A 56,262-nucleotide genomic window follows, 5' to 3' on the forward strand; every position below is an offset into this window, starting at 1 on the left:
CGCCAAAACCAACCGTGTTCGTCAGGCCGCCTTCCTCGTGCTGGCTTCGCCCCAATACCAACTGATTCGCTGAGGATGGTCATGAACGACAACAAGATGCTCGATGGCCTGCTGATGAATCGCCGCCGCTGGATGCAACGTTCTGGCGCCACGCTGGCTGGCGCGCTGGGCGCTACCAGCCTTTCGGCCCTGATGCCTGCCACCGCACACGCACAGGCGGGTGGCTATAGAGCCCTGGTCTGCCTGTTCCTTTACGGCGGGAACGATGGTTTCAATATGGTGGTCCCCAGGGATGCCTCCCGACATGCCCAGTACGCAGGTGTGCGGGGAACGCGCCTCACGCTCCCACGTTCCAGTCTGATGGAAATGGGTGCTGACTACGGCCTTCACCCGGCGATGAGCGCCTTGGCGCCGGTATGGGCCGACAACGGTCTGGCGCCGGTGTTCAATGTGGGTCCATTGGCTGTGCCCCTGACCAAGGCCCAGTACCGCAGCCGGACCCGTCCACAGCCAGAGAACCTCTTTTCCCATTCCGACCAGCAACTGCTCTGGGAGGCTGGGGGGCCGAGCGTGATCAGCCGCACTGGCTGGGGTGGGCGTGCTGCCGCCACGATCAGTGGCAATGGACAACCCGTGATTTCGGTCGGTGGCAACGGTCGATTTGGCCTTTCGGCATTGGAAGTGCCCCTGGTGCTGCCCGGGCCCGGGGGAACCTTTGGCGTGCAGGGGCTGACAGGCACTTGGACGCCCACCGTTGCGAGACGGAGCGCCTTGAATGCCCTGTATGCGGCGTCACACACGAACGTGATGCTCAACAGCTTTGCCGCGCAACAGCGGGGCGCTTTCGACATGGCCGAGAACCTTGGGTCATTGGTTGCCGTCCAGCCGGACTCGTCGAACGGCACGGCCGTCGTGCCTGGACTGGCCCTGATCAACGCCGCATTCCAGCCGATCACCTCCGGAAACCGCATCAACACAGGCCTTGGTCGACAGCTCTACCAGATTGCCAAACTGGTGGCCGCACGTGACACCGTGCAGGGCAACCGGAAGATATTTTTCGCCCAGCAAGGTGGCTACGACACGCATGGCGATCAGGTGGGCGCATCGGCAGAGGTGGGCCAGCATGCCAATTTGCTCAAGCAGCTGGCCGATGCCATGGCCTGCTTCTACAACGCCATGCAGGCCATCGGCATGGGCAACAGCGTGACGCTGTTCACCCAGAGTGATTTTGGCCGGACCTTCAAGCCGAACAACAGCAGCGGCACCGACCACGCCTGGGGTAACAACCAGCTTGTGATGGGCGGCGCCGTCAATGGTGGCGCGACCTACGGTGCGTACCCCGAGCTGGTGCTGGGTGGCCCGGACGATGTGGGGCAGCACGCGTGGGAGCTGCATGGCCGCTGGATCCCGACCAGCAGTGTTGACCAGTACGCCGCCACCTTGCTGCGCTGGTTCGGTGCGAGCGAGGGGCAGCTCAATACCGTGCTGCCGAACCTGAGCAATTTCACCAATCGGAACCTGGGCTTCATGTCCGTGTGATTTTGCGGATGTGGTGCGTTCGACCAGCTTTGGTCGCCGCGCTGCGCAACCCAGGAGGCATGAAGCAGGCCAACCCAACGGGCACCGCTGGGCCGGCTTTGCCGGGCGGCCAGTGCGCCTTGCAGGCCGCAGTCCCGCCAAAAGCGAGGCTTCTTCGGGCTGTCCAAGCCTGCGCAGGCAGGCTTGGAGCCGCAGCCCTCAGCCCCTCGAGGGGTGACGAGAAGCGGCGCGGGGGTGTTTCACTTCACCTTCAGCGCCTGAATTTACCGTCGGCGTCAATAATCGACAGGTCGGAAAAGTCCAGCCCGGTGTGGTTGGTGGGACTGTAGCTCAGCTTCAATCCACCCATGTCGTAATCCTTGATGCTTTCCAGGGCATTGCGCAGTGCAACGGGCGTCGGGTTCGGGCCAGCCCTGCGCAGACCCTCCGTGAGGACCTTGGCCGCAGCGTAGCCTTCCATCATGGCAGGCGACACGCCTTCCATGCCCGCTGCCTTGGCCAGTTCCTGTGCCTCCTTGATCAGGGCATAAGACACGGAGCGCTCGTTGGGAAACACCTGGGTCACGATCACGCCTCGCGCATGGTCGCCCAGGAGCTTGATGAAGCCCTCGGAGGCATTGTTCGACAGCGTCACCGCCTGGGCACGGGAACCGGCTGCCCGGATGGCTTTCACCGCGTTGGCCGTGTTGCCGGCCGAGCCGATCACCATGACCGCCTGCGCGCCGCTCTTGGCAACTTGTGTGGCAAGTCCCGTGAAGTCCGGCTTGTCACGGGGAAACTTCTCCAGAAGCAAAGGCTTCTGCCCCACCGCTTCAAAACCCTTGAGCGCGCCTGCTGCCGAGTCAGCACCAAACGAATCGTCGGTCTGTAGCACGGCGATGCGTGTGATGCCGGTCGTGGCCAGGTGTTCGATGGCTTTGGCCGCCTCGCGCTGGTAGGTGGCGCGCACGTTGAACACCCAGGGGTTTACCGGTTCGTGCAGCGCCATGGCGCCGGTGCTGGGTCCCACCAGCGGCACCTTGAATTCCGCCAGCAGCGGCAAAAGCGCTTGCGAATGCGGCGTGCCTCGGTTCAGGAACAATGCCAGCACTTTCTGGTTGGTGATGAGGTCGCGTGCCACCTCCACCGTGACCGTTGGGTCGAACTTGTCATCCACCGAAATGAGTTCGATCTTCTGCCCGTTGACCCCACCCCGGGCGTTGACGGCGTCGATGTAGAGCTTGGCGCCTTCGGTGTTTTCCTTGACGCCAGCGGCCACGGACCCGGTGAAGCCAGACGGCTGTCCTATGCGCAACTGCGCCCACGCCGGCGATGTGGCGCCCAAAAGAACTGATGCACCAAGGGTGATCACGAGGGCAGTCGGGCGCAAAAGCCGCTTGTACATGAATGTGTCTCCTGTTTGCTGAAAGTTTAGGCAGCCCGATCCCACGATAAATTGTGGATATGACGTAGGGGCAAACCCGGGCGAGGAGGGCCTCCGTAGAATGTCGGGCTCCCCCTTTGGAGTCCCTGCATGTCCGATGCTTTCCCTCCCGTCAAGCCAACCGCGGCGGACATTTTTGACGACGTTGCCGATGATCGGTCGGGGCAAGCGACCGAGGGTGGGTCCGGGCTGATACGCATCAGGGGCGCGCGCCAGCACAACCTCAAGAACCTCGATCTCGACATCCGCACCGGTGAACTCACGGTGGTGACTGGTCCCAGTGGCTCCGGCAAGTCCAGCCTGGTGTTCGACACGCTGTTTGCCGAGGGCCAGCGCCGCTACGTTGAAACCTTCAGCGCCTACGCGCGCCAGTTCCTCGACCGCATGGACAAGCCGGCGGTGGACAAGGTGGAAGGGGTGCCACCGGCGATTGCCATCGACCAGACCAACCCGGTGCGCAGCTCGCGCTCCACGGTCGGCACAATGACCGAGCTCAATGACCACCTCAAGCTGTTGTTTGCGCGCGGTGCCGACCTGTTCGACCGCGAAACCGCGCAGCCTGTGCGCCACGACTCGCCCGAATCGATCTATGCCGAATTGAAGCGGCGCAGCGCTGAAAGTGCGAAAGATCAGGTCGAACCACGTTTGGTCGTGACTTTCCCGGTCGAGCTGCCGGCCAGCACCACGCCGGAAGAAATTGAACAGTGGCTCTCTGCCAGCGGCTACACCCGGGTCCAGGCCGAACGGGTGGTGCAGCGCACAGCCGAACCCGTGGACGCAAAGGCTTCGGCGAAGAGCAAGGGCAAAGCCAAGCCAGCGGCCAGTGAATCCATCAAGGTGCTCGATGTCGTGGCCGACCGCTTCCGCATCGCCACGGCAGATCCTGCGCGTGTGATGGAGGCGATCGAGGTGGGTCTAAAGCGCGGCGCGGGTAAGCTGATGGTGTATGCGCTGGGTGACGAGAGAAGAGACCACCCCGTCGCCGGGCCGCCCCAAGACGGGGTAGCCCCCTCGGGGGGCAGCGAACCACGCGCAGCGGGGAGCGTGGGGGCCATTTGGCGTTTTTCCACGGGCCTGCATTGTCCGGAAAGCGACATCCGCTACAGCGACCCCACGCCCTCCATGTTTTCGTTCAATTCGGCGGTGGGTGCATGTGAGGCCTGCCGCGGTTTCGGGCGCGTCATTGGCGTGGACCACGACCTGGTCATTCCGAACGCCAGGCTCACACTGCGAGGGGGTGCGATCAAGGTGTTTCAGACGCCGGCCTGGAAAGAAGCGCAGGACGACCTGATGCGCCATGCCGAGGCGGCGGGCATTCCCCGCGACACCCCCTGGAACAAGCTCACGCCCGAGCAACAGCATTGGGTGAAGAACGGTTCGCCCAACTGGAACGGCAAGTGGAACCAGCACTGGTTCGGCATTGGCCGCTTCTTTGAATACTTGGAGAGCAAGGCCTACAAGATGCACATCCGCGTGCTCTTGTCCAAGTACCGCAGCTACACCGAATGTCCCACCTGCCGGGGCGCGCGCCTGAAGACCGACAGCCTGCTGTGGCGCATCGGTACCAAGGCCCAGGCCGATGCGGTCCTGCCACCAGAGAAACGGTACTTGCCGGCCGGCGTGCAGTGGTCGCGGGTGCAACTGGAGGCCTTGCCCGGTTTGTGTCTGCACGATCTGATGCTCTTGCCGCTGGACAAACTGCGGGTGTTTTTTGCCTCTCTGGTTCCCTCCCTCAGCGGGGGAGGACAGGGGTGGGGGGCCGCAGGAGAACTGATCGGGAAAGAGGCTCACACAGGCCAGGCCCAGGCCCTCAAACTCCTGCTCGACGAGATCAACACCCGCATCCGCTACCTCTGCGAGGTCGGCATCGGCTACCTCACGCTGGACCGCCAGAGCCGCACGCTCAGCGGCGGCGAGGTGCAGCGCATCAATCTCACCACCGCGCTGGGCACTTCGCTGGTGAACACGCTGTTCGTGCTCGACGAGCCCAGTATCGGTCTGCACCCGCGCGACATGGCGCGCATCAACGACGCCATGATCCGCCTGCGCGACGCGGGCAACACACTGGTGGTGGTGGAGCACGATCCGGCCGTGATGCTGGCGGCCGATCGCCTGATTGACATGGGCCCCGGCCCGGGTGAGAGGGGCGGGCAGATCGTGTTCGACGGCACGCCCGAGCAGATCCGCAGTGCCGACACGCTCACCGGCGCCTATCTCGGTGCGCGCAAGACCATCGGCATGGGCTTCAAGCGCATGGTGACCGACAGCACGCCGCGCCTGATCCTTGAGGGCGCAAGCGAGCACAACCTGAAGAATGTGTCGGTTGAATTCCCGCTGCAGCGCCTGGTGGTGGTCACCGGTGTGAGCGGCTCGGGCAAGTCCAGTCTGATCCAGGACGTGCTGGCCCCTGCGCTGCTGCGCCACTTCGGCAAGTCCACCGACAGCCCGGGTGCACACGACCGTCTGCTCGGCGCAGATCATCTGAGCGAGGTCGTGTTCGTCGACCAGTCGCCCATCGGCAAGACGGCGCGCTCCAACCCGGTGAGCTACGTGGGCGCCTGGGACGCCATCCGCTCGCTGTTTGCCGATGCGCCTTTGTCGCGCCAGCGCAGCTACACGCCTACCAAGTTCAGCTTCAACAGCGGCGATGGGCGTTGCCCCACCTGCGGCGGCTCGGGCTTCGAGCATGTGGAGATGCAGTTCCTGAGCGATGTGTACCTGCGCTGCCCGGACTGCGATGGCAAGCGGTACCGACCAGAGATTCTGGAGGTGCGCATCGACCGGGGGGGACGCCTGCTCAACGTGGCCGACGTGCTCGACCTCACCGTCAGCGAAGCCGCCGCGCTGTTTGCTGGTGACCGTGAAGTCATCCGGGTACTGCAGCCCATCGTGGACGTGGGGCTGGAGTATGTGAAGCTCGGCCAGCCCGTGCCCACGCTCTCGGGAGGCGAGGCGCAGCGCCTGAAGCTGGCGGGCTTTCTGGCAGAAGCTTCCAAGGGGGCGAGCGCCAGCCGCCAGCCGCTCTCGCGCAAGGGCACGCTGTTTCTGTTCGACGAGCCCACCACCGGTCTGCATTTTGATGACATCGCCAAGCTCATGCGCAGCCTGCGCAAGCTGCTCGATGCCGGACATTCGCTGGTGGTGATCGAGCACAACCTGGACGTGATCCGATCCGCCGACTGGTTGATCGACCTCGGCCCGGAGGGCGGCGAAGGTGGGGGGCTGATCGTGGCCGAAGGCCCGCCGGAAACCGTTCGGGAACACGCCAGCAGCCACACGGCCAAGGCCCTGCGCGAGTACGCCATGGCCCTGGGCGAGGTGCACGCGGTGCAGGAAGGCCGGGTGCCAAGTTACCTCAGCCAGTCTCGTGGTCGGGTGGCCGCTGCGCGCCGCGACCAGGCCCACGGCAATGCCATCCGCATCGTCAACGCCAAGGAACACAACCTCAAGAACCTCAGCGTGAACATTCCGCGCGGTCAGTTCAACGTGATCTCCGGCGTCAGCGGATCGGGCAAGTCCACACTGGCCTTCGACATCCTGTTCAACGAAGGCCAGCGGCGTTACCTGGAGAGTCTGAACGCTTATGCGCGCAGCATCGTGCAGCCAGCCGGCCGCCCCGAGGTGGACGCGGTCTACGGCATCCCGCCCACGGTGGCGATCGAGCAGCGCCTCTCGCGCGGCGGTCGGAAAAGCACGGTGGGCACCACCACCGAGGTCTGGCACTTCCTGCGCCTGCTCTATGTGAAGCTGGGCACGCAGCACTGTGTGCACGACGGCGCGGCGGTGATGCCGCAGAGTGCCGACAGCATTGCGGCCGCCATCCTCAAGCGCTATGCGGGGCAGCACATCGGATTGCTCGCGCCGCTGGTGGTCAACCGCAAGGGTGTCTACACGGAGCTGGCCGACTGGGCGCGCCCGCGCGGACACACCCATTTGCGGGTGGACGGCGAGTTCCTGCCCACCACCGGTTTCCCTCGCATCGACCGCTTCAAGGAACACACCATCGAACTGCCCCTGGCCGACTTCGTGGTGAGCCCGGCCGACGAGGCGCGGCTGCGCACTCAGTTGGCCAAAGCCCTGGAAATTGGCAAAGGCGTGGTGAGCGTGCTGCACCCGCTCGATGGCCTGCGCCAGGCGATGGCCGAAAGCAGCAGCACGGTGGGCATCGGCAAGGTGGAGTCGTTTTCCACCAGCCGCGCCTGCCCGGTCTGTGCCACCAGCTACCCTGAACTCGATCCCCGTCTGTTTTCCTACAACAGCAAGCATGGCTGGTGCCCGGACTGTGTGGGTACGGGCCTCAAGCTGTCGCGCGACCAGCGCAAGGTGCTCGACGACTCGGTGCGCGACGACAACGAACGCGGCCGCGAACAGAGCTTTGCCGAGCCCGAGGTGGAGGACCTTGTCGATGAGGTCTGCCCCGCTTGCGAAGGCACGCGGCTGAACGCCCAGGCCCGCGCCGTGAAGTTCGGCGGCGTGGGCATCACCGATGTGGCGCGCCTGTCGGTGCGGGAGGTGCGGCAGTGGGTGAGCACACTGATGCAATCACCATCTGGCGTTTCGCTTGCAGAAGGGCAGGCGCGGCCCGACACCGGTTTTTCCATGAGCGTCCGTGAGACAGGCATCGCACGCGATCTGTTGCCCGAAATCGAGAGCCGCCTGGCTTTCCTGGAAGAGGTGGGCCTGAACTACCTCACGCTGGACCGCGGCGCACCCACCCTCAGCGGTGGCGAAGCCCAGCGCATCCGGCTGGCTGCGCAGCTGGGCAGCAACCTGCAGGGCGTGTGTTATGTGCTCGACGAGCCCACCATCGGCCTGCACGCGCGCGACAACGCCATCCTGCTCAACGCCCTGCACAAGCTCGGCGACATGGGCAACACGCTGGTGGTGGTGGAACACGATGAAGACACCATCCGCCGAGCGGACCACGTGATCGACATAGGCCCCAGCGCGGGCAAGCGCGGTGGTCGGGTGGTGGCACAGGGCACGGTGGACGATCTGTCGGCGAATGCCGAGTCCGTCACCGGGCGGTATCTGCTGCATGCCATGAAGCATCCGCTGCAGGCGCGGCGCGCAGTGACCCCGGACACTGCTTCATCGGCGAGTTCCCACCCCACCCCACCCCCAGCGGGGGAGGGAGCCATCCCCTGGCTCGAGGTCCGTGGTGCCAAGCTGCACAACCTGCAGGACCTCAACGTCGCCGTTCCGCTGCAGCGCCTGGTCGTCGTCACCGGCGTCAGCGGCTCGGGCAAGTCCACCTTCGCTCGCGACGTGCTGCTCACCAACGCGGCGGCGGCCGTGTCCCAGCGCAGCACCTTCGCCGGTCGCACCCAATGGGACGCGGGCGAGCGCCCCAAATGGACCGGCTGCGACAAGCTGCTGGGCTCCGAGGTGGTGGACCGCGTGCTTGAAGTCGACCAGACACCCATCGGCAAAACCCCGCGCAGTTGCCCCGCCACCTACATCGGTTTCTGGGACACGGTGCGCAAGCTGTTCGCCGACACGCTTGAAGCCAAGGCACGCGGCTACGGGCCGGGGCGCTTCAGTTTCAATACCGGTGAAGGCCGCTGCCCGGGTTGCGAAGGCCAGGGCATGCGCACCATCGAGATGAGCTTCCTGCCCGACGTGAAGGTGCCCTGCGAGGTCTGCCACGGCGCGCGCTTCAACCCCGAGACGCTGGCCGTGAGCTGGAAGGGCAAGAGCATTGGTGATGTGTTGCAGATGGAGGTGGACGAAGCGGTCGAATTTTTCGCCTCCATGCCCAGCATCGCCCACCCGCTGCAATTGCTGAAAGACGTGGGGCTGGGCTATCTCACGCTGGGTCAGCCCAGCCCCACGCTCAGCGGCGGCGAGGCACAACGCATCAAGCTGGTGACGGAGCTCTCCAAGGTGCGCGACGACATCGGCCGGCGCGGGCAGAAGGCGCCGCACACGCTCTACGTGCTCGACGAGCCCACCGTGGGCCTGCACATGGCCGATGTGGAAAAGCTGATCCGCGTGCTGCACCGCCTGGTGGACGGCGGCCACAGCGTGATCGTGATCGAGCACGACCTGGACGTGATGGCAGAAGCCGACTGGATCATCGATCTGGGCCCTGAGGGCGGTGGTGGCGGTGGCCGCGTTGTGGCGGCCGCACCACCGGAGGAAGTGGTGCGGCTGGACACCCACACCGGGCGCGTGCTGGGGCCGGTGCTGGCGCGGACCTGATGCCGCGCGAGCAGATCATTCACATCCACGCGGCCGCTCCCAGCCAGCCGGCACTCGGTGCGCCGTGCAACGGCTGTGGCGTGTGCTGCCTGGCAGAACCCTGCCCTCTGGGGCAGGTGATCTCGCGCAAGCGGCACGGTGCCTGTCATGCGCTGCGATGGGACGACAACCTGATGGTCTACCGCTGTGGTGCGATCACCGACACGGCTGGCGTGCTGGGCCCTCGCTGGCGCTGGGCGGCGCCTCTTTTGCGCAAGCTGGCCGGCCGCTGGATCGCGGCGGGAGTGGGCTGCGATGCCTCGCTGCAGAGCGAGCGGGGCTGATCAGCGCGCGAACAGCACGATCACGCCGATGGCCAGCGCGGCGATGACGAACATGAGCAGTCTCGTGCGCACGCGCAGCAGCTGTACGGCGGCCACCAGACGGGCGTTCTGCTCGGCCAGTTCGGTCAGGGTCTGCGCCATCTGGTCTTGCGTCTGGGCCTGTTGATCGATCAACAGGCGCGCTTCGATCAGGCGGTTGCGCAGCTCCCCCAGACTGGGCGGCGTGTCCGACACGAGGTCCATGGGCATGGCGCCAACGGGCGTGTTTGCATGCGGCCTCTCCCGATCCATCAGCTTGCGGGCGGCGTTCAGCACCTTGGGTGCGTGTTCGATCACGTCACCCCATGGAATCACTTTCAGGGCGAGCAGCCAGGGAATGGCCATGCGAGGCTCCTTTCAAGGGTGGGCGGAGGGATGTCCTGAGCTTAACGGTCTCCCGCATCTGCGGCAGGCTTGCGCCAGATCAACCTGCCAGAGGCACCCCTTTCTTAATATAAGTGCTTAATGATGAAATGATTTGGAGAGGTCCATGGACTGGACGGCGTGGTTGGAGCACTGGGGCGAGGCGAGGCTGCTGGCGGCCTTTGGTCTGCTGCTGGGGCTGGGATTCGGCTTCTTTGCGCAGCGCTCGCGCTTCTGCCTGCGGGGGGCGGTCATCGAGTTCTGGCATGGCCGCTTCGGCGACAAGCTGGCGGTGTGGTTGCTGGCCTTCTCAAGCGCCGTGGTGGGTGTGCAACTGCTGGTCGTGGCGGGTGGCCTGGACGTGAGCACCGCGCGCCAGCTGGCCGCGCGCGGCAGCCTTTCAGGGGCACTGGTGGGCGGTCTGATCTTCGGTGTGGGCATGGTCATGACGCGGGGCTGCGCCAGCCGGCTGCTGGTGCTCTCGGCCAACGGCAACTTGCGCGCGCTGCTGTCGGGCCTGGTGTTTGCGGTGGCGGCACAGGCCTCGCTGGCCGGCGTGCTCGCGCCTTGGCGCGAGGCCATCGCGGGCTGGTGGACCGTGGAAGGGGGCCCTTCGCGCAACCTGCTGGCCGTGCTGGGTGCAGGCCCCTGGGACGGGCTGGCATTCGGCGGCGTGTGGCTGGTCACCGCCCTGTTTTTCGCGTTTCGCAGCGGCTGGAGCTTCTGGAAGTGGGCCGGCGGCCTGGGCACCGGTTTGATGGTGGCGCTGGCCTGGGCGGCCACCTATCAGGTGATGTCACATTCTTTTGAGGTGGTGCAGATCCAGGGGCTGACCTTCAGTGGGCCCTCGGCCGAATGGCTGATGCGCGTGCTCAGCCTGCCCGACGGACCCTGGACCTTTGGCTTGGGCCTGATGCCCGGCGTGTTCCTGGGTTCGCTGCTCGGCGCCTTGGTGGGGCGCGACTGGAAGCTCGAAGGCTTTGGCCCCGGGTACAGCATGCCGCGTTACATCGCTGGCGCGGCGCTCATGGGCTTTGGCTCGATGCTGGCTGGCGGCTGCGCCGTGGGTGCGGGCATGACGGGGGGCGCCATCTTTGCCGTCACCGCCTGGCTCTCGCTGGCCGGCATGTGGATCGGCGGCGGCGTGGCCGACCGGTTGTTCGACCGCGCTTAAGGTGCGCGCCGCAGCAGCCACACACCCACACCGGCCACCAGAAGCAGCACGGCCGGAAAGCCCAAGGTGGGAAACCACTGCAGTGCGGCAGCGCCCAGCGCGGGCGCCAGCACACCGCCCAGCGTGTACGACAACACCAGCACCGCCGTGCTGTTCACCAGGGTGACACCTTCTTCGCGTGAGCCGATGTCGATCATGGCGAGCGTGTACAGACAACCACCCGCACCGCCCCAGAGGAACGCCACCGGCGCCGCCAGCCAAGGGGTGCCTGACACAAAGGGAATCACCAGCGTGGCCCCGAAGGTGATCCAGGCGCAGACTCGCATGAGCCTTGTGCGTGTCTCGCGCTCGCTGCCCCAGCGCTGTTTGGGATGGTGGGCCATGCGGTCGGCCAACATGCCGGCCGGCAGCATCATGAGCGCGCTGCCCAATCCGCTGGCGGACACCAGCAAGGCCGCTGCCGTGGCACCCAGGCCCAGCGCCAGGCCGTAGAGGGGCAGGATGGAGGTCAGGCCGCTTTCGAAAAAGCCGCCCACAAAACCCACGGCCATGATCTGCGGGTGCATGCGCAGCGCGTGCCAGACGCCGGACAGGCCCACCTTGGCACTGTGGGCATCGGCGGCATCGGGCATGCGGGGAATCAGCAGGCTCCAGATCAGACCCATCACCGTCAGCGCCAGGGCGATCCACAGCGCGAGCTCACTCTGTGCTCCCGTCCAGGCCAGCAGCGCCGGACCGATGACGAACGTGGTGCCCACCATGGTTTCGAATATGCCCACGTTGCGCCCGCGTCGGGTGGGGGGTGAGAACTCGGCCACCACCGCTTCGGCCAGCACCCAGCGCAGTCCGGCGGCCATGCCCTCGATCAGCACACACAGAAACCACAACCACAGCAGGTCGCTGAATAAAAAGCCACAGATGGCCAGCACAGGCACGAAAGCCGCCAACCACAGCGAAGGGCGACGGCCCAGGCGTTGTGTGATGGCTGAGGCAAAAGGCGTCATCACGAACACGCCCAGCCAGCCCGTGGCCACGAACACACCGGCCAGCGCGGTGGACACCCCATCACCCTTGAGTCGCAGCAGCAGCAAGGGCATCAACATGAAATAGCCCACCAGCTGAAAGAAGGTGGAACCGAAGATCGCGACCAGGCCCAAGGACGCCCTCGGAGGCATGCCCGATGCTGGGCCGACGCCACTGACGGCCTGTCCGTGAGAAGGTGGCAAGGGGTGCTCGGTCATGTCCGGGCGAGGGAGGGTGCTGAAGCCTGCGCGTCTTCAGGCGCGCACGCCTGGTTGCGCTTCCAGAAGGGCGTCAACCACCTCGGCAAAGCCGGCACCGCGTTCGCTTGGCGTCACGTATCTGGGGTGGTGGCTCAGCAAGTGCCAGAAGCGCGCGACGTTGGCCACGCCCACGCTGTGTTCAAAATGGCCGAACATGCGCGCATCGTTGGTGGAGTCGCCCACATACACCCATCGGCCGAGCTCCAGATCGAGATCGCGCCTGAGGCGGCTGCGCACGATCCACCGGGCGCCCGCGAGTTTGTCGTGGTTGCCGATCCAGCCGTTGATGTGGATGGAACTGACGGTGGCGTTGAGCCCTTCGCTGCGCATGAGATTCACCACCTGCGCAATCTCGGCCTCATTCAGATGAGCAAATTCGCTGTGGTCGATGGCGATGTCCGTTTCGCGCCCCGGGCTGTCGGTGGCCAGGCGGGTCTGCGGCATGTCGCTGAGGATGCGCCGGGCCACCGCCTGAAGTTTGGCAAAGTTGGCGGCGCGGGTGGCCGCGTCCTGAAGATGGTCGCGACACAGTTGTCCATCATCACCGCGCCACAGCGCCACAGCGCCGTTTTCGGCCACGATCGCGTGCACTGGCCACGCCAGCGCGAAGGCCTCGCTCCAGCCAGCCGGCCGGCCGGTGATGGCCAGCACAGGCAGACCAGCGTGGCGCAGGCGGTGCAGGGCGCACAGCGCTTCGGATGTGATGTCACCGTCACAAGTGAGCGTGTCGTCGATGTCGGTCAGCACCCCGTGGATGCAAGCGCGGGCCGTGGCGGGCCATTCTGAAAGAGGCGTCATGGATGCGAAGGATTGGGCCCGCGCAGTGTCGCACAGGCGTGTGAAACCGCGCAGTCGCGTGCCTCAGGGGGCATGACACGGCTAGCGTTGCCGGGGTAGAATCGCGCCATCCGAGGAGCGTTGCAGCGCCCCTGACTGTTGTCACACAGGGCGTGAGGCTCGGACCATCCATGCAACGACGCTCATCCACATCCCGTGCGATGAGTTTTTTTTCGCCTTGGGCTGTGGTTTTCTTCTTTTATTGGAGCGAACCATGAATGCACGACTGAATTCCCCCGTCAACACCGACTGCGTCATTGCAGACATCAGCCTGGCCGACTGGGGCCGCAAAGAAATCAAGATCGCCGAGACCGAAATGCCGGGTCTCATGGCCATCCGCGAAGAATTTGCACCCAAACAATCGCTCAAGGGCGCGCGCATCACCGGCTCGTTGCACATGACGATCCAGACGGCCGTGCTGATCGAAACCCTGCAGGCCCTGGGCGCCGAAGTGCGCTGGGCGTCGTGCAACATCTTTTCTACACAAGACCACGCTGCCGCCGCCATCGCTGCGGCCGGCACACCGGTGTTCGCCGTCAAGGGCGAGACCCTGGTTGACTACTGGGACTACACCCACCGCATCTTCGACTTCGGCCCCAAGGGCAGCGAAGGCGAAGGCCCGAACATGATTCTGGACGACGGTGGCGACGCCACGCTGCTCATGCACCTGGGCAAGCAGGCAGAGACCAACCCGTCCGTGCTGGCCAACCCCGGCAGCGACGAAGAGCGCATCCTGTTCGCCGCGATCAAGGCCAAACTCACCGAAGACAGCACCTGGTACAGCCGCAAAAGCGCCCAGATCATCGGTGTGACGGAAGAGACCACCACCGGCGTGCACCGCCTGAAGGAAATGTCCGTCAGGGGCACGCTGATGTTCCGCGCCATCAACGTCAACGACTCGGTCACCAAGAGCAAGTTCGACAACCTTTACGGTTGCCGTGAGAGTCTGGTGGACGGCATCAAGCGCGCCACCGATGTGATGATCGCTGGCAAGGTCGCCTGCGTGGCCGGCTACGGCGACGTGGGCAAGGGTTCGGCCCAGGCCCTGCGCGCCCTGAGCGCCCAGGTGTGGGTGACCGAGATCGATCCCATCAACGCCCTGCAGGCCGCGATGGAAGGCTACAAGGTCGTGACCATGGAGTACGCCGCCGACAAGGCCGACATCTTTGTGACCACCACCGGCAACCGCGACGTGATCACGTATGAACACATGGCCGCCATGAAGGACCAGGCCATCGTCTGCAACATCGGCCACTTCGACAACGAGATCCAGGTCGCCAAGCTGGAAGAGAAGTGCCAGTGGGAAGAGATCAAGCCCCAGGTCGATCACGTGATCTTCCCGGACGGCAAGAAGATCATTCTGCTGGCCAAGGGCCGGCTGGTGAATCTGGGCTGCGGCACCGGTCACCCCAGCTTCGTGATGTCGTCGTCGTTCGCCAACCAGACGATTGCGCAGATCGAACTGTTCTGCCATTCAGAAGGCTACGACGTGGGCAAGGTCTACGTGCTGCCCAAGCACCTGGACGAAAAGGTCGCCCGCCTGCACCTGAAAAAGGTCGGCGCGATGCTGAGCGAACTGAGCGATGAGCAGGCAGCGTACATCGGTGTGCCGAAGCAAGGCCCGTACAAGCCCGACACGTATCGATATTGACCCCCCCCCCGCGCCGCCTTCGGCGTCACCCCCCAGGGGGCGACGCTGGCGGCCCGGCGGAGCCGGTTCCGCGGCGTCCTGGATTCGAGCGGCCTTCGGACCGCTCGTTTCTCGCCGGTTATTTGGTTTGATTGGCGACTGTCCTTCACATGCGTGCTGACCAACTTCTTGTTGAGCGGGGGCTGGCGGTTTCGCGATCGCAGGCTCAGCGGCTCATCGCTTCCGGTGTGAGCTGGCGCCTGCCTGGCGGCGCTTGGAAAGCCGTTGCCAAGAACGGCGAAGAGCTTCGCGAGACGGTGGAGCTGCAACTGGCTGACGACGCTGAAGCGCGCTATGTCTCGCGAGGCGGCCTCAAGCTGGCCGGCGCGCTGGACCATGTGTCGCTGGACGTGGCCGGGCTGCGTTGTCTGGATGTGGGGCAGAGCACGGGTGGCTTCACCGACTGTCTGTTGCAGCGAGGTGCTGCAGCGGTAGTGGGCGTCGATGTAGGTCAAGGGCAGCTGCATCCGCGTCTGCGCGGCGATGGGCGCGTGGTGTGCATTGAAAAATGCAACGCTCGCGAGCTGAGTGCCGATCTGCTTCAGCATACGGGTGGGCAAAAGGCGAAGCCACCATTTGATCTGGTGGTGGGCGACTTGTCGTTCATCTCGCAGACGCTGGTGTGGCCCGCGCTCGTGCCTCTGCTTCGGCCCGGCGGGCATCTGTTGATGCTGGTCAAGCCGCAGTTCGAGCTGCAGCCGGAACACATTGGCAAAGGCGGTCTGGTGCGCGATCCGGCGAGCTACGCTGCCGTGCAAACCCGCATCACGGCAGCCTGCGCCGACAACGGCCTCGCGCTGCTCGACTATTTCGAAAGCCCGATCACCGGGGGTGACGGGAATCGGGAATTTTTTGTGTATGCCATTGATGAATCGAGGAGGGGACCATGAGTCTTCCGATCAGTCTGGAATTTTTTCCCACCAAGACGCCCGAAGGCGCCGAGAAGCTGCGTGCGGTGCGCCAGCAACTTTATGCGCTGAAGCCGGAGTTCTGCTCCGTCACATTCGGCGCTGGTGGTTCCACGCAAGAAGGCACGCTGCAGGCCGTGACCGAGATCATGCGCGAAGGTTGCCCGGCCGCGCCGCACCTGAGCTGCATTGGTCAGTCCCGCGAGAGCATCCGTGAGCGCCTGGCGGCCTACCGCGCCGCCGACATTCGCCGCATCGTTGCCCTGCGGGGGGACCTGCCCAGTGGCTACGGTGTGGGTGGCGAGTTTCGCTACGCCAGTGACCTGGTGGCCTTTGTGCGTGCCGAGACCGGCGACCATTTCCACATCGAGGTGGCGGCTTACCCCGAAACACACCCGCAGGCGAAGTCGCCCCTGGCCGACCTGGACGCCTTTGCTGCCAAGGTGAAAGCTGGGGCCAACTCCGGCATCACGCAGTACTTCTTCAACAGCGACGCCTACTTTCGCTATGTCGACGACTTGCACAAGCTGGGTGTGGACGTTCCAGTGGTGCCCGGCATCATGCCCATCACCAGCTCCACCCAGCTGATGCGCTTCTCCGATGCCTGTGGCGCCGAGATTCCGCGCTGGATCCGCCTGCGCCTGCAGGCCTTTGGCGACGACACGGCGTCCATCAAGGCTTTTGGTCTGGATGTGGTGACCGACCTGTGCGACCAATTGCGCAACGCAGGCGTGCCGGGGCTGCACTTCTACACAATGAACCAGAGCATGGCCACGATGGAAATCGTGCGGCGGCTGGCGCTGGCGCCATCCAGCGAGCCGAACTGAATCGCAGAAGAAACGGGGCGGGGGCTCCCGTTTCAGTTTTCACGGTACCTGGGCGCCAGCCCAGGCCGCCGGGTGTCCTTGCGCGAACGCAGGACGGACAGCCGGATCTCCCCCTCTTTCGGGAAGAGGCGATGTTCTGCGGGCTGTTGCACCGCCCTCCTAAAGACTTTGTGACAAATTGCACATGGTTATCTGGCGGCTTGTAAGAAAATCTAGCTGTATTTGAGATGGAAGAGAGTGGTTTTGAATCTGTTCGAGACCGTATCTCGTGAGCGATTGGCACACGAAGGTATTCGGCGTCTCCACTCTTCTGTCTCTCAGTTGTCTGGCCCTGGTTTCGGGGCGGTCAACCATCCCTCGTTTCTCACAAGCTGACTTGAAGGTGCTCTACGCATGAATCCCTATCGATCGCCCCTGACCTATATTGCCTGCGATGAACAGAGTTTCTCCCATGCTGATTCGGTTGCGCGTCAGAGCCGTGGCGCCTTGGACTTGAGGCGAGTGGCGCTGTCGGGCCTATTCGTGATGTCCCATGGATTCGCGCTGGCGGGCACGGGCACTTGTCTTGGAACGGGCCCCATTGTGGTGAACGATGCCAGAGATGGGGTGTGCCAACTTGAGTCAGGTGATGAATTGGCGATCACCGGCTCCGGTGTCCTCTCATCGACCACCGACGGCGTGGTGGTGCAGCCCTCCATCAATGACGTTGAAGTATCCAATGAGGGATCCATTAACGTCTTCGATCGTGGCGTCTACAACGAGGGGAGCATTGACGACCTCAGCAACCATGGCGAGATACGTGGCAATGTGGCCGGGGTGCTCAATGATGCCGGAGGATCGATCTCACAGTTCAACAACCACGGCACCCATGCGCAGATATTCAGTTTTGGCCCAGCGATTTCCAACGCCGGGCATATCGGCCAACTGGACAACACAGGACGCATCGAGTCCTCAAACAATGCGATCGTTAACGAAGGGCAAATCAATCGCATCGACAACGCTGGTGTGATCAGCGCTGGCGTGGGCATCATCAACCGTGGCGAGATCGGCGTCATCGACAATGCCGCAGGCGGGGAGATCACGGGATCGGGTGGCTTCGCCATCCTGAGCCACGATGCGGACAGCAGGTTGGCCACCATCAACAATGCCGGCCTGATCGATGGTGGCATCCACACCTTGTACACCACACTCAACATCGAGGGTACCTCGTCGAGCATCACGGGGCCTGTGATCAATCGCGCTTCAGGTGCAGTGGGCGCAGGCGATGGTTCGGTGAACGTGCGAAGCGGTGCGGTCTTCACCACGAGCAACACTTTCCATTCGCATACTTTCGTCATTCACAACGGCGGCAGGTTGCGCATTGGTGCTTCGGCGCACACATTGTCGGTCGACAGCAGCGATGCGGCTGCGTTCAGGAATGCGGGCACGCTGGAGGTGCCAGAGGGTACCGTGGCGAACATCACGGGCCACTATTCCCAGAGCGGGGTGTTGCGTATCGGTGCGAGCAGCGACGCCAGTTATGGACGTTTAAACGTGAGCGGCAGCGTGCAGCTGTCGGGTTCCGCGCAGTTTGATGTGGATGTGAATGCTACCAATACACTGGCCGTTGGCCACACATTGAGTGGGGTGATCGTTTCAGGCGATGGCGTGACCAACAACGCTCCCGCCAACAACGTCACTGACAACAGTGCCCTGTTCAATTTCGAGTCCGCAACCAATGGCAACGCCGTCGACCTGGAGGTTGTGGCGGCTGGGTCCCCCACGCCAGCGCCCGCACCCGCACCCACGCCAGGTCCCACACCAGCTCCCGCACCTGCACCCGAGGTGGAGGTGCTCGGTTTGGCGCAAGGCATCGTGCCTGCCGTCATCCAGCATGGCCTGCTCAACGGCGTGCCGGTCGCGCAGGTGCTCGATGGATACATCCGGGGCGGTGCCACCGGCTCTGATTTCGACAACGTCGTGACCGCATTGGGCAAGCTGCCCAGCAACCGCACGGTGGCGCTCGCCGTGGGCCAGCTGATGCCGTCCATGCATGGCAACGCGGCGCTCGCTGGCCTGGCTCACAGTGCCAGTTCGGGTTCGCTCATTGAGCAGCGGGCCGAACTGGGACAGTCGGGTGGATCGGAGGCCGGTGGGCGTGGCCTGTGGATCAAACCGGTGGGTAACTGGGTCCATCAGGATGCAGTGGGCAGTGTCAGCGGGTTCAAGGTGGCCTCGTATGGCCTCATGGGTGGTGTGCAGTCCGATCTGAATGCCCGCTCCACACTGGGCTTCGGGTTGGGCTACCTGCAGAGCAAGGTGGACGGCCAGGACTTTGCAGCAAGCCACAGCAGCGACATTGATGGTGTGCAATTGGCAGGCTACGGGCATCACACGCTGAATGAAGCCGGCTGGCAGTTGAACTGGCAGGGCGATTACACGCGCAGCCGCGTCGAATCGCAGCGGCATCTGGGCTTCATCGGTCGAACGGCTGAGGGTAAGTACGACGCCGATGCATGGCATGTGGGCGTGGGCATCAGCCGGAGTGTCGCGGTGGCTCCGAACATGACGTTCAAGCCGATGGCGTCACTGGACTGGCGGCGCTTCAAGAGCGAGGCCTACACCGAAACCGGAGCCGGCGCGCTGAGTCTGCAGACACAATCCCAGAAGGCCGAAGAGGCCATCCTCAAGTTCGGCGCACAGATTCAAGGAGACCTGGGTTCGCAGAGTCAGTGGCTGGCACGTGCCGCCCTGGGCTACGACCTGAGCAGCCAGCACAACGCTGTCACGGCGCGTTTCACCGGGGGTGGCGCGGCCTTCACCACCGTGGGATTGCCTCATTCAAGAACGGTGGCCGAGCTGGGCGTGGGGCTTCGCTACCGCCCCACTGAGGGCATGGAAGTGATCGCTCGCTACGACCTTGCGCTGCGCAAGGGCCTGCGCGACCAGCGAGCGACCGTGCGCCTCAGCTGGAGCTTTTGACGCAGCGCTGCCGGGTGGCCCTTGTGGCCCTTGTGCGGGTCTTCGGGGCAATGCTCCTGGCGGCCACCTTGAGCGGCTGCTCGACCTCGCCGCTCGAACGCGGGGCGCGCGTCTTTGAGCTTGCGGCGGCTCGTGACTGGCAGCCCCTTGTCTTGCGGACGTCCGACTTTGCCATTCAGGCCTTTGTCCCTCGTCGTCCCGGCGCCACAGCGCAACTGCACGTCTACATCGAAGGCGACGGCCTTGCCTGGAGGGATCGCCAGACGCCTTCGTTTGCGCCCACCCCGGCAGACCCGGTGGGCTTGCGCCTGGCGATGGCCGATGCCGGTGCGTCGGCCGTGTACCTGGCCCGGCCCTGTCAGTACACCCTTGGCACCGACTTCCGCAACTGCCATCCGCGGTACTGGACCAGCCACCGGTTCGCTCCCGAGTTGGTGGCGGCCATGGATCAGGCGCTGGACCAGCTTCAGAAGAGGCAGGGTGCGCGTCGTCTGGTGCTGGTGGGCTACTCCGGTGGGGCGGCCATTGCCGCGCTGCTGGCTGTCCGCCGGCACGACGTGGTGGGGCTGGTGACGATGGCAGGCGTGCTGGATGTGCAGGCCTGGACGCGAAGCCAACGCCTGTCCGCTCTCAGTGGTTCTCTTGATCCGCGCGACATTGCGCCGCGACTGGCCGGGCTGCCCCAGTGGCATTTCGTCGGCGGCAGAGACCGGACCGTGCCGCCCACCCTGATCGACGGATTCCTACAGGCGCAGCGGCCGTTGACCGCAGCGTCTTCGGCTGGGATCAATATCCACAGGGAGAAGGACTTTGACCACCACTGTTGCTGGGTCCAGGCCTGGCCCGAATGGAGCCGGGCTTTTGCGCCAGCCACAGACCGGCATTGAAGCGTCCGGCGGGGTCTGGTAAAAGCGGGGCTGATTCTTGCAACTGAATGGCCGTTGGGAGGGCTGTGTGCCTCCTGCCGGACATAATGACCACCGTGATTGACGCTCCTGCCGAATTGACCTTCGACCGCCCCCACCTGAAACCTTCGAGACCCGTGGCCCGGCCGTTGCTCTTGCTGATGCTGTCCCTGGGCTTGTGGCTCGGAGGCTGTGCGTCTCCGTCTGCACCTGTCACTTTGGATCCTGTCGAGCTGATGCAGTCCGGTGGCGCTCCAGATGCGCAGGTGATCGACCAGGGCCTGGCCTCCTGGTACGGGGAGCGCTTCCACGGGCGGCGCACAGCCAGCGGCGAGTCCTTTGACATGCGAGAACTGACGGCCGCGCACAAGACGCTGCCGTTTGGTACGCGGGTGCGCGTGCGCAATGTCAACAACGGCCGGGAGGTGGTGGTGCGTATCAACGATCGCGGACCATTCAGTCCGAAGCGGGTCATTGACCTCAGCCATGCGGCGGCCTCGGCGCTGGGCATGCTCAGAAGCGGGGTGGTCTCCGTGCAATTGCTCCGGGAGTGAGCTTTCTTTTGCGAGGTGGCCGGAACCGGTCGCTGGTCGATTGTTTGATCCAGGTCAAGCCGCATGGCGTTTGCCGCCAGCCGCCACGCCTGAGGCTGAAAACGATTGATTTTGCTCAAGCGACGCGGCGGACCCGTCTTCTGTAATCCCTCACGGGGATATTCCCGTATCGAGGACCGAAAGAAGATCATGAAGAAGCATATCGTTGCGATAGCCGCCATCACGCTGCTCGGATCGGGCGCTGCTTTGGCGCAGGACTTCCAGGCCGGCACCTTGCTCATGCGAGCACGTGCCGTTCATCTGGACAGCGACAACAAGGACACCACCGGCCTGGGGCTCAACATCAACAACAAGTGGCTGCCCGAGGTGGATTTCAGCTACTTTTTCAGCCCCAACCTGGCGGCTGAACTGATTCTCACCGTGCCCCAGAAGCACACTTTGTCTGCTGGCGACGTCCGCATCGGCAGCCTGCGCCACTTGCCGCCCACGCTGACCGTGCAATACCATTTTGACGCGGCCGGCTTCAAGCCCTACGTGGGCGCCGGCCTCAATTACACGCGCTTCAGCTCGGTGAACCTCCCGGCCGGCGTGGACATCAAGCGCAACAGCGTTGGCCTTGCGCTGCAAGCCGGTGTGGACATTCCGGTGGCCAAGAATCTTTACCTCAATCTGGATGTGAAGAAGGTGTATCTGGGCACGAAGGTGCTCGCGGGTGGCAGCGAGATCGGCAAGTTCAAGGTCGATCCGGTGCTGTTCGGGGTGGGCCTGGGCTACCGCTTCTGAGCGTCAGGCTCACACGCAAGCCGTCGACAAAGGCCGATCGTCTGATCGGCCTTTGTCAGGCTTGAACCTTTTCGCCGGACTTGTCGGGACCGGCCGGGAACACGGCCAGCCTGTTGGTGGTCAGCGTTCGTCGTAGCTCACCACCAGGCGGTCGCTCGTGGGGCGGGCTTGGCACGAGAGCACAAAGCCCTTGTCGGTTTCCCAGGGTTCCAGGGTGAAGTTCTTTTCCATCTGCACCGAACCCTCCATGACCTTGGCGCGGCAGGTGCAGCACACACCGCCCCGGCACGACCAGGGCAGGTCCAGCCCGGCGTTGAGCGCGACATCCAGTACCCGCTCGTCCTTGTTCATGCGCATTGCGTGGGGCTTGCCGTCGAGCAGTATGGTCAGCGCCACTTCGCCTTCGGTGGGGAGCGCTGGATGGCCCAGCACCACGGCCTTGCGAATGCCCGCTGGCAGCGCCTCCAGCGTGGGTGACGTGAAGCGCTCGGTGTGCAGCCGGTCGGGCCGCAAACCGGCCTCGAGCAAGGCCGCTTCAGTGGCCTCGATCATGGCCTCCGGACCACAGATGAAGACCTCGTCCATGCTGGCCACTGGCAGCAGCGTGGCGGTCAGCGCCCGCACCTTGTCCCCATCGATGCGCCCTTCGAGCAGGGGCACCTCCTGTGCCTGGCGCGACAGGATGTGGATCAGCGTGAGGCGCCCGGCGTAGCGGTCTTTCAGGTCCTGCAGCGCCTCGTTGAACATCACGCTGTCCATGCGGCGGTTGCCGTACACCAGGGTGAATTTGGCGTCGGGCGATTCTTCGAGCGTGCTGGCCATGAGCGAGAGGATGGGCGTGATGCCCGAACCCGCTGCAAAGCCCACGCGGTGCAGCGCGCGCGGTTTGTGCACCGTGAAGCGGCCGTCGGGGGGCATGACCTTGAGCGTGTCACCTGCCCGGAGTTCGCTGGCGGCCCAGTTGGAAAACACACCACCTTCCACCGGGCGGATGCCCAGCGTGAGTTCACCGCGTTGCGTGAGCAGGCTGCGCGGGCTGCTGATGGAATAGCTGCGCCGCACATCCTGTCCGCCGATGGTGGCGCGCACGGTGAGAAACTGGCCCGGTTCGAACGCGAACGCGGTGCGCTGTTCGGGCGGGATGGCCAGGGTGATGGCCACTGCGCCCGCGGCTTCGGGGCTGATGCGGGCGATGGGCAACTCGTGGAAGCGGGTGGCGGCATTCATGGCATCAATAGGGCTTGAAGTAGTCGAAGGGTTCCAGGCAATCCAGGCAGCGGTACATGGATTTGCAGGCGGTGGAGCCGAAAGGTGATGTTTCGGTCGTGTGGTTCGAGCCACATTGCGGGCAGGGTACGGCCGCGCGTTGCACGGGCTGACGCGAGAACTTCAAGACGTGGGTATCTTCGTTGTCGCTGCTGCCGCACTGCGGCGGCGCAATGCCGTAAGCACGCAGCTTTTCGCGCGCGGCCTCGCTCATCCAGTCGGTGGTCCAGGCTGGGGCGAGCTGGGTGACCACGCGCGCGCTGATGCCGGCGTGGGCCAGTGCGGCTCGCACGTCGTCTTCGATCTGTCCCATGGCCGGGCAACCGCTGTAGGTGGGGGTGATCACCACTTCGGGCATGCCGTCTGGCCCCGTCCTCACCTCACGCAGGATGCCGAGCTCGCTCAGGCTGATCACCGGAATTTCCGGATCTGCCAACTCAGCCAGCGAAGCCCAGATGGCTTCATGGTCGTGGTCAGTGATCACGGGCATCTTGACCCTTCACCACACCGCTTGCGGGTGCGCGCGCGCAAGGCTTTGCATTTCGGCAAGCAGGAAATCCATGTGCTCGGAATGCATGCCCCGTTTTCCCTGCGGCACGTGGCCGCGCATCGGCGGTCGAACCAGCGTAGCGGCTCGAAGGGTGTCGTCGACCAGCGCATCCCATTCCAGGTGCAGGGTGGCCACGTCGATGCCGGTGCCGCTGGCCACTGCCTGCGCCTCCGCGTCGCTGCCGATCCAGAACTCCTGACAGTAAGGCAGCAGGTGGTTCAGCGCGGCCTGGGCCCGTGCGTGCGATTCGTCGGTGCCGTCGCCGAAGCGCACCAGCCAGTCGCTGGCGTGCCGCAGGTGGTAGCGCACTTCCTTCAGTGACTTGGCAGCAATCGCCGCCAGGTGCGCATCGGCGGAAGTCTGTAGCCGATCCCACACCAGCACCATGAGTGCGCTGTAGAGGAAGTTGCGCGTGATGGTGGTGGCGTAGTCGCGGTCACCCGCTGCCGTGGCGGCCAGGGGGCCGCTGTGCGGCAGTTCCAGCAGCGTGAGGTTGCGGAACTCGGCGGTGTCGCGGAAGTACGCCAGTGTGTCCTCGGTCACGCTGCCATCGGTGCGCGCGCCTTGCAGCTGTTCGAACCGCTTCGCCAAGTCGGGGTCGTTGTTGATGAGCGCGGCCGCGTGCTGGTAGAGCATGCGCGCCTGGCCCAGCAGATCAAGGCTGTTGTTCGCCAGAGCCAGGTCTTCCTCGAGCACGGGCCCGTGGCCGCACCACTCGGCGTTGCGTTGACCCAGCACAAGGGCGTTGTCGGCCAGGTGCAGCAAATAGTCCACCGGTGCATGGGTAGAAGCCGCACGCACGGCCCCCACACTTCCCACTTCGTGTGGTGCGCTGCCCCCCGAGGGGGCACCCGCTGGTTTGGAGCGGTCCTGCACGGCGCTCATCACATGTGCCCCACTTTGTCGGGGATTTCGTAGAAGGTCGGATGACGGTACACCTTGTCGGCCGCCGGGTCGAAGAAGCTGTCCTTGCTGTCGGGCTCACTGGCCGTGATGCTGTTGGACGGCACGACCCAGATGCTCACGCCTTCCTGGCGACGGGTGTAGACGTCACGCGCCATCTGAAGCGCGTGAGGTGCGTCGCTCGCGTGCAGGCTGCCGCAGTGCTTGTGTTCCAGGCCCTGCTTGCTGCGAACAAAAACTTCCCAGAGGGGCCATTCTTTTAGAGCAGTGGTGTTCATGCCGCCTCCTTCATGGCGCGTGCCTGTTGTTTGCTCGCGTGAGCCAACGCCGCTTCGCGCACCCAGGCCCCGTCGTTCCAGGCTTTCACCCGGGTGGCCAGGCGTTCCTTGTTGCAAGGGCCGTCACCGTTGACCACGGCCCAGAACTCGTCCCAGTCGATCTGGCCATAGTCGTGGTGACCGCGTGCTTCGTTCCACTTCAGCTCGGGGTCGGGCAAGGTCACACCCAGCACATCGGCCTGCGGCACCGTGGCATCAACGAACTTCTGGCGCAGGTCGTCGTTGCTGATGCGCTTGATGCCCCAGCGCATGCCTTGCACGCTGTTGGGGCTGTCCGCGTCTGGGGGACCGAACATGGCGAGGCACTTCCACCACCAGCGGTTCACAGCGTCCTGCACCATGGCCTTTTGCTCGTCGGTGCCCTGCATCATGGTCAGCAAGGCCTCGTAGCCCTGGCGCTGGTGGAAGCTTTCCTCCTTGCAGACGCGAATCATGGCGCGGGCGTAGGGGCCGTAGCTGCAGCGGCACAACGGAATCTGGTTCATGATCGCCGCGCCATCCACCAGCCAGCCGATCACGCCGACATCGGCCCAGGTCAAGGTGGGGTAGTTGAAGATGGAGCTGTATTTGGCCTTGCCGCTGTGCAGCGCGTCGAACATCTGGTCTCGGCTGGTGCCCAGGGTTTCGGCGGCGCTGTAGAGGTAAAGACCGTGTCCGCCCTCGTCCTGCACCTTGGCCACCAGGATGGCCTTGCGCTTGAGGCTGGGTGCGCGAGAGATCCAGTTGCCTTCGGGCAGCATACCCACGATCTCGCTGTGCGCGTGCTGGCTGATCTGGCGCACCAGGGTCTTGCGGTAGGCGTCTGGCATCCAGTCGCGCGGCTCGATCTTGCCGTCGGCGTCGATCACGGCATCGAAGCCGGCCTGCAGCGTCGGGTCCACCTTGCTGGCGGTGTCGGGCACGACCTTCAATCCGCCGGACTTGCCGTCGGATTCGTCTGGGACGTTGAAAGATTGGGTGTACATCGGCGACTCCTTTGCCAGCAGCTCTGCGCCGGCCGGGCCAGTATAGCCAATTAACCGACCGATCGGTCGGTTAATTGGCTGACCGGCGTCAGGGTTTTCCAGAACGCCAGCAGGGATGACACGCTTTCGCATCTGCTCCTTTGCTCACGCATGGCTGGACGTACAGTCGCTGACGATGACACCGTCAGCAATCCTTTCGACGAACCCATACCCTGCACCTCGCACAAGTGATGTCTGGAGGATCGCCAAGGGCATGCTCCTGCTCGCTGCGGCCCTTGCCACCTGTGGCGGCGGCTGCGAGGCTGAGTCCAGCGGTTCTTCAAGTGGCGGCGACGGGGATGCGGGGCATCCGGCAGCGGCTCCCGTGGCCTTTTCCGGGCTGGTCGCCATGAACGCCAGCACAAGTTGTGGAATCCCCGGCTTTCAGGCGGACCTGCTCCAGCACATCAACGCCGCCCGGGCCACCGCTCGTCCGTGTGGTGCCAATGCCATGCCCGCCGCAGCGCCGCTGAGCTGGAATGCCCGCCTTTTCTCAGCGGCTGCCCGCCACTCCAGTGACATGGCCCGGAACAACCACTTTTCCCACACGAGCGGGGACGGTCGCAGCATGGGTGAGCGGGTCAGCAGGGAAGGCTATGCCTGGACGGCTGTCGCGGAGAACATTGCCGCTGGCCAAGGGTCAGTGGGTTCGGTCATGGCGACCTGGTTGTCCAGCCCCGGGCATTGCGCCAACATCATGCATGCCAACTACACCCACGTCGCCGTATCCTGTGTGCACCAGACGGGCAGCCGCTATGGCCGGTACTGGACGATGGTCCTGGCCAAGCCCTGAGGCACTGGCTAGCCACTGCACTGGTTCAGCCGCCCCCGGTGTCGAGCGACTGCGCCTTGCCCCTGCCGCGGCCCAGCACATCAAGCAGTACTGGCAATGCGGCCTGCAATGAGGCCTTGAGTGTGTGTGGCGGGTTGACCACGAACATGCCGCTGGCCGTCAGGCCCGGGCGGTCGCCCGGTCCATGTGTCGGATCCTGACCAATGGCGAGCGTGGCGTGCAGCCAGGGCCGCTTGGCCTGGTTGGACAAGGTCTTCAGCCGCCGGGGCAGGTCGTGGGCCTCCGGTCGCGGAATGACCGGGTACCAGACGAGGTAGGTGCCGGTGGGAAAGCGCTTGATCTGCTCCTGGATGCAGGCGCTCACCTTGCCGTAGTCTGACTTCAACTCGTAGCTGGGGTCCATCAGCACCATGGCGCGGCGGGAACCGGTGGCAGAAGGTGGCGGGGGCAAGAGCGGCTTCAGGCCTTCAAAGCCGTCTTCCCTCGCCACGGCCACTTGCCGACCCGCCTCCAGCTGGGCAATGTTGGCTGACAACGTCCTGCTGTCGGTCGGGTGCAGTTCAAAAAGCTTGAGCTTGTCGCGCGATTCCGTGCGCAGCAGTTGGTGCATCACAAACGGCGAGCCCGGGTACACCCTGAGCGCCCCCGACGGATTGAAGCTGGCTACCAGGTCCAGGTAGTCGTCGAGCGCAGGGGTGGACGACACGGCCTTTCCCTCTGCGGGCCTGAGCGCCCCCATCAGCTTGATCACACCGTCCTTGGCCTCGCCGCCGGTCTCGGTGTAATCGCCGTCCAGGCGGTAGAGGCCGGCCCCTGCGTGGGTGTCCACCATGGTCAGGCCGGCCTCTTTTTGCATCAGATGACGCAAAGTGGCGATGAGAACCGTGTGCTTGAGCACATCGGCGTGATTGCCTGCATGAAAGGCGTGTCGGTAACTGAACATCCGCGCATGTTAGCGTTTGGCGCCCCACAATCGAACAATATTTGCGCCAGTTGCGGAATCTTTCGTACAATCGAGGGCTTCGCAGCGATTTGCTGGCTCCGCGGCGAAGCATCCATACCCCACCTAAGAGCGTTCCATCAGAGAACGACCGACCGTGGAAAAGAGCCGCCAAACCACCTCTTCAAGAGAAACTCATGACCAAAACGTTCAGCGCCAAAGCAGCTGACGTGACGCACGAGTGGTTTGTGATTGACGCGACCGACAAGGTCCTCGGACGAGTAGCCAGTGAAGTTGCTCTCCGTTTGCGCGGCAAACACAAGGCCATTTACACGCCTCACGTCGATACCGGTGACTACATCGTCATCATCAACGCAGCCAAAATCCGCGTCACGGGCAACAAGGCCCTCGACAAGGTGTACTACCGCCATTCGGGCTACCCCGGCGGTATCTCTGCCACCAACTTCCGCGACATGCAGGCCAAGCACCCAGGCCGCGCGCTCGAGAAGGCCGTCAAGGGCATGCTGCCCAAGGGTCCTCTGGGCTACGCCATGATCAAGAAGCTCAAGGTGTACGGTGGTGCAGAGCATCCCCACACCGCCCAACAGCCGCAAGTGCTGGAACTCTAAAGGAGCCTTGAGATGATTGGTGAATGGAACAATGGCACCGGCCGTCGCAAATCGAGCGTCGCCCGCGTGTTTCTGAAAAAAGGCTCTGGCAAGATCACGGTCAATGGCAAGGACATTCAGGCCTACTTCGGCCGTGAGACCTCCATCATGATCGCCAAGCAGCCCCTGATGCTGACCAACCACGCCGAAACCTTCGACGTGCAAGTCAACGTTCATGGTGGTGGCGAGTCCGGCCAAGCCGGTGCGGTGCGTCATGGCATCACCCGCGCCCTGATCGACTACGACGCAAGCCTGAAGCCCGGCCTGTCACAAGCCGGCTACGTGACCCGCGATGCACGCGAGGTCGAGCGTAAGAAAGTCGGCTTGCGTTCTGCTCGCCGTCGCAAGCAGTTCAGCAAGCGCTAAAGCGCCTGGTTGCTGCAACAGAAACCGCCTTCAAGAACTTTCTTGGGGCGGTTTTTGCGTTTTGGGGACTTGCAGAACAGCTTGCCCGATGGAGCCAGCGGTGGTCTGCCCAAATGCGGAAAGGTGAATGAATGCGGTTTCGGCTGCTTCGCAGAAGATTGACGGTCAGTGCCCCCCGTGTGGCGATACGCAGTGCGCTCCCCTGGCCCCTGCGTTGGTTGCTGGGTGCGGTGGTGCTGGGGTTCTCGGCGGCTCTGGCTCTGTGGGCCTTCGAGTTCGGGCAGGACATTGCCGGCCTTGATCGCAAATCCAAAAAGGAACTGGCAGCGCTACGCAGCGAAGTGCAAACCTTGCGCAGCGATCTGGAAAGAGCGCAGTCCGTGGCCGACATTTCCGAGAGCCTGCTGACCACCGAAAAGGCGGCCCAGGAAAGGCTGACACAGATGATCCGCCAGCTTGAGGCCGACAACCGCGCTTTGCGGAGTGACCTGGGCTTTTTCGAGAATCTGATTCCCTCCACCGGAAGCGAGGTGCTCAGCATTCGCAGCCTGCAGGTTGAACGGCTGTCGGAAGGCCAGCTCAAATGGCAGGCCTTGTTGATCCAGGCGTCCAAGACAGCACCCGATTTCAACGGTGTGATCGAAATCGAGCTTGGAGGCTTGCTGGAGGGCCAGCCCTGGAGCCTTGACCATTCCGATGCCCCGCAACGGGTCTCGATTCAACGTTATCTGCGGGTGGAAGGCGTGGTGGACGTGCCGCCTTTCGTCGTGGTACAAACCGTGACCGCGCGCATCTTGCAAGGCAGTGCGGTCAAGGCTGTGCATACCGTGAAGCTTTGATTCCAAATTCCGTCGTCAGGAGGCCCATCGGCATGTTCAACAAGAAAAAGCAACCCCCCATCAAGAGTCTGATCGCACAAGGCACGCGCATTGACGGCAATGTCACTTTCCATGATGGCTTGCGTATCGACGGTGAAGTGGTGGGTGACATTCTTGCAAGCAGTGAACAGCCCAGCATCCTGGTGATCAGCGAACTGGCCAGTGTGAGCGGTCGCATCACCGCAGACCACGTGATCATCAATGGGTCGGTCAAGGGCCCGGTGCACGCCCTGGACTTGCTGGAGCTGCAGCCCAAGGCGCGCATCGAAGGCGACGTGTCGTACAAGGCTCTGGAGATGCATCAAGGCGCCACCATCGCCGGCCAGCTCAAACCCATGGCGCATGACGCCTCTGGCTCCGAAGAAGACAAACCCACACTGAAATTGGCGGCAAATAACGGGTAGAGGCAATTCCGAGCGATTTGCTTTACTATCAGCGCATTGGACGGGTGAGTGGCACCCGTTCCTGACTCTGAGGCCCGTCTTTTCGCGGGTCCGGATTTCGTCAAGAGGTATCTCATGAGCGCTGTGGCCGATAACATCCAGACCGACATGCCAGCACCGCTGGTCTTCACCGACAGCGCCGCTGCCAAAGTGGCCGAGCTCGTGGCCGAAGAGGGCAATCCCGATCTCAAGCTGCGGGTGTTTGTGCAGGGCGGTGGCTGCTCGGGTTTCCAGTACGGATTCACTTTTGACGAAGTGGTGAACGAGGACGACACCCAGATGAGCAAGAACGGTGTGTCGCTGCTGATCGACGCCATGAGCTACCAGTATCTGGTGGGCGCGGAAATCGACTACAAGGAAGATCTGGAAGGCGCACAGTTCGTGATCAAGAACCCCAATGCCTCCACCACCTGCGGTTGCGGCTCCAGCTTCAGCGTTTGAGGCTGCCCGCCAGAGAGAGAGAGCGTTGTCAGCCAAGCCTGACCACACCTCACCGACCAGAAAGAGAAAAGGAGCCGACAGGCTCCTTTTCTTTTTTTCGTCTAACCCCGGGACGCCACCCGACGCGAAGTGCCCCATCCAGAGATACCGAGGATCCGGCTCTGCCGGTCCCAGGTATCGCCCCCTTGAGGGGGTGCCGCGAAGCGGCGCGGGGGTGTGTCTACCTACTCTGCGCTGGCCTGCACGATGGTGGTGGCCGCATCGAGTTTGAGGCGTTGAGCGCTGGCCACGGCCGAGAAGCGGGCACGCAGGGCCGGGTTCAAGGGCACGCTTTCGCTGTTGCGCAAGGCAACCAGCGGATCCTGGTGCACCCCCTTGTCACGGAACTCGAAGTGCAGGTGAGGGCCGGTGCAGGTGCCCGTGCAACCCACGGCGCCGACGGCATCACCCTGGGATACCCGCTGCCCTGTGCGCACATTCAGGCGGCTCAGGTGCGCGTACACCGTGGTGTGCTGCTTGCGGTGGGTGATGAACACCACATTGCCATAGCCACGCTGCTGGCCGGCGAAAGCCACCACGCCATCACCAATGGTCCGGACCGGTGTGCCGGTGGGGGCCGCATAGTCCACCCCCAGATGGGGCTTGCGCCCCCCGATGACCGGATGGAAGCGCATGCCGTAGCCGCTGCTTACCCGGGTGAATTGCAGCGGGGACGCAAGGTACTCCTTGCGTGCGCTCTGGCCGTCGAAACTGTAGTACGCACCCTTTTGGTCAGACTCCCCGAACCACACCGCAGAATGTGCCCGCCCGTTGTTGATGAACTCGGCACTGAGCACGCGGCCCGTCGTCATGACCTCGCCATCTGCCTCAAGGACCTCGTAGGCCAGGCTGAACCGGTCGCCCTGGCGCAGGTCGCGCCGGAAATCGATGTCGCCGGAGAACAGCTCGGCGAGCTGGATCGCCACAGCGTCTGGCAAATTGGCTGCGTCGGTGGAGGCAAACAGGGAACTGCGGATGTCGCCACTGCCCAGGCGGGTGGAAGCTTGAAGCGTGCCTTTTTCAAGGCGGGCTTTGAAACCCTGCTCGGTTTTTTCGATCACCAGGCGCTCGAACTCCCGGCTGTTTGATGACGAAGTCCAGCGCGCAGTGAGCTTCTGAAGTTCATGCCGATCGCTGGTTTCTGCCGAAACCAGCTTGGTGCCCCGGCCATCAAAGAGCTGCCGGGCGACCGGGTCGCTGCGAAGGAAGGCCTGTGCTGAAGAATCCGGAATGCCCAGGCGCTGCAGCAGGCTTTGTGAGGTGTCGTCCCTGCGAACGATCTCGCTGCGGAACAGCGAGAAGCCAGCGACTTCGGGCAACAAGTTCAGCTCGGGCTGGGTGGCACCCAGATCGAGCATTTCAGTGACCAGACTCACGGGCAGGTCGGATGCGTCAGGGGCCAGAGGAGCGATACCGAAGGCGGTCACGCCAGTGCCGAGAAGGATGACACCAATGCCACCCATGAGGCGCTTGGGGTGGCGGGCAATGCTTTGGGTTGCGGCCTCGACGGCGTGTGCCAGCGTTTGGAGTAGCGGTCTTGTCAAAACGGATGCCTTCAGGAAACTTGGGTTGGCTTGCCCATGGTTCAAACGCAGCATGGGAGGGTCCACAAGCCATCAAGTTCCCTGCGCGTTTTTGCCGCCAAGGGAACCGGTGAGCCATATGCAAAAATCGCGCCCAACTAAAATTGGCTCACAATCGTCGAGTATAGCCAGCCAAGGCGTTTTCACATCTGAGTTTTTACGTATGAACCCCCCACAAAACGATTCAAAAAGTACTCACAACACGGGTGTCGACGGGGGCGCACTGACAGACGGTGTGCGCAGGGCGCTGGAGGTGACGCTGCGCGGGTGCGAAGAATTGTTACCTCAGACCGATTGGGTACAAAAATTGTCACGTGCAGAAGCCAGTGGTCAGCCGCTGCGCATCAAGCTCGGCCTGGACCCGACGGCACCCGACATCCACATCGGCCATACCGTGGTGCTCAACAAGATGCGCCAGTTGCAGGACCTGGGCCACCAGGTGATCTTCCTGATCGGGGACTTCACCAGTCTGATCGGAGACCCCTCCGGCCGCAACAACACCCGTCCGCCTTTGACCAGCGAGCAGATCAAGGCCAACGCCGAAACCTACTACAAGCAGGCCAGCCTGGTGCTCGACCCCTCGAAGACCGAGATCCGCTACAACAGCGAATGGAGCCTGCCCCTGGGATCCATGGGCATGATCCAGCTCGCTGCCAAATACACGGTGGCGCGGATGATGGAGCGCAACGATTTCCACGACCGCTTCAAGGCGGGAACGCCGATCAGCGTGCACGAGTTCCTGTACCCGTTGATGCAGGGCTACGACTCGGTGGCGCTCAAGAGCGACCTGGAGCTGGGCGGCACGGACCAGAAGTTCAACCTGCTGATGGGGCGTCACCTGCAGACAGAGTACGGGCAGGAGCCTCAGTGCATCCTGACCATGCCGCTGCTCGAAGGCCTCGACGGCGTGGAGAAGATGTCGAAGTCCAAGAACAACTACATCGGCATCACCGAAGAGGCCAACACCATGTTCGCCAAGGTGCTGAGCATCTCCGACACGCTGATGTGGCGCTGGTACACGCTGTTGTCGTTCAAGTCGATGGCTGAGATCGAGGCCCTGAAGAGGGAAGTGGAGGAGGGGCGCAACCCCAAGGATGCCAAGGTGATGCTCGCCAAAGAGATCACCACACGTTTCCACAGCGCTGCCGCCGCCGATGCCGCCGAGCAGGATTTCATCAACCGCAGCAAGGGTGGCGTGCCCGATCAGATTCCCGAGGCTCAGGTGAGCGGCGCGCCCATGGGCGTGGCGGCCTTGTTGAAAGCGGTCGGACTCGCGGCGTCGACCGGCGAAGGCAACCGGCTGATCGAGGGCGGCGGCGTGCGTGTCGACTCCTCCGTGGTCAGCGACAAAGGCTTGAAGCTGGGGGCGGGCACCTATGTGCTGCAGGTGGGCAAGCGCAAATTTGCGAAGGTCACGCTGGCCTGAGCCCGTGGGGCCGCGGTTTACGGGCGGTCTGTCACCCTGTGGTCCGACAGGGGGTGCTTGGCAAATGCTGCACAGCGCTTGTGTCATGCTCCATCTGCGCGCGCCCCAGCGCTGACTTCCATGACGCCAAAAGTCCTGCTCAAACTGTCGATCCTCGTGGCGCTCATCACCATCGTGATGAAGACGCTGGCCTGGGTCATCACCGACTCGGTGGGTTTGCTCTCCGACGCCATGGAGTCGCTGGTGAACCTGGCCAGTGCGGTGTTCGGTCTGGTGATGGTGACCATCGCTGCACGACCGGCAGACGAAGACCATCCCTACGGACACCACAAGGCCGAGTACTTTTCCTCTGGCTTTGAAGGCATCCTGATCATTGCGGCTGCGCTGGGAATCGTGTGGGCTGCCGGTACCCGGCTGCTCGATCCGCAGCCCATCGAGCAGGTTGGCTGGGGACTGGCGTTGTCGGTCGGCAGTTCGGCGCTCAATGGTCTGCTGGCCTGGTTCATGTTCAGAGCGGCCAAGGTGCACCGATCGATTGCGCTGGAGGCCGATGCCAGGCACCTGGTCACCGACGTCTGGACATCGGCCGGCGTGGTGGTGGGCCTGGTGTTGGTACACCTCAGCGGCTGGCTCTGGCTGGACCCTCTGTTGGCCATGGGTGTCGCGGCCAACATCATGAAGGAGGGTGTTCATCTGATGTGGCGCTCTTCGCAAGGTCTGATGGATGAAGCGGTGGAGCCCGAGGTGATGGCCACCATCCAGCAGACGCTGGACGGGTTCGCCTCGGCCGAGGGCGAAGCCACCATCATCCGATTCGACCACGTGAGCACGCGCAAGGCCGGCCAGCGCCGCTTCGTTGACCTGCACATGCACATGCCCGCAGCCTGGTCGCTGGGCCGTGCCGCTGCCGTGCGCGCCAGTGTCGAACAGGCCCTCATGAGTGCCGTGCCCGGCCTGCGCGCCACCATTCAGTTGCTGCCCAGCGATGTGGAGGCGCACTTTGACGATGAAAAGGATCTGATATGACGCATCCCCCGTTCGTGGCACCCTGTTTGACGGAGCCGTTCGCATGATGGCCCTGCTGCAGCGCGTGAGTGAGGCGCGCGTGGACATCGCTGGCGAGACGGTCGGCGCGATCGGGCGCGGGCTGCTGGTGCTGCTGTGCGCCGAGCCCGGCGACACCGAGACCGTGGGCGAGAAGATGCTGGCCAAGATCCTGAAGCTGCGCATCTTTGGCGACGATGCCGGCAAGATGAACCTCAGCGTTCAGGACGTGGGCGGTGGCATGCTGGTGGTGAGCCAGTTCACCCTGGCGGCCGACACCAGAAGCGGCAACCGGCCCGGTTTCACGGGCGCGGCGTCCCCCGCACTCGGCGAAGCCCTGTATGAGGCCTTTGTTCAGTCGGCCCGCGCACAGCATCCGGTGGTGCAGATCGGTCGCTTCGGTGCCGACATGCAGGTGCACCTGGTCAACGACGGACCTGTCACCATCCCGCTCAGGGTGACCGCATGAACGGGGCTTGGCCCCTGTTACATTCGCCCACCGGGGGTGTGCAAGCCGCGCCATGGCCACCGCTATACTTCGCCACCGCGGGGCTTCTCAGGCGCCGTTCTGCCCGGCTGCTCCCCTGTCAGAGCCGTGTACCGCCACCTGCGCGACGAGGCTCGGGCGGCCCCACCGAATCCATTGGCCTACCCGGCTCTGCCAGAGGCTCGTCCCATGCAACACCCTTCACAAACACCTGAAATCCGGCGCTGCGACGTGCTGGTGATCGGCGGTGGTCCGGCAGGATCAACCGTGGCGCCTTTGCTGGCGGAAAAGGGGCACCACGTTGTGCTGCTGGAAAAGGCGCACCATCCCCGCTTTCACATTGGCGAATCGCTGTTGCCGGCCAATCTGCCGTTGCTGGAGCGCATGGGCGTTGCCGAGGAGGTCAAGGCCATTGGCATGTACAAACCCGGCGCCGAATTTGTGTCGCCATGGCACGAACATTCACAGGTGTTTCAATTTGCCGATGCCTGGGACAAGTCCATGCCGCACGCCTACCAGGTCAAGCGTTCGGCCTTTGACGAGATCCTGATCCGCAACGCAGCAAAAAAAGGCGCGACGGTGATCGAGGGCTGCAAAGCCACAGGTGTGGAGTTCCTGCCCGATGACAGCGTGATGGTGAAGTCCACGCTGGACGATGGCCATGAGGTGCACTGGCATGCCCGTTTCCTGATCGATGCATCGGGCCGCGACACCTTCCTGGCCAACCGGTTCCGAATCAAGCAGCGCAGCGAGAAACACAACAGTGCGGCTGTCTATGGGCATTTTGCGAATGTGGAGCGCAAAGAGGGACCGACCGAGGGCAACATCACCGTGTTCTGGTTCGACCACGGCTGGTTCTGGTTCATTCCGCTCGTTGACGGCGTGACCAGCATTGGCATGGTGACCTGGCCCTATTTCATGAAGACGCGCGGCAAGCGCAGCCTGACGCAGTTCCTGCAGGATGGCATCGCATCCTGTCCCGGCCTGGCCGCCCGCATGAAATCGGCCACCCTGGTCAATGAGGTCGAGGCCACCGGCAATTTTTCCTACACATCGGCACGCAACCACGGTCGCAACTACGTGCTGCTGGGCGACGCCTATGCCTTCATCGATCCGGTGTTTTCCTCGGGCGTGATGCTGGCCATGCACAGTGGGGTGGTCGCGGCCGAAACGGTGGACACCTGCCTGAAGACGCCGCAGAAGGTCGCTGCCGCGCTCAAGCACTTCGATCGCCAGATGCGCCACGGGCCGACCGAGTTTTCATGGTTCATCTACCGGGTGACCAACCCCATCATGCGCGACCTGCTCATGCACCCGAGGAACATGTTCCGCATGAAGGAAGCGTTGCTGTCGGTGCTGGCCGGCGACATCTACGGCAAGACACCCATCTGGCGTTCGGTGCGCACCTTCAAGCTGCTGTACTACATCGCCAATGTGATCCAGCCGCAGCGCGCTTTTCTGGCCTGGAAGCGCAGGCGTTTCAACATTCGCAGGGTGGAAGACGCAGCCCTCCACAACGCCTAGTGGCGCTGGATCTCGTCATCGCTGACAGCCCCTTTGCCGGCGAAGCCGCAAAGGTGCTGGGGGGCGCCCTGCTGGGCATGGGTCCCGTGCCGCGCGCGGGATGGCCGCTGCAGCACCTGGGCGCAACGCTGCTGGGCTCGGATGGGCCTGTCTTGCACGAAACCTGGCTGGTTGACGGTGCGCCGGTCGCAGCAGGCCACTCTGAAGGCATTGACTGGCGCCGCTGCGGTGACCTGCTGTATGGCGTGATCGAACTGGCCGAAGACGCGCTGCCTGCCAACGCTGATGAAACCGCCTTGCAGGTGGCCAGCAAGGCTGCCTATGCGCGCATCTTCCGCCTGCTGGATGCGCAGGGCCTGCCCCATCTGTGGCGGGCCTGGAACTACCTGGCCGACATCCACGGCGACGACGCAGGCCTGGAGCGATACCGCCGCTTCAATATGGGTCGGGGTTCCGCCTTTGAGCAGGCCTCGCGAAGTGTGGTGGGGCGTGTGCCGGCCGCCTGTGCGCTCGGCGTGGCCCAGGGGCCGTTGTCGGTGGCGTTCCTGGCCGGCACGGTGCCGGCCGTACCGATCGAGAACCCACGCCAGGTCAGCGCCTACCTGTACCCGCGGGAATACGGGCCGCGCAGCCCGACTTTTTCGCGCGCGGCACTGGTCTACCCGCCCGGGCAGGAACTGCTGTTCATCTCTGGAACAGCCAGCATCGTGGGTCACCGCAGCCTTCACGATGGCGATGTGCAGGCGCAAAGCCATGAAACGCTGGACAACATTGCTGCGGTGGTGGCCGAGGCCAATCGCGTCAGCCGTCTGGGCCGGTTCACCCTGGACGGCTTGAGCTACCGTGTCTATGTCAGGCACGCCGAGCACTTCGAAGCCGTGCGCAGCCTGCTGCGGCAGCGCTGCGGCGATGCACCGACCGTCTACCTTCAGGCCGACGTCTGCCGCGTTGAACTGCTGGTGGAAATCGAAGCCATGGCCGGCCATACCGCCTGAACATGGACCACACACCGGAGAACACCTTGCGCAGCTTCAGAACCCTTTCTCTTGGTCTGGTGCTGGCCTGTGCTTGCGCCTCGGCCATGGCAGAAAAAACCGCACCTCTGTGGGAGCTGGGTGCCGGCGTGGCCGCCTTCAGTTTCCCCGCCTACCGGGGTTCCGACGAGACCAAACAGTTTGTCCTGCCGGTGCCGTACTTCGTGTACCGCGGCCAATTCCTCAAGGCCGACCGCGAGGGCGTGCGGGCACGGCTGTTCGCGTCCGACCACGTGAACCTGACCGTCTCTGCCGCGCTGTCTCCGCCTGCCACCAGCGACGACATTCTTGCCCGTGCCGGCATGCCCGACCTGCGCGCATCGTTCGAAGTGGGGCCGCAACTGGACCTGACCCTCTGGCGAGCCGAGGATCGGGGGCGCTCCCTCAAGCTGTTGCTGCCGCTGCGCACCGCTTACACACTGGAGCGTTCGCCGCAGCACATCGGCTGGGTATTCCATCCGAAGTTGAATCTTGATGCGGGCGACCTGCCAGGCCTGCGCGGCTGGAACGTGGGCGTGCAGGCCGGCCCCCTGTTTGGCGACCGGCGCCAGCATGCCTACTACTACGGCGTGGATCCCGCGTTTGCCACAGCCGATCGTCCGGCTTACGCGGCCGGCGCTGGCTATGCCGGCATGCAGTACCTGCTGGGTGTGTCCAGGCGCTACCCTTCCCACTGGGTCGGCGCCTTCCTGCGCTACGACTCGCTCAGGGGTGCAAGTTTTGCCGACAGCCCGCTGGTGCGGGATCGCAACTACCTGGCCGCTGGCCTGGCCGTGACCTGGATCTTCGGTCAGTCGGCCACCCGCGTGTCCATCGATGACTGAATCCCGCCGACCGTCCCTGCTGTGGCGCGCCTACGAGGTGCTGGCCATGGGCATCGGCCTGGGTGGGCTGGCGGTGTTGTGTCTGCTGTGGTTGCCTTTTGCCATGCTGCTGTACCCGCTGCTGCCCAAGAGGGCCGGTCAGGCACTGGGGCGCCATGCCATCAGCCTGATTGCGCGCGCGTACCTGTGGCTGCTGAAATGGGTGTGCGCCTGCCGGTTCGACCTCCGCGAACTGGACCGGCTGCAGGGCGACGCGCCGCTGATCGTGGCCGCCAACCATCCCTCTCTGCTCGATGCCGTGCTGATCCTCTCGCGCCTGCCCAACGCGGTGTGCGTGATGAAGGCCAGCCTGATGGACAACGTGCTGTTCGGCTCGGGTGCACGCTTGGCGCGCTACATCCGAAACCACGCACCCGTGGAAATGGTGCTGGGCGCACGCGAAGAGCTTCGCGGTGGTGCCCAGCTCATCATCTTTCCGGAAGGCACACGCACCACAGACTTCCCCGTCGGCCCTTGCCTGCCCGGCACCGCGTTGATCGCGGCGCGCGCCGGCGTGCCGGTGCAGACGGTGCTGATCGAGTTCTCCACACCCTACCTCGGCAAGGCCTGGCCGCTGTTTCGCCCACCCGAGTTGCCCCTGCGATGCCGCGTGCGGCTGGGCCGCAGGTTCGATCCACCCACCGATGTGCGTGCCTTCACGCTGGAGCTGGAGGCCTACTTCCGCGCCGAACTGAGCGAACTGCCCGTGGCTGCGGCCGCAACCGCGCTTTCTGAAATGCCCCCATGCCCGAAACCTCCCGCAGCCATCTCGTCCTGATCCCCAGCTACAACCCGGGCCCGGGCGTGGTCGCCACCGTGTTGGGGGCTCGCGCGCAATGGTCGCCCGTGTGGGTGGTGGTCGATGGCAGCACCGACGGCACTGACAAACTGCTGCAGAACATGGCCGCCAACGATCCCGGGTTGAGCGTGCTGGTGTTGCCACGCAACCAGGGCAAAGGTTCTGCCGTGCTGGCGGGCATTGAAGCCGCGGCGGCACAGGGCTTCACCCACGCACTCACCATGGACTCGGACGGCCAGCATCCGGCAGACCTGATCCCCTCCTTCATGGCGGCCTCCCAGGCTGCCCCGGAAGCCATGGTGCTGGGCAAACCTGTGTTTGGCGCGGAAGCCCCTGCGTTGCGGGTCAATGGGCGCAAGGTCTCCAATGGCTGGGCCAACCTGGAAACACTCTGGATGGGTGTGGGCGATTCGCTGTACGGCTTTCGTGTTTACCCGATCGCCCCACTGACGAAGATCATGCGCGGCAACCTGTTCATGCGCCGCTTCGACTTCGACCCCGAAGCGGTGGTGCGGCTGTGCTGGGCCGGCGTGAGACCGATCAACATCGACGCACCCGTGCGTTACCTCTCGGCCGAGGAGGGCGGCGTCTCGCATTTCAAATACCTGCGGGACAACGTGCTGTTGACCTGGATGCACACCCGCCTGTTCCTGGGTTTTCTGTTCCGACTGCCGGTGCTCGTGGCACGGCGGTTTTTTTAACTTGCCGCGACATGACGCCACGCAACGCCCCTTTGACCGACGATCCACGTCTGAAGACCTATTTTGAAGGCGAGGAAGAGCGCCGTGCGCTCACCCGCGACCTCTTCAATGAAGCCGCGGTGGGCTACGACAGTGCCGAAAGCCTGACCGCCATGGGCAGTGGCGCCTGGTACCGCCGCGACGTGCTGCGCCGATGCGGCCTGCGACCAGGCATGCGGTTGCTCGACGTGGCAGCGGGCACCGGTCTGGTCACCGTGGCGGCGCAAGAACTGGTGGGTCTCGCGGGGCACGTCACGGCGCTCGACCCTTCCCCGGGCATGCTGGCCGAGCTGCGCAAGAAGATCGATGTGCAGACCATCGAGGCGTTTGCCGAATCCATTCCACTGCCTGATGCGTCCTTCGACTTCGTGTCCATGGGCTATGCCCTGCGCCATGTGGCCGATCTGGATCAGGCTTTCGGTGAGTACCTGCGGGTGCTGCGCCCGGGCGGACAGGTCTGCATCATGGAGATCAGCCGGCCCGCCAGCCGGCTGGGCCGGGTGCTGCTGCGCGCCCACATCAGCGTGGTGGTACCTGCCCTGGCCACGCTGACGCGCCAGCGCGCCGAGGTGGGCAAGCTGTGGGAATACTACGGCGACACCATCGAAGCGGCGGTGGACCCGGCAAGCGTGCTGGATGCCCTGCGCCGCGCGGGCTTCGTCGACGTGCACTGCCACGTGACGATGGGTGTGTTCCGAGAGTACGTGGGGCGCCGCCCCTGAACATAAAAAAACGATTGCACTGGAGGGTCAATGATCACCACCGAACTCTTTCTGATCGCCATGGCGGTCATTTTTTCGCTGCCCTGGCTGGTCTGGCGGCTGGGCCGCACCGATTATTGGGCGCCGCTGGTGGTGGTGCAGATCGTGGCCGGCATCCTGCTCGGCCCCGGCGTGATGGGCCGTGTGGCCCCGGAGGCCTACACCTTTGTCTTCACACCGGCGGTGATCCAGTCGCTCAATGGCATTGCCTGGTGGGCCGTGATGCTGTTCGTGATGATCGCCGGCATCGAACTCGACCTGAAGAAAGCCTGGGTGCACCGGCGCGAAAGCGGCATCACAGCCGGCCTGGCGCTGGGCATGCCTCTGGTGTGCGGCTGCGTGGCCGCGCTGGTGATGCTGTCCGCGGGCAGTGGCTGGATGGGCCTGCAAGCGCAAACCTGGCAGTTTGTGCTGGGCGTGGGCATGGCCTGCGCGGTGACGGCTTTGCCGATCCTGATCCTGTTCATGGAAAAGCTGGAAATCCTGCGCCAGCCGCTGGGCCAGCGCATCCTGCGTTACGCCAGCCTGGACGACATTGCCATCTGGGGCGTGCTCGCGCTCATTCTCATGGACTGGGAGCGTGTGGGTCGGCAAGTGGGGTTCATGCTCGCCTTCTTCGTGATCGCGCTGCTGTTCCGGCGCCTGATGCGCTGGTTGCAGGAGCGCGACCGCTGGTACGTCTCGCTGATCTGGCTGGCCGTGTGTGGCTTTGGTGCCGACTGGGCCGGCCTGCACTACATGGTGGGCGCCTTCCTGGCCGGCGCCGTGATGGATGCGGAATGGTTCGACCAGGAGCGCATGGACCTGCTGCGCCACCACGTGCTGCTGGTGATGATGCCGGTGTTCTTCCTGTCCACCGGTTTGCGCACGGAGTGGGCACTGGGCGGTTATGCCGTGTTCGCGGCGGCGGCGCTGTTGCTGGTGGCATCGGTGGCCGGCAAGCTGATGGGCGTGCACCTGGCCGGGCGGGTGCTGCGCTGGGGGCCGGGTGAAGCCAGCATTGTGGGCTGGTTGCTGCAGACCAAGGCGCTCATCATGATCATCTTCGCCAACATCCTGCTGGACAAGGCCGTCATCACCAGCGACACCTTCACGGCCCTGCTGCTGATGGCCGTGGCCAGCACCATGCTCACCGTTCCCATGGTGGCGCCCAAGCTGGCGCGTCTTCGCGAACTGGTGTTGCGTTACCACTGAACGGCGGCGGTGCGCTATCGGGGCATATTCCCGAGTTGAGGGCAGGGCGATTGGCTAAAATCGTGCCCCTATGACATCCCTCGAACTGGTCCGCTCCTTTCTTGAAAACCGACTCGGTGTTGAGCCTGCGCGGGTCGAGCCGGCGTCGTTGCTGGCCGACCTGGGGGTCGACTCCATGATGATGCTGGAGCTCATGTTCGAGTTCGAGACCCACCTGGGCATCCGCCTGCCCTCCGACCTGTCTTCACCCCAGACCGTGGGCGAGATGCTGGACATGATGGACCGGCTGGCGCAGGCATGACGCGAAGACGGGTGGCGATCACCGGTCTCGGCCTGGTCAGCCCCTATGGGGGCGATCTGGCCGATTTTTTTGCCCGGCTGTCTGCCCAGGAGTCGGCCGTCACGCACCATCGCACCGACGACACGCCCCGCCCGCTGTCGCTGCCGATGGTGCTGTGCCGTGACTTTGATGCCGCCGCAGCCATCGGCAAACCCTTGGCGGCCCTGACGGACCGCTTCGCCCAGATGGCGTTGAGCGCGGCTTTTTCGGCCTGGGACGACGCCGGCCTGTCGCGCAGCGCAGATGGCCAGGACCGAAGCGACTGGGGTGTCGACTGGGGCACGGCGCTCGGTGGGGCGTCTTATTCCGAAAAGATCTACCGCGATCTCTGGCAGGACGGCCGGGATCGCGTTGCGCCGCTGTCGGTGCTGTTGGGCATGAACAACGCCGCAAATGCGCACCTGTCGATCCAGTTCGGGCTGGGCGGCCTGAGCGTGAGCCACAGCGTGGCTTGTGCGTCGTCGGCCATTTCCATTGGCGACGCCTTTCGCCGGGTGCGCAGTGGCGAGGCCACCGTGATGCTCTGCGGTGGCTCCGATGTGCCGCAGAGCTACGGCGTGATGCGAGCCTGGGAAGCCATGCGGGTGCTGGCGCCCGGCGATGAACACAGCTCATCCATGGCCTGCCGGCCCTTTTCGAACGAGCGGCGTGGGCTGGTGCTGGGTGAGGGCGCGGCGGCGCTGGTCCTGGAAGACTGGGACCATGCGTTGGCCAGGGGGGCGACCATTCATGGTGAGTTGGCCGGTTTTGGCACCAGTTGCGATCACACCCACCTGGTGCGGCCCGACGTGGCCGGCCAGGCCCGCGCGCTGCGCCTGGCGCTGGCCGATGCGTCGCTCTCACCCGAAGAGATCGGCTATGTGAATGCCCACGGCACGGCCACGGCCGAAGGCGACCCCACCGAAGTGGCGGCCCTGCGGGAGGTGTTCGCCGGCCACGCGCCGCAGCTGGCGGTGAGCTCCACCAAATCCCTGCATGGTCATCTGCTGGGTGCGGCCGGCGCCATCGAAGCCGTGATCACGGTGCTCAGCCTGCGCGAAGGTGTGGCGGTGGGCACGGCCCACCTGGAGGGCCACATCGATGCCGCGTGCGAAGGCGTGGACCACGTCACCACCACCCGCCGTCACCTGCCCTTGCAGGCGGCCCTGTCCAGCTCGTTTGCTTTTGGTGGCAGCAACGCGGTGCTGGCGTTCCGGGCAGCGGGTGCCTGAAGGCGAGTCGGTGCGCTGTGGGTTCTGGCCCGCGGTGGTGTGACAGGGCCAGCCTTGCCCGCCCACCTTGTGCCTCAGCCCAGCACCAGTGCACCCCGGGTGTGGGCTGGGTGTTCGGCCACCACCTGTGCCTGCTCGCGATGTCGTTCGTGCACCGCGGCGTGGGCCTGTTGAAGCTGTTGTTCCGGGCTGTGGCCTTGGGCTTGTGCCACGTCAAAGTCGCGCACGCCCGCTGAGCCGTACACCACACCCACGCGCTGGCCGTCGTTGCTGAGCAGGTAGTTCTCAGGGGGGCCCAGCCGTGCGTGGCGCTGGCCGTGGCACACCGCCGCTGCGCACACCTGGTCAATCTGCGGCTGGGCGTGGCCATGCTCGCGAAGGGCAGGTGCGAGTTGGCGCTGGGCCAGGGCCCATTGCTCGCGCACTTCGGGCGCGAGATGCTCAGGGGGCGCATACCCCTGGGCGCTTTCCTGAGAGGGGTGGCTGAAATTGCCGGCATCGGAATACAGCCGTGCACAGGTGGTGGCGCCCGGATTGGCCGCGTCGATGGCCGCACCCCACGCGCCATCGCCCAGGTGGCGCCCCGCCGGGCCGCCCATGTGGGGCACCAGGCGACCGGAGACTATGCCGGCCACGCCGTTCAAGGCCAAGGCGCAGGCTTCTTTGTTCTGCTCTCGGGTCGGCGTGGCGAGGAGGCGGTTGACCACGAAGTCGTAGGCGCTGTCGAGCGCATCGCCCGCGCGTTGCAGCCACTGCAGGGCCAGGCCCTTGGGGCTGTGGGTGTTGAGCTGGGTGGCCTGCCCCTGGGTGTGGACCAGGGTGTCGGTGTGCACGGGGGCCAGGTGAACGGGGCGCAGTTGCTGGCTGGACTTGAACAACTGGAACTCGCCAGCGGTGGCCCAGGCCTGGTCGCGGGTGGTTTCCAGCTGGTGGCGTTCGAGCATGCTCAGGTGGGGGCGCTCCAGTGCCCGGGCTGCGTCGTTGCCCTGGCGGGTGTAGTGGCGGTCGGTGTCAAGGAAGTCGTTGTAGGCCTGGGCAATCTGGTGGCGGTTGATCTGGGATTGGTGGATGTCGGCTGGCGTGGCGTTTTTTTTGGCCTCAGCGGTGATCAATGACTCGATGGTCTGCTCCGCATGGATGTCGTCGGCGCGCAGTTGCTGCAAGCGTGCATGCCATTGGGCTTGCAGTTCAAGCAGGTAGGGCGGTGGGCGGTGATTGAGATTCCGTGGTTCCATGAGGTCAGTCCTCCCGCGATAGGGCCACGCATTCTTCGACCTTGGGGTCCCATTCGCGCAGTTCGTTCAACTGGTTCAGGAGCTCTGCGCGCAGGGCGGCTGGAGCATCTTGCTCGACGGCATAGCGCACACTCTTCATGGGTTCCATGGCCTGATGGACCTTGGCTCCCCAGATGCGCCAGCAGTACACACGCTTGACGTCGGCAAAATCATCAAGGCCTTGCTCTTTGAAGTGTTCTGCAAGCATGCCCGAGCCATGCGTATATCCCTTGCGGACGGACTCGAAAATCAATGCCTTGCCGCGCTCCGGATCCATGGGTTGGCCATCTGAGCCCACCAACATTCGCCCGCCTTGCATCAGCAAACATTCCGGGTGCCCAAGTTTCGCGCCTTCGACCATCCAGTGGCGGGCGCGTTCATCAATTTGGGGCGTGACATCACGAGGTGAGGCAATGATGCTCAAACTCTGCATCAGGCACATGGCTCCCTGGTCCCCCTGCTCAGCCAGCGCTTCCAGGCGCTTGAATGCAGGACCGGCGTTGTACTTCTTCCCGGCACCAGGCTGCACCACACGCAAGACGATGTGGGCCAGTTCAAAACCGTCATTGGCCATTTCCAGCCAACGCTGCTCGCGCGGGAGGTAATAGTTGGGCTCCCAGGTGGGGTAGCGCTGGGTGGGCCGGAACCAGTGGAGCACTTCGCTGAACAGCTCCTGCTCGTAGGCGGCGCGCTTCTCGGGTGTGAGCTGTGCCACCTTGGCCGAGTCGAAGCTCTCCAGATGCCAGGGAAAGCGCACCAGCCAGGCAAACCACAGCGTGCCCAGCGCCACCAAGAGCATCAGGATGGCCAGAAGCCAGCGCCATACGAGGCGGCGGGGGGGCTGCGCGGAAAGGGCAGGCGATGAAGGGGTAGCGGTGTTCACGCGAAGGGGCGGCGGCAGAGCAGACGGGAGGCCCCTGGCCTGTCGTTGAATGCCGCAGTAATTGAAAACTTTGTGACTATAGCCAAGCGGGCCGACGGGAGCCCGTTGGGCACCCTGTCAGAACTGACAGGGTGCGGGTGTGGCCAAGGGGTGCAGGCTGCTTTCCGGCCTGCGCGTCACGGCGCAGGCACCACACCGTTCAGGCGGTGGCCACGGCAAAGTCCGGCAACATGCGCTCGCCGCTCGCGGGCATGCGCCTGGTCTGGCTGGCGGTGGGTTCCGTGAGCTTGCGCAGTTCCTCGCCGTCCAGGCCGGGGTGGTCTTCCTGTGCGCGTTCCAGGATTTCGCGGGCCAGGGTGTGCAGCTGGGCGCTGGAATGCCGGATCCGCTCGGCAAATTGCGCCGCGTCCAGTTCGTCGTTGAGGCTTCGGTTGAGCTCGGCAAACCAGGGAATGGAGGCCTGGTCCAGCATGGTCGGCACGTTGCGTTTGAGGCTCTTGCCCGACCAGGCGCGCAGGAAGGTCTGCACCGCCAGGTTGAGCCGTTGGCAGCGCGCCATTTCGTCGCGCAGGGCCGCCATGGTGGTCAGGTCGGCCAGCCGGTTGTGGAAGAAGAACTGCGCCAGCACGCCCCAATAGATGGCGTAGTCCCAGATCACTTTCACCGGCAGCACTTCCGGGTCGCCGAACAGCGGGTACTGGTCGGTGTAGAGCGCCAGGGTGCTGTCGTAGAACGAGTGGAACAGCTGGTCGAAGATCTGCGCGCGAGCACCCAGGCGTTCGCCGCGCCGGTCCATTTCCACCAGCTCGGTGATGTAGGTGTTGCTGATGGCAATGAAATCACTGCCCGGTGAGTAGAACGGGTCCAGAAACAGGCCGGCTTCGCCGGTGAGCGCCCAGCGATCGGACGAGAACACCTGTTTGCAACCGTACGAGAAGCGCTTGAGGAAGGCAAAGTCCTGCAGCAGGTGGCGCTTGCTGTCCAGGTCGTCGAACAGGCGCGGCTGGTACTTCTGGAACCAGTCCATGGCTTTGTCGAAGCTGTCCATGGTGTCCAGCGGGTGGATGCGCGGGTCGGCCACGATGCCCACCGAGTGCGAGCCGGAGGACAGCGGAATCAGCCAGACCCAGTAGCCATTGCCCACCAGGTGGTTGGTCGAGAGCCAGCGGGCCTGCGGGTCACAGCGCTCCTGCCATGCCTGGTTGTCGCTCCACTCGTCCAGTTTGATGCGGTCCTTGATGCGGAACCAGATCGCATGCGCGGCGTGGGCGTTGGGCTGGGCCAGGTCCAGCTTGCGCTTGAGCAGGCCGGCGCGGCCGCAGGCATCGATCACCCAGCGCGCGCTCACCTCGTGCATCGCGCCCTCATGCTCGTACACCACCTCGTGGTCCTGCACGGGCGTGGTTTCAGAACTGCTGAGCTCCACGCGCCGCACCATGGCCGAATCGACAAACCGGATGCCGCGCCGCTGCGCTTCGGCGGCCAGGAAGTTTTCGAAAATGCCACGGTCGATCTGGTAGCTGGGCACCGCCAGGTAGCGGCTGGCGCCGATTTCCGTGACCTGATCGATGTCGCGCCGGCCTTCAGAGAAAAAGAAGCGGAAGCCGAATTTGCGCAGCTGGTGCGTGTGCAGGTGATCGTGCAGTCCCAGCACCTTGTCGAAATAATGCGCGCCGATTTCCACCGAGGATTCGCCCACCTTGTGGGTCGCTTCGGGCACCGGCAGGGTGCGCCGCTCCAGCACCAGCACGGTGATGTCGGGCATACGCTGTCTGACCTGCATGGCCAAGGTCAGACCGGCCAGGCCGCCGCCAAGAATCACCATGTCGTAATGGGTGGTGGATGTGTTCATTCGGTGAGTATCCTGCGTGCGCTGCACGGTGCGTTGGTTTTCTGGCTATTTCTCGCATTGCACGGCTTCGACGCGGGTGGCCGCCGGGGTCGCGGACAAGGGTTCGATGGTGAGCTGCAAGGTTTGCTGGGGCGACTGTGCCAGAGTCACACACACCGGCGCAAGTGCGGCAAGCGCCTCGAACAGCGGGAGTGCATCCGCCATGCCATTGTTTGCCAGCGCTCGCGCAGCGGCCGACAGGGGTGGGGTGGGCGACCGTTCGGTGCCATGGAGTGCCCACCCCAGCCGGTGGGTGCTGCGTGCACTGCGTTCGGGCGCCAGCACCAGTGCCACCGCCAGCGCATCGCAGGGGGCCATGGCTTCCGTGAGCACGCCTGTGGCGGCGGTGTCGTAGCCCACCAACAGGACCGCCTGCTCTTCGGCGTTGCATTGCACGGCGGCCTCCAGCAGGCCGGCGGCAAAACTGCGGTCGAAAGCCGTCAGCGTGGTGTTGGGCTGCCATCCGCCGCCCACCATGCTCCAGAGGCCGGCGGGGGCGTTGTGGATGGAATGCAGGAACTTGGTGGGTGACACCTGCAGTGGATCGCAGGCCAACGTCGCACAGATGAAATCGATGATGGGCAGGTCACCATGCGCCGAGACGAACACGGCCAGCAAGTCGTTGGCCTGCCTGCCGGACGCCGCCACAGCCATGTGGGCCGCCTCCAGGGCGAGCGCCACCGTTTCGGGTGCGCGCCTGCGTTCGCTCGCGGTCAGCAGGGTGGCCGTCGGCAGGCGGTTGTCGGTTGGTCCGGGCGCGCGCTCGCCACGAAACACGGCCTTTGCGCAATCCCAGTCCGGCAGGCCCGGCGCCCAGAACGCGACGCCTTCAACGAAGAGTGATCGTTCGGTCATGTGGAACGCTCCTGTGAGCGTGCGTGCCCATTGCCCCGGCCCCACACCAGCACGCAGTTGCTGCCGCCAAAACCAAAAGCATGGCTGGCCGCCACGCGCACCTCGCCCTGGGCGGCCTGAAGGCGAATGCCGGTGCCGCAGACCGGGTCCACTTCGCGCGTGTTCACGGTGCCGGGCATCAGGCCGGTTTCGATGGCGAGCAGGCAGAAGGCGCTGCCCATCACGCCGGCAGCACCCAGCGTGTGACCCAGCATGCCTTTGGTTGAGCTGGCGTGGGTGCGAGCGCTGAAGCGCCGGCTCAGCAGTGCCGCCTCCACTTCGTCGTTGAGCGGCGTGGCGGTGCCGTGCAGGTGCAGGAAGTCGATGGCGTCAATGTCCAGGCCTGCGCGAGCGAGGGCATCGTCCAGGGCCGCTTCCGCGCCCCGGCCTTGCGGGTGCGGTGCTGACAGATGGTGGGCGTCGCTCGACTCTCCATGCCCCAGCAGCTGCAAAGCGCCTGCCCCCCTTTCCAGCAAGGCGAAGCCGGCGGCCTCGCCCAGGTTGAGGCCGCGGCGGTGGGTGTCAAAGGGCTGGCAGGGGTCGGGCGACAGGAGCTGCAAGGCATGAAACCCGAACAGGGTGCTGCCGCAAAGGGTGTCAACGCCGCCCACCACCACGGCGTCGGCCACGCCCAGGCGCAGCAGGCGCTCGGCCGAACAAAACGCCTTGGCGCTGGAAGCGCACGAAGTGGACAAGGTGAAACAAGGACCCTCCAGGGCCAGGGCTTGCTGCACGAACGCGCCCAGGGCGTGCAAGGTGTGCAGGGACGCGTGGTGCATGGCGTCGGGGAAGTGTCCGCAGACGTGCCGGGCTTGGTACGCCGCTTCCGTGGCGCCGATGCTGCCGGTGGTGGTGCCCATCACCACCGCCACTCGGCCCGGCCCGTGGCGCTGTCGGGCAGCGTTGACCGCGTCCAGGAAGCCGTCGGCCTGCAAACCCATCCAGGCCAGGCGGTTGTTGCGGCAATCCCACAGTGACCAGGCCTCCGGCAGCGGCGCGTCCAGTCTTTCCACGCAACCCACCCAGGTGGTCAGCTGACGGGACAAAGCCAAGGCCGGGCGATCGGCATCCGCAAGCGGGCGAAGACCGCTGCGTGCTTCCCGAACCGCCGAGCGCATCGCTGCCTTTCCCTGCCCCAGGGCAGAGGTGGCGGTGTATGCGGTGATCTGGGTGGGGGCGATGGGCTGAAGCACGGGCGGAAATGAAACGATCCCATTCTAGAAATCGCGTCCGGCATCAGTGAAATCGAGGGCTATTGGGGGAATTCAGGGCATTCCAGGGGTCGCTGCCCCGTGGCGGGCACCCGCTGAGGGCTGGCGAAGGCTGCAATTGAGGTGGGGCGAACGGCTAAAATGGCGGGTTGCTCCAACTGCCGGTGCCTGTAGCGGGCAGGCTTCCTGAAGCATTTCCGACCGACGGGTGCCGTTCTCTCAGAGTCCCTTTCTGTTGAATGGCCGCAACGCGGCGCCGGCCTGTGCGGCCGCCCCTTCCTGAACCCAATCTGCCATGACCCAGAACGCCACCCCCGAAGCCGTCGAAGCCCTGTTGCCCGAAGTGGCTGCGCTGATCGTCGAAGCCCTCAATCTGGAAGTCAAGCCAGAGGAGATCGACGCGGACGCCCCGCTGTTTGGCGAGGGGCTGGACCTGGACTCCATCGACGTGCTGGAGATCGCGCTGGTGATTTCCAAGAAATACGGCTTCCAGATGCGCTCCGACGATCAGGACAACGAACGCATTTTTGCGTCATTGCGCGCGCTGACCGCCCACATCGTCAGCCAGCGCACGGCATGAGCGCAGCGCCGGGCCGTTCCCAAGCAAGCTCGCACCGCAGCCCAAAGGGCGAAGGGACACCAGTGAGCGCAGCGCCGGGCCGTTCCCAAGCAAGCTCGCACCGCAGCCCAAAGGGCGAAGGGACACCAGTGAGCGCCACCCGGCCGTTCCAAAGGCACTCAACCCCGGCGCGCGCAGTGCGGAGGGTGGTCCGGTGAGTGCAGGGCAGGGCTCTCTCAAGGCAGTTCATATTCCGTCGGGATTGGCATGACCCTGGCCTTGGTCCCGTTGCTGCGCACCCTGGGGGTGGCCGCGCTGGCGGTGGCCTGGGCCGTGGGCGCCCATGTGGCCAGTGCCAGCGGCGAGCCTTCGCGCTGGGGCGCGGCATTGGCCATTGCACCTTTGGCCCTGGCCCTGGGCCTGGCCCTGTGGCGCTTGCCCTACCGGTGGCTGGCGGCGCTGGCGGCGGGCGCCGCGCTGGCGCTGCTCGCATGGACCTGGCCGGCCCTCACCAGCGAAGTGGCTTTGCTGTATTTCGTGCAGCACGTGGGCGTGAACTTGCTGCTGGCTGCGTTCTTCGGGCGCACCCTCTCCGGGCCGGGTGAGTCGCTGATCACAAAGCTCGCTCGGCAGGTGCACGGTGGTGTGTTGTCGGAGCGGCAAGTGGCCTACACGCGCTGGGTGACCAAGGCCTGGACCGTGTTTTTCCTGTCCCTGGCCGTTGTGTCGACCGCCCTGTTCTTGCTGGCGCCTGTGGCCGTGTGGTCGGTGTTTGCCAACCTGCTGGGTGCGCCACTGATTGGCGCCATGTTCGTGGGCGAATACCTGTGGCGTCTGCGCTGCCTGCCGGCCCATGAACGCTCCACCTTTGCCGATGCCGTGCGTGCCTGGAAAAACCACGGTTCGGACTTGAAAAAATAGTGTGAACAGGCCTTAGCCCCCATGAGCACAGATTCTGTCAACGCATTGCCCCTGGTCACCGGTGTGGGGCTGGACCAAACCATCGCCTGGACCACGGATGGCCCACGCCGGGTGCGCGACCTGATCGCCGATGCCCGCGCGCTGCTCGCCCATCTGCCTCCGGGCGGCCATCTGCTCAACGTGTGCCAGGACCGCTACCGTTTTGCCGTGGGCTTCACCGCCGGGTTGTTGACCGGCAAAGTCAGTCTGCAGCCCTCGTCGCAGTCGGAAGAGACGCTCAGGCGCGTGATGGGCGATCACCCGGACGTGGTGTGCCTGACCGACACCGTCTTCGACAGCCTGGACATGCCGCAGATCCGCTTTCCCGAACTGCCGGAGGCAGATCCCGGGCAGGTGGATGGCATACCGCAGTTTCCCGCCGATCGCGTCGTGGCCGTGCTGTTCACCTCCGGCTCCACCGGCCTGCCGCAACCCCACCGCAAGACCTGGGGCAGGCTGGTGCAGAACGGCCGGGTCGAGGCCATCCGGCTCGGCCTGACCGAGCGGCCCCACACCATTGTGGGTACGGTGCCGGTGCAGCACAGCTACGGGTTCGAGTCCACCTTCCTGCAGGCCCTGCACGGCGGCAGCGCGTTCTGGTCAGGCCGGCCGTTCTACCCGCAGGACATCGTGGCCGCGCTGGCGGCCGTGCCCGCGCCGCGCCTGCTGGTCACCACGCCGTTCCACCTGTCGGCCTTGCTGGCGGCCGATCTGAACCTGCCCGAAACCGCGTTGCTGCTGTCGGCCACGGCACCGCTGTCCGGCCACCTGGCTGCGCAGGCCGAAGCGCGATTTGGCGCACCCTTGCACGAAATCTACGGCTCCACCGAAAGCGGCCAGTTGGCCAGCCGGCGCACCACCGACGGCGCCGAGTGGACCCTGCTCGACGGCGTGCGGCTGGAACAGGTGGGCGAAGAGACGGCGGCCATCGATGGTCATGTGGAAGGCCGTGTGCCGCTGTCGGACATCATCGAGTGCCTGCCCGGGCAGCGTTTCCTGCTGCACGGCCGCCACGCCGACCTGGTCAACATCGCCGGCAAGCGCACCTCGCTGGCTTACCTGAACCACCAGATTGGCGCGGTGCCTGGCGTGATCGATGCCGCCTTCTTCTTGCCGGACGGCGCCGAGACCGATCACATCACCCGCCTGACCGCCTTTGTGGTGGCGCCGGGCCTGGACCGGGCCAGACTGCTGGCCGAGCTGCGCCAGCGCATGGACGCGGTGTTTTTGCCGCGCCCGCTGGTGTTTGTGGACGCGCTGCCGCGCAACGACACCGGCAAGCTGACCCGCGAAGGCTTGAAGGCGCTGTACGCCGAGAAAGTGGCTCATGGACGCACTTGACTCGACCTGGACCGTGCCGGTCGACCACCCGGCCTTTGCCGGCCACTTCCCTGGCCAGCCCATCGTGCCCGGCGTGGTACTGCTGGACCATGCCATCCAGCTGGCCGCGCCCTGGCTGCAGCGACCCGGTGCCAATTGGCGCATCGACAGTGCGAAGTTCTTCCGCCCGGTGGGCCCTGGCCAGGTGCTGAACTACGCCTTGCGCCGCAAACCCTCGGGCGCCGTCGCATTTTCAGTGCGTGAGGGCGAGCATGGGACCGAGCGCGAGGTGGCCTCAGGCGTGCTCTCGCCGAACGCCGCATGAAGAGCGCTACTCCCGACTGGGTGCGTCGCCAGGAGCGCAGCAACCTAGCCATCCTGCGGTTCATGGTCTGGCTCTCGTTGTCGTTCGGGCGCCGCGCCAGCCGCGCCGTGCTCTACGGCATCGCGTTCTACTACGTGATCTTTGCGCCCCAGGCGCGCCGGGCCAGCCGGGACTATCTGCGCCGCGCGCTGGGCCGCTGGGCCAACTGGCGCGACGGCTTTCTGCATGTGTTCAGTTTTGCCAGCACGGTGCACGACCGCATCTACCTGCTCAACGACCGCTTCGATCTGTTCGACATCGAGGAGCATGGCGCAGAGCAGCTGAGGCAAACGCTGGCCGAAGGCCATGGCGCGCTGCTCATTGGCGCCCACATGGGCAGCTTCGAGGTGCTGCGGGCCATCGGGCGTGGCCGCGAGGGCCTGAAGGTGGCGATGATGATGTACGAGGAAAACGCGCGCAAGATCAACGCCACGCTCGAAGCCATCAACCCGGCGGCCACCAAGGACATCATCGGCCTGGGCCAGCCGGGCTCCATGATCGCCGCGCGCGACAAGCTTGACCAAGGCTACCTCGTGGGCATGCTGGCGGATCGGCGCCTGGGCGACGACGTCACCACCCCCATCGACTTTCTGGGTGCGCCAGCGCCGTTTCCCGTGGGGCCATTTCGCGTGGCGGCCATGCTCAAGCGGCCGGTGTTTTTCATGACCGGTCTTTACATGGGCGGCAACCGGTATCAAATACACTTTGAACGGCTGGCCGACTTCACCCAGGTCGAGCGCGCCGAGCGCGACAACGCCATCCGTGCGGCCCAGCAGGCCTACGCCGACCGCCTCAGCCATTTCTGCCGGCAGGCGCCCTACAACTGGTTCAATTTCTTCGACTTCTGGCAGGACAAATGATCAATTGGTTGCGTCTCCTGCTGCTCCCGCTTTTCGGACTCCTTCTGGCGGGCCCTGCCGTGGCCGCCGGCTTCGACGTGGCGCAGCTGATGGACAGCCTTGCGCGTCACCCGGGCGGGCTGGCGAAATTCACCGAAACCCGCCACTTGGCCTTGCTGGACAAACCAGTGGTGAGCACCGGTGAAATGCGCTTCACCCCGCCTGACCGGCTGGAGAAGCGCACGCTTACGCCCAAGCCCGAATACATGTTGCTGGACCGCGACCGCATCACCCTGGAACGCGACCAGCGCCGCATGACGATTCGCCTGGGCAGCCGCCCCGAGGTGCTGGCCTTTGTTGACAGCGTGCGCGGCCTGCTGGCAGGCAACCGGGTGTCCATGGAGCGCAACTACCTGATGCAGCTGCAGGGCGAAGCCGCGCGCTGGGTGCTCACCCTGTACCCCAAGGACGCCGAGATCGCCGCCCTGATCCAGCGCATCACGGTCAGCGGTGCCAACAACCAGATCCGCACCATCGAGTACCTCCAGGCCGATGGAGACCGTTCGGTGCTGGCGATCGAACCCGTGAATCCATGACCCGGCGCGCCGGCACCGTGCTGCTGCTGTGGCTGCTGGCGGTGGTGGCCGGTGTGGTGGTGGCTGCGAACAGCCGCTACAACGCCGACATGTCCTTCTTCCTGCCCAGCGAGCCCACGCCGGGGCAGCAGGTCATGGTCGATCAGCTCAAGGAAGGCGCGGTCTCGCGCCTGCTCATGGTGGGCATCGAGGGGGGTGACGAGACCGCCCGGGCCGATCTGTCGGTGGACCTGCGTCAGCGGCTGCAGGCCTCGGGCCAGTTCCTTTCTGTACAGAACGGTGAGGCCGGCAGCCAGGACGCCGAGCGCGAACACCTGATGCAGCACCGCTACCTGCTCAGCCCTGAGGTCACGCCGCAGCGCTTCACGGTGGACGGCCTGAAGAGTGCCATCGCCGACAGCATCGACCTGCTCACATCGCCCGCCGGGCTGATGATCAAGCCCCTGTTGCCGCGCGACCCCACCGGCGAACTGTGGGCGCAGATCCAAAGGCTGGACGCCGGCGCCGAGCCTGACAGCGTGGAGGGCGTGTGGGCCTCGCGTGACGGTCTGCGTGCGCTGCTGCTGTTGCAGACCGCTGCAGAAGGGTCTGATACCGACGGCCAGGCCCAGGCCATTGACGGTGTGCGGCGCGCCTTTGACGAAGCCCGCCAGGCCATCGGCGTGAGCGACGCGCAACTGCAGATGTCAGGCCCCGGCCTGTTTGCCGTGAATGCCCGCGCCACCATCAAGGAAGAGGTGACACGCCTGTCGCTCATTGGCATCAGCTGCATTGTGCTGGTGCTGCTGCTGGTCTACCGTTCGCCGCTGCTGCTGGGTCTGGGCTTGCTGCCGGTGGCCTCGGGCGCGCTGGCGGGCATCGTGGCCGTGAGCCTGGCCTTTGGCACGGTGTATGGCATCACCATCGGCTTTGGCATGGCGCTGATCGGTGAAGCGGTGGACTACGCCATTTATTACTTCGTGCAGTCGGGCCCCATGGGCGCGGCCGCCTGGCGCCAGCGTTTCTGGCCCACGGTTCGCCTGGGTGTTCTCACCTCGGTGGCGGGTTTCGGGGCGCTGCTGTTCTCAGGTTTTCCTGGCCTTGCACAACTGGGGCTGTACGCGCTCACGGGCGTGGTCACGGCCGCGCTGGTCACCCGCTTCGTGCTGCCGGAACTGGCGCCGCAGCACCTGCGCGGGCGTGATCTGAATGGGCTCGGGCTGCTGCTGTCGCGCTTCTTCGAGGGCCTGCGCCGCGCACGCTGGGCCGTGGTGGCGCTGGCTGTGGTCGCTGCCGGTTACCTGGTGACCGAGCGTGACCGGTTGTGGACGCCCGACATCGCCGTGCTCAGCCCCGCCAGCGTGGAAGACCTGAAGGTGGACGCCGCTCTGCGTGCCGACATGGGCGCCCCCGATGCGCGCTACATGGTGGTGCTGAGTGCCGCCGATGCCGACACCGCGCTGCAGATGGCCGAGCAAGCCGCACCGAAGCTGGACCAGCTGGTGGGCGATGGCGTGATCGGCAGCTACGACAACCCGGCGCGTTTTCTGCCCAGCAAACAAACCCAGCGCGCACGCCAGGCGGCGCTGCCCGAGCCTGACGTGCTGCGAACCCGGCTGATCGAAGCGCAGGCCGACTCCCCGCTGGCCGCATCAAACCTGGAACCGTTCATTGCCGACGTGGCCGCCGCCCGCACCCAGCCGCTGCTGGAGCGGGCCGCGCTGGGTAGCAGCGGCCTGGGCTTGCTGGTGGATTCCCTGCTGGTGCAGCGCGCCGGTGGCTGGAGCGTGCTGTTGCCGCTGCACCCGCCGGTGGCATCGAACGGTGGCGAATTCGCCGACATCGACGGCGCGGCTGTGCAGACCGCGCTGGCCGGCACCGATGCCCATTTCATCGACCTGAAGACCGAGTTGGACACGCTTTACGACGACTACCTGCGCGGCGCCATCACACTCTCGCTGGCGGGTGTGTGCGTGATCGTGCTGCTGCTGGGCGCCACGTTGCGTTCGCCGCGTCGCCTGGCTGCCGTGCTGCTGCCGCTGGT

51 protein-coding genes, 1 pseudogene and 1 riboswitch (2 of these 53 running past the window's edge) are annotated in these 56,262 nt (G+C 64.7%); of the genes and pseudogenes, 36 read left to right on the top strand and 16 right to left on the bottom strand.

Translation table 11 applies throughout. From position 1 onward, the window contains the following. Positions 1–73, top strand: partial view of a DUF1800 family protein gene (locus J2W49_RS21780; RefSeq protein ID WP_310321080.1) — the end only. It extends 1,919 nt beyond the left edge of the window; 73 of the gene's 1,992 nt are visible here — the last part of the coding sequence; its start codon lies beyond the left edge, outside the window; its stop codon occupies positions 71–73. Positions 74–81: 8 nt separating this feature from the next. Further along, positions 82–1,539 carry a DUF1501 domain-containing protein gene (locus tag J2W49_RS21785; RefSeq protein ID WP_310321081.1) on the top strand — a complete coding sequence of 486 codons (1,458 nt, stop codon included), beginning with the start codon at positions 82–84 and terminating at the stop codon, positions 1,537–1,539. 250 nt (positions 1,540–1,789) lie between these two features. Here the strand turns inward: J2W49_RS21785 and J2W49_RS21790 are convergent, their stop codons facing one another. After that, positions 1,790–2,923 carry an ABC transporter substrate-binding protein gene (locus tag J2W49_RS21790; RefSeq protein WP_310321084.1) on the bottom strand — a complete coding sequence of 378 codons (1,134 nt, stop codon included), beginning with the start codon at positions 2,921–2,923 and terminating at the stop codon, positions 1,790–1,792. 129 nt (positions 2,924–3,052) lie between these two features. Between J2W49_RS21790 and uvrA the strand changes: the two genes are divergently transcribed. Both uvrA and J2W49_RS21800 read left to right on the top strand, forming a co-directional pair. Continuing rightward, positions 3,053–9,166 carry an excinuclease ABC subunit UvrA gene (uvrA, locus tag J2W49_RS21795; RefSeq protein WP_310321087.1) on the top strand — a complete coding sequence of 2,038 codons (6,114 nt, stop codon included), beginning with the start codon at positions 3,053–3,055 and terminating at the stop codon, positions 9,164–9,166. Then, complete coding sequence (locus J2W49_RS21800; RefSeq protein ID WP_310321089.1) at positions 9,166–9,489, top strand: hypothetical protein; 324 nt, start codon at positions 9,166–9,168, stop codon at positions 9,487–9,489. The genes uvrA and J2W49_RS21800 overlap by 1 nt, the downstream gene beginning before the upstream one ends. On the opposite strand, the gene J2W49_RS21805 is transcribed toward J2W49_RS21800, so the two are convergent. Next, positions 9,490–9,873, bottom strand: coding sequence for a hypothetical protein (locus tag J2W49_RS21805; protein WP_310321091.1), 384 nt, complete (start codon positions 9,871–9,873; stop codon positions 9,490–9,492). A gap of 145 nt (positions 9,874–10,018) precedes the next feature. On the opposite strand from J2W49_RS21805, the gene J2W49_RS21810 reads away from it, so the two are divergent. Then, entirely contained in the window at positions 10,019–11,065 is a 1,047-nt protein-coding gene (locus J2W49_RS21810) for a YeeE/YedE family protein (protein ID WP_310321093.1), read from the top strand. Here the strand turns inward: J2W49_RS21810 and J2W49_RS21815 are convergent. Together J2W49_RS21815 and J2W49_RS21820 are read right to left on the bottom strand one after the other, a co-directional pair. Then, positions 11,062–12,306 carry an MFS transporter gene (locus tag J2W49_RS21815; RefSeq protein WP_310321095.1) on the bottom strand — a complete coding sequence of 415 codons (1,245 nt, stop codon included), beginning with the start codon at positions 12,304–12,306 and terminating at the stop codon, positions 11,062–11,064. The two genes, J2W49_RS21810 and J2W49_RS21815, sit on opposite strands and share 4 nt — an antisense overlap. Positions 12,307–12,342: 36 nt before the next feature. Then, positions 12,343–13,146 carry an HAD family hydrolase gene (locus tag J2W49_RS21820; RefSeq protein WP_310321097.1) on the bottom strand — a complete coding sequence of 268 codons (804 nt, stop codon included), beginning with the start codon at positions 13,144–13,146 and terminating at the stop codon, positions 12,343–12,345. Between the two features lie 106 nt (positions 13,147–13,252). Further along, positions 13,253–13,337, top strand: a riboswitch (S-adenosyl-L-homocysteine riboswitch). Between the two features lie 62 nt (positions 13,338–13,399). Between J2W49_RS21820 and ahcY the strand changes: the two genes are divergently transcribed. The 7 genes from ahcY (at position 13,400) to J2W49_RS21855 (ending at position 21,813) form a co-directional block, all read left to right on the top strand. Next, entirely contained in the window at positions 13,400–14,836 is a 1,437-nt protein-coding gene (gene ahcY / locus J2W49_RS21825; RefSeq protein ID WP_310321100.1) for an adenosylhomocysteinase, read from the top strand. A gap of 149 nt (positions 14,837–14,985) precedes the next feature. Then, a complete protein-coding gene (locus J2W49_RS21830) occupies positions 14,986–15,765 on the top strand; it encodes a TlyA family RNA methyltransferase (protein WP_310321103.1) in 780 nt (259 codons plus the stop codon). Next, on the top strand, positions 15,762–16,610 hold the full coding sequence (gene metF / locus J2W49_RS21835) for a methylenetetrahydrofolate reductase [NAD(P)H] (RefSeq protein ID WP_310321106.1): 849 nt from the start codon (positions 15,762–15,764) through the stop codon (positions 16,608–16,610). Before J2W49_RS21830 ends, metF begins: the two co-directional genes overlap by 4 nt. 633 nt (positions 16,611–17,243) lie before the next feature. Further along, complete coding sequence (locus J2W49_RS21840) at positions 17,244–19,571, top strand: autotransporter family protein (protein ID WP_310321108.1); 2,328 nt, start codon at positions 17,244–17,246, stop codon at positions 19,569–19,571. Positions 19,572–19,723: 152 nt separating this feature from the next. Then, a complete protein-coding gene (locus J2W49_RS21845; protein ID WP_310321111.1) occupies positions 19,724–20,458 on the top strand; it encodes an alpha/beta hydrolase in 735 nt (244 codons plus the stop codon). A gap of 95 nt (positions 20,459–20,553) precedes the next feature. After that, a complete protein-coding gene (locus J2W49_RS21850; RefSeq protein ID WP_310321113.1) occupies positions 20,554–21,030 on the top strand; it encodes a septal ring lytic transglycosylase RlpA family protein in 477 nt (158 codons plus the stop codon). Positions 21,031–21,219: 189 nt separating this feature from the next. Continuing rightward, positions 21,220–21,813 carry an OmpW/AlkL family protein gene (locus J2W49_RS21855; protein ID WP_310321116.1) on the top strand — a complete coding sequence of 198 codons (594 nt, stop codon included), beginning with the start codon at positions 21,220–21,222 and terminating at the stop codon, positions 21,811–21,813. Between the two features lie 120 nt (positions 21,814–21,933). On the opposite strand, the gene J2W49_RS21860 is transcribed toward J2W49_RS21855, so the two are convergent. The 5 genes from J2W49_RS21860 to paaA are packed head-to-tail and all read right to left on the bottom strand — an operon-like array spanning position 21,934 to position 25,835. Continuing rightward, complete coding sequence (locus tag J2W49_RS21860; protein ID WP_310321121.1) at positions 21,934–23,040, bottom strand: 2Fe-2S iron-sulfur cluster-binding protein; 1,107 nt, start codon at positions 23,038–23,040, stop codon at positions 21,934–21,936. Between the two features lie 4 nt (positions 23,041–23,044). Continuing rightward, positions 23,045–23,569, bottom strand: a complete 525-nt coding sequence (gene paaD / locus J2W49_RS21865) for a 1,2-phenylacetyl-CoA epoxidase subunit PaaD (RefSeq protein WP_310321124.1) — start codon at positions 23,567–23,569, stop codon at positions 23,045–23,047. 9 nt (positions 23,570–23,578) lie between these two features. Continuing rightward, positions 23,579–24,514 (bottom strand): 1,2-phenylacetyl-CoA epoxidase subunit PaaC, encoded by a 936-nt coding sequence (paaC, locus tag J2W49_RS21870; RefSeq protein WP_310321127.1) that lies wholly within the window; start codon positions 24,512–24,514, stop codon positions 23,579–23,581. After that, on the bottom strand, positions 24,514–24,810 hold the full coding sequence (gene paaB / locus J2W49_RS21875; protein WP_310321130.1) for a 1,2-phenylacetyl-CoA epoxidase subunit PaaB: 297 nt from the start codon (positions 24,808–24,810) through the stop codon (positions 24,514–24,516). Before paaB ends, paaC begins: the two co-directional genes overlap by 1 nt. Further along, positions 24,807–25,835, bottom strand: coding sequence for a 1,2-phenylacetyl-CoA epoxidase subunit PaaA (paaA, locus tag J2W49_RS21880; protein WP_310321133.1), 1,029 nt, complete (start codon positions 25,833–25,835; stop codon positions 24,807–24,809). The genes paaB and paaA overlap by 4 nt, the downstream gene beginning before the upstream one ends. Positions 25,836–26,088: 253 nt before the next feature. On the opposite strand from paaA, the gene J2W49_RS21885 reads away from it, so the two are divergent. Then, a complete protein-coding gene (locus J2W49_RS21885; protein WP_310321136.1) occupies positions 26,089–26,667 on the top strand; it encodes a CAP domain-containing protein in 579 nt (192 codons plus the stop codon). A 25-nt stretch (positions 26,668–26,692) separates the two neighbouring features. On the opposite strand, the gene J2W49_RS21890 is transcribed toward J2W49_RS21885, so the two are convergent. Next, a complete protein-coding gene (locus J2W49_RS21890) occupies positions 26,693–27,610 on the bottom strand; it encodes a 23S rRNA (adenine(2030)-N(6))-methyltransferase RlmJ (protein ID WP_310321138.1) in 918 nt (305 codons plus the stop codon). A 194-nt stretch (positions 27,611–27,804) separates the two neighbouring features. Between J2W49_RS21890 and rplM the strand changes: the two genes are divergently transcribed. From rplM to erpA, 5 genes are all read left to right on the top strand, one after another. Further along, the gene (gene rplM / locus J2W49_RS21895) at positions 27,805–28,236 is read left to right on the top strand and encodes a 50S ribosomal protein L13 (RefSeq protein ID WP_304912871.1); all 432 of its coding nucleotides are present in this window, start codon (positions 27,805–27,807) and stop codon (positions 28,234–28,236) included. Between the two features lie 12 nt (positions 28,237–28,248). Next, positions 28,249–28,641 (top strand): 30S ribosomal protein S9, encoded by a 393-nt coding sequence (gene rpsI, locus J2W49_RS21900; RefSeq protein WP_304912872.1) that lies wholly within the window; start codon positions 28,249–28,251, stop codon positions 28,639–28,641. Between the two features lie 131 nt (positions 28,642–28,772). Further along, complete coding sequence (locus J2W49_RS21905) at positions 28,773–29,480, top strand: DUF6776 family protein (protein ID WP_310321141.1); 708 nt, start codon at positions 28,773–28,775, stop codon at positions 29,478–29,480. A 32-nt stretch (positions 29,481–29,512) separates the two neighbouring features. Next, the gene (locus J2W49_RS21910) at positions 29,513–29,923 is read left to right on the top strand and encodes a bactofilin family protein (RefSeq protein WP_310321144.1); all 411 of its coding nucleotides are present in this window, start codon (positions 29,513–29,515) and stop codon (positions 29,921–29,923) included. 114 nt (positions 29,924–30,037) lie between these two features. Continuing rightward, entirely contained in the window at positions 30,038–30,403 is a 366-nt protein-coding gene (erpA, locus tag J2W49_RS21915; RefSeq protein ID WP_310321145.1) for an iron-sulfur cluster insertion protein ErpA, read from the top strand. A gap of 224 nt (positions 30,404–30,627) precedes the next feature. Here erpA and J2W49_RS21920 read toward each other — a convergent pair whose 3' ends face one another. Continuing rightward, positions 30,628–32,040 (bottom strand): M23 family metallopeptidase, encoded by a 1,413-nt coding sequence (locus J2W49_RS21920; RefSeq protein WP_310321147.1) that lies wholly within the window; start codon positions 32,038–32,040, stop codon positions 30,628–30,630. A gap of 148 nt (positions 32,041–32,188) precedes the next feature. Here J2W49_RS21920 and tyrS point away from each other — a divergent pair, with 148 nt between their 5' ends. The 12 genes from tyrS to J2W49_RS21980 all read left to right on the top strand — a co-directional run bounded on the left by tyrS (position 32,189) and on the right by J2W49_RS21980 (position 43,448). After that, positions 32,189–33,451, top strand: a complete 1,263-nt coding sequence (gene tyrS, locus J2W49_RS21925) for a tyrosine--tRNA ligase (RefSeq protein ID WP_310321149.1) — start codon at positions 32,189–32,191, stop codon at positions 33,449–33,451. Positions 33,452–33,571: 120 nt separating this feature from the next. Beyond that, positions 33,572–34,477: a cation diffusion facilitator family transporter gene (locus J2W49_RS21930; protein WP_310321151.1), complete on the top strand. Its 906-nt coding sequence runs from the start codon at positions 33,572–33,574 to the stop codon at positions 34,475–34,477. Positions 34,478–34,520: 43 nt separating this feature from the next. Further along, positions 34,521–34,964: a D-aminoacyl-tRNA deacylase gene (gene dtd / locus J2W49_RS21935; protein WP_310321153.1), complete on the top strand. Its 444-nt coding sequence runs from the start codon at positions 34,521–34,523 to the stop codon at positions 34,962–34,964. Between the two features lie 207 nt (positions 34,965–35,171). Next, positions 35,172–36,506 (top strand): NAD(P)/FAD-dependent oxidoreductase, encoded by a 1,335-nt coding sequence (locus tag J2W49_RS21940; protein ID WP_310321156.1) that lies wholly within the window; start codon positions 35,172–35,174, stop codon positions 36,504–36,506. Then, positions 36,506–37,501 (top strand): chorismate transformation FkbO/Hyg5 family protein, encoded by a 996-nt coding sequence (locus tag J2W49_RS21945; RefSeq protein ID WP_310321159.1) that lies wholly within the window; start codon positions 36,506–36,508, stop codon positions 37,499–37,501. The genes J2W49_RS21940 and J2W49_RS21945 overlap by 1 nt, the downstream gene beginning before the upstream one ends. A 2-nt stretch (positions 37,502–37,503) precedes the next feature. Further along, positions 37,504–38,364 (top strand): MipA/OmpV family protein, encoded by an 861-nt coding sequence (locus J2W49_RS21950; protein WP_310321161.1) that lies wholly within the window; start codon positions 37,504–37,506, stop codon positions 38,362–38,364. After that, positions 38,357–39,181 (top strand): lysophospholipid acyltransferase family protein, encoded by an 825-nt coding sequence (locus J2W49_RS21955; RefSeq protein WP_310321164.1) that lies wholly within the window; start codon positions 38,357–38,359, stop codon positions 39,179–39,181. Before J2W49_RS21950 ends, J2W49_RS21955 begins: the two co-directional genes overlap by 8 nt. Continuing rightward, entirely contained in the window at positions 39,148–39,903 is a 756-nt protein-coding gene (locus J2W49_RS21960; RefSeq protein WP_310321167.1) for a glycosyltransferase family 2 protein, read from the top strand. The genes J2W49_RS21955 and J2W49_RS21960 overlap by 34 nt, the downstream gene beginning before the upstream one ends. 11 nt (positions 39,904–39,914) lie before the next feature. Next, positions 39,915–40,664, top strand: a complete 750-nt coding sequence (locus J2W49_RS21965; protein WP_310321169.1) for a class I SAM-dependent methyltransferase — start codon at positions 39,915–39,917, stop codon at positions 40,662–40,664. Between the two features lie 30 nt (positions 40,665–40,694). Continuing rightward, complete coding sequence (locus J2W49_RS21970) at positions 40,695–41,897, top strand: cation:proton antiporter (RefSeq protein WP_310321171.1); 1,203 nt, start codon at positions 40,695–40,697, stop codon at positions 41,895–41,897. A 70-nt stretch (positions 41,898–41,967) separates the two neighbouring features. Continuing rightward, positions 41,968–42,198 (top strand): acyl carrier protein, encoded by a 231-nt coding sequence (locus J2W49_RS21975; RefSeq protein WP_310321173.1) that lies wholly within the window; start codon positions 41,968–41,970, stop codon positions 42,196–42,198. Further along, positions 42,195–43,448, top strand: a complete 1,254-nt coding sequence (locus tag J2W49_RS21980) for a beta-ketoacyl-[acyl-carrier-protein] synthase family protein (protein WP_310321176.1) — start codon at positions 42,195–42,197, stop codon at positions 43,446–43,448. Before J2W49_RS21975 ends, J2W49_RS21980 begins: the two co-directional genes overlap by 4 nt. Positions 43,449–43,522: 74 nt before the next feature. Here the strand turns inward: J2W49_RS21980 and J2W49_RS21985 are convergent, their stop codons facing one another. From J2W49_RS21985 to J2W49_RS22005, 5 genes are all read right to left on the bottom strand, one after another. After that, a complete protein-coding gene (locus tag J2W49_RS21985; protein WP_310321180.1) occupies positions 43,523–44,683 on the bottom strand; it encodes a hypothetical protein in 1,161 nt (386 codons plus the stop codon). A 4-nt stretch (positions 44,684–44,687) separates the two neighbouring features. After that, a complete protein-coding gene (locus J2W49_RS21990) occupies positions 44,688–45,605 on the bottom strand; it encodes a hypothetical protein (RefSeq protein WP_310321183.1) in 918 nt (305 codons plus the stop codon). A gap of 199 nt (positions 45,606–45,804) precedes the next feature. After that, complete coding sequence (locus J2W49_RS21995; RefSeq protein ID WP_310321186.1) at positions 45,805–47,457, bottom strand: NAD(P)/FAD-dependent oxidoreductase; 1,653 nt, start codon at positions 47,455–47,457, stop codon at positions 45,805–45,807. A 45-nt stretch (positions 47,458–47,502) separates the two neighbouring features. Next, positions 47,503–48,351: a beta-ketoacyl synthase chain length factor gene (locus J2W49_RS22000; protein ID WP_310321188.1), complete on the bottom strand. Its 849-nt coding sequence runs from the start codon at positions 48,349–48,351 to the stop codon at positions 47,503–47,505. After that, the gene (locus tag J2W49_RS22005; RefSeq protein WP_310321191.1) at positions 48,348–49,583 is read right to left on the bottom strand and encodes a beta-ketoacyl-ACP synthase; all 1,236 of its coding nucleotides are present in this window, start codon (positions 49,581–49,583) and stop codon (positions 48,348–48,350) included. The genes J2W49_RS22000 and J2W49_RS22005 overlap by 4 nt, the downstream gene beginning before the upstream one ends. A 313-nt stretch (positions 49,584–49,896) precedes the next feature. Here J2W49_RS22005 and J2W49_RS22010 point away from each other — a divergent pair, with 313 nt between their 5' ends. The 6 genes and pseudogenes from J2W49_RS22010 to J2W49_RS22035 form a co-directional block, all read left to right on the top strand. After that, entirely contained in the window at positions 49,897–50,181 is a 285-nt protein-coding gene (locus J2W49_RS22010) for a phosphopantetheine-binding protein (protein ID WP_310321192.1), read from the top strand. Between the two features lie 246 nt (positions 50,182–50,427). Next, the gene (locus tag J2W49_RS22015) at positions 50,428–51,081 is read left to right on the top strand and encodes a COG4648 family protein (protein ID WP_310321194.1); all 654 of its coding nucleotides are present in this window, start codon (positions 50,428–50,430) and stop codon (positions 51,079–51,081) included. Between the two features lie 21 nt (positions 51,082–51,102). After that, positions 51,103–52,765 (top strand): annotated as a pseudogene (locus tag J2W49_RS22020) (ApeI family dehydratase). Beyond that, positions 52,762–53,664 (top strand): LpxL/LpxP family acyltransferase, encoded by a 903-nt coding sequence (locus tag J2W49_RS22025; RefSeq protein ID WP_310321196.1) that lies wholly within the window; start codon positions 52,762–52,764, stop codon positions 53,662–53,664. Before J2W49_RS22020 ends, J2W49_RS22025 begins: the two are co-directional and overlap by 4 nt. Continuing rightward, the gene (locus J2W49_RS22030; protein WP_310321199.1) at positions 53,661–54,239 is read left to right on the top strand and encodes a LolA-related protein; all 579 of its coding nucleotides are present in this window, start codon (positions 53,661–53,663) and stop codon (positions 54,237–54,239) included. Before J2W49_RS22025 ends, J2W49_RS22030 begins: the two co-directional genes overlap by 4 nt. Then, a protein-coding gene (locus J2W49_RS22035) for an MMPL family transporter (RefSeq protein WP_310321202.1) crosses the window boundary here: on the top strand, positions 54,236–56,262 show its 5' portion. The gene runs 307 nt beyond the window's last position; 2,027 of the gene's 2,334 nt are visible here — the first part of the coding sequence; it begins with the start codon at positions 54,236–54,238; the stop codon falls past the right edge of the window. Before J2W49_RS22030 ends, J2W49_RS22035 begins: the two co-directional genes overlap by 4 nt.

The sequence above is a fragment of the Hydrogenophaga palleronii genome (assembly GCF_031457455.1).
Lineage (GTDB): Bacteria > Pseudomonadota > Gammaproteobacteria > Burkholderiales > Burkholderiaceae_C > Hydrogenophaga > Hydrogenophaga palleronii_A.

What these genes read in the sequence shown, in the direction of transcription:
- metF (WP_310321106.1), top strand. Translation starts at nt 15,762, where the DNA reads ATGAGTCTTCCGATCAGTCTGGAATTTTTTCCCACCAAGACGCCCGAA.
- J2W49_RS21905 (WP_310321141.1), top strand. Translation starts at nt 28,773, where the DNA reads ATGCGGTTTCGGCTGCTTCGCAGAAGATTGACGGTCAGTGCCCCCCGT.
- rpsI (WP_304912872.1), top strand. Translation starts at nt 28,249, where the DNA reads ATGATTGGTGAATGGAACAATGGCACCGGCCGTCGCAAATCGAGCGTC.
- J2W49_RS21960 (WP_310321167.1), top strand. Translation starts at nt 39,148, where the DNA reads ATGCCCGAAACCTCCCGCAGCCATCTCGTCCTGATCCCCAGCTACAAC.
- erpA (WP_310321145.1), top strand. Translation starts at nt 30,038, where the DNA reads ATGAGCGCTGTGGCCGATAACATCCAGACCGACATGCCAGCACCGCTG.
- J2W49_RS22025 (WP_310321196.1), top strand. Translation starts at nt 52,762, where the DNA reads ATGAAGAGCGCTACTCCCGACTGGGTGCGTCGCCAGGAGCGCAGCAAC.
- tyrS (WP_310321149.1), top strand. Translation starts at nt 32,189, where the DNA reads ATGAACCCCCCACAAAACGATTCAAAAAGTACTCACAACACGGGTGTC.
- J2W49_RS21885 (WP_310321136.1), top strand. Translation starts at nt 26,089, where the DNA reads ATGCTCCTGCTCGCTGCGGCCCTTGCCACCTGTGGCGGCGGCTGCGAG.
- J2W49_RS21855 (WP_310321116.1), top strand. Translation starts at nt 21,220, where the DNA reads ATGAAGAAGCATATCGTTGCGATAGCCGCCATCACGCTGCTCGGATCG.
- J2W49_RS22000 (WP_310321188.1), bottom strand. Translation starts at nt 48,351, where the DNA reads ATGACCGAACGATCACTCTTCGTTGAAGGCGTCGCGTTCTGGGCGCCG.
- J2W49_RS21940 (WP_310321156.1), top strand. Translation starts at nt 35,172, where the DNA reads ATGCAACACCCTTCACAAACACCTGAAATCCGGCGCTGCGACGTGCTG.
- J2W49_RS21810 (WP_310321093.1), top strand. Translation starts at nt 10,019, where the DNA reads ATGGACTGGACGGCGTGGTTGGAGCACTGGGGCGAGGCGAGGCTGCTG.
- J2W49_RS22015 (WP_310321194.1), top strand. Translation starts at nt 50,428, where the DNA reads ATGACCCTGGCCTTGGTCCCGTTGCTGCGCACCCTGGGGGTGGCCGCG.
- dtd (WP_310321153.1), top strand. Translation starts at nt 34,521, where the DNA reads ATGATGGCCCTGCTGCAGCGCGTGAGTGAGGCGCGCGTGGACATCGCT.
- J2W49_RS21980 (WP_310321176.1), top strand. Translation starts at nt 42,195, where the DNA reads ATGACGCGAAGACGGGTGGCGATCACCGGTCTCGGCCTGGTCAGCCCC.
- J2W49_RS22030 (WP_310321199.1), top strand. Translation starts at nt 53,661, where the DNA reads ATGATCAATTGGTTGCGTCTCCTGCTGCTCCCGCTTTTCGGACTCCTT.
- J2W49_RS21975 (WP_310321173.1), top strand. Translation starts at nt 41,968, where the DNA reads ATGACATCCCTCGAACTGGTCCGCTCCTTTCTTGAAAACCGACTCGGT.
- J2W49_RS21800 (WP_310321089.1), top strand. Translation starts at nt 9,166, where the DNA reads ATGCCGCGCGAGCAGATCATTCACATCCACGCGGCCGCTCCCAGCCAG.
- J2W49_RS21930 (WP_310321151.1), top strand. Translation starts at nt 33,572, where the DNA reads ATGACGCCAAAAGTCCTGCTCAAACTGTCGATCCTCGTGGCGCTCATC.
- paaD (WP_310321124.1), bottom strand. Translation starts at nt 23,569, where the DNA reads ATGCCCGTGATCACTGACCACGACCATGAAGCCATCTGGGCTTCGCTG.
- J2W49_RS21910 (WP_310321144.1), top strand. Translation starts at nt 29,513, where the DNA reads ATGTTCAACAAGAAAAAGCAACCCCCCATCAAGAGTCTGATCGCACAA.
- J2W49_RS21790 (WP_310321084.1), bottom strand. Translation starts at nt 2,923, where the DNA reads ATGTACAAGCGGCTTTTGCGCCCGACTGCCCTCGTGATCACCCTTGGT.
- rplM (WP_304912871.1), top strand. Translation starts at nt 27,805, where the DNA reads ATGACCAAAACGTTCAGCGCCAAAGCAGCTGACGTGACGCACGAGTGG.
- J2W49_RS21890 (WP_310321138.1), bottom strand. Translation starts at nt 27,610, where the DNA reads ATGTTCAGTTACCGACACGCCTTTCATGCAGGCAATCACGCCGATGTG.
- J2W49_RS21860 (WP_310321121.1), bottom strand. Translation starts at nt 23,040, where the DNA reads ATGAATGCCGCCACCCGCTTCCACGAGTTGCCCATCGCCCGCATCAGC.
- paaB (WP_310321130.1), bottom strand. Translation starts at nt 24,810, where the DNA reads ATGAACACCACTGCTCTAAAAGAATGGCCCCTCTGGGAAGTTTTTGTT.
- J2W49_RS21950 (WP_310321161.1), top strand. Translation starts at nt 37,504, where the DNA reads ATGGACCACACACCGGAGAACACCTTGCGCAGCTTCAGAACCCTTTCT.
- J2W49_RS21805 (WP_310321091.1), bottom strand. Translation starts at nt 9,873, where the DNA reads ATGGCCATTCCCTGGCTGCTCGCCCTGAAAGTGATTCCATGGGGTGAC.
- J2W49_RS21815 (WP_310321095.1), bottom strand. Translation starts at nt 12,306, where the DNA reads ATGACCGAGCACCCCTTGCCACCTTCTCACGGACAGGCCGTCAGTGGC.
- uvrA (WP_310321087.1), top strand. Translation starts at nt 3,053, where the DNA reads ATGTCCGATGCTTTCCCTCCCGTCAAGCCAACCGCGGCGGACATTTTT.
- J2W49_RS21820 (WP_310321097.1), bottom strand. Translation starts at nt 13,146, where the DNA reads ATGACGCCTCTTTCAGAATGGCCCGCCACGGCCCGCGCTTGCATCCAC.
- J2W49_RS21830 (WP_310321103.1), top strand. Translation starts at nt 14,986, where the DNA reads ATGCGTGCTGACCAACTTCTTGTTGAGCGGGGGCTGGCGGTTTCGCGA.
- J2W49_RS21965 (WP_310321169.1), top strand. Translation starts at nt 39,915, where the DNA reads ATGACGCCACGCAACGCCCCTTTGACCGACGATCCACGTCTGAAGACC.
- ahcY (WP_310321100.1), top strand. Translation starts at nt 13,400, where the DNA reads ATGAATGCACGACTGAATTCCCCCGTCAACACCGACTGCGTCATTGCA.
- J2W49_RS21970 (WP_310321171.1), top strand. Translation starts at nt 40,695, where the DNA reads ATGATCACCACCGAACTCTTTCTGATCGCCATGGCGGTCATTTTTTCG.
- J2W49_RS21985 (WP_310321180.1), bottom strand. Translation starts at nt 44,683, where the DNA reads ATGGAACCACGGAATCTCAATCACCGCCCACCGCCCTACCTGCTTGAA.
- J2W49_RS21785 (WP_310321081.1), top strand. Translation starts at nt 82, where the DNA reads ATGAACGACAACAAGATGCTCGATGGCCTGCTGATGAATCGCCGCCGC.
- J2W49_RS21920 (WP_310321147.1), bottom strand. Translation starts at nt 32,040, where the DNA reads ATGCTGCGTTTGAACCATGGGCAAGCCAACCCAAGTTTCCTGAAGGCA.
- paaC (WP_310321127.1), bottom strand. Translation starts at nt 24,514, where the DNA reads ATGAGCGCCGTGCAGGACCGCTCCAAACCAGCGGGTGCCCCCTCGGGG.
- J2W49_RS21995 (WP_310321186.1), bottom strand. Translation starts at nt 47,457, where the DNA reads ATGAACACATCCACCACCCATTACGACATGGTGATTCTTGGCGGCGGC.
- paaA (WP_310321133.1), bottom strand. Translation starts at nt 25,835, where the DNA reads ATGTACACCCAATCTTTCAACGTCCCAGACGAATCCGACGGCAAGTCC.
- J2W49_RS22010 (WP_310321192.1), top strand. Translation starts at nt 49,897, where the DNA reads ATGACCCAGAACGCCACCCCCGAAGCCGTCGAAGCCCTGTTGCCCGAA.
- J2W49_RS21955 (WP_310321164.1), top strand. Translation starts at nt 38,357, where the DNA reads ATGACTGAATCCCGCCGACCGTCCCTGCTGTGGCGCGCCTACGAGGTG.